This is a genomic window from Streptomyces sp. SKN60, from assembly GCF_026236535.1.
Classification (GTDB): domain Bacteria; phylum Actinomycetota; class Actinomycetes; order Streptomycetales; family Streptomycetaceae; genus Streptomyces.
This window is the reverse complement of record NZ_JAHTMW010000009.1, coordinates 54595-109887: the sequence shown is the minus strand read 5'-3', so window position 1 is coordinate 109887 and position 55293 is coordinate 54595. Positions and strand designations below refer to the sequence as shown.

The window sequence follows — 55293 nt, the reverse complement described above, 5'->3', positions numbered from 1 at the left end:
TCGGTGCTGCGGCGGCCGATCGGGAGCGAGGAGATCATGCGCGAGCAGCTGCTGTACTTGGCGGAGTGCGCGCGACGGAGGAACGTGAACCTTCAGGTGCTGCCACTGACGGCCGGTCTGGCGGGCGAGTACGCGGGTGCCCGAGGCGATCTGAACGTCGTCGAGACCCCCGAGCACGACCGCGCGACCTTCCTGGAGATCCAGGGCGAGAGCCTGCTGATCACCGACCGGGCGAAGGTGAGTACGCACGTACAGCGGTATGCGAAGATCCGGGCACAGGCCCTGGACCCACGTGAGTCACTGGGCCTCATCGAGCGGTTGGCGGGAGTACAGACATGAGCGAGACCTTGAGCTGGTTCAAGTCCAGCTACAGCGACGACGGCGGTGGCAACTGCGTCGAGGTGGCCTTCGCCTGGCGCAAGTCGTCGTACAGCAGCAGCGCGGGCGGCGAGTGCGTCGAGGTCGCCGCCTGCCCCCGCGCCGTCCACGTACGCGACTCCAAGAACGCCGACGGCGGGCCCACGTTCACCGTGGAGCCCGCCGCCTGGGGCACGTTCGTGGCCTGGCAGAACTGACCGTCTAGCAGTAGAGGTTCGACCCGGCGGGCACGCCCAGGATCTGGGTGAACTGCTGGTACTTGGTGACCCGGCTCTGGACCTGGGCCGGGTTGCCGCCGTTGCACTCCAGCGAACCGTTGATGGAGCGGATGGTCTCGCCGAAGCCGCGGCTGTTGACCATGGCGCTGTGCGCGGTCATGGTGCCGGGGCCGTTCTGGGTGTTCCAGTACCAGAGGCCGGTCTTCCAGGCGACGGCCGCGTCGCGCTCGACGCGGTAGGGGTCGGCGAGGAGGTTGATGCCGAGGGCGTCACCGGCGGCCTTGTAGTTGAAGTTCCAGGAGAGCTGGATCGGGCCGCGGCCGTAGTACGCGGCCTGGCCGGCGGGGCAGCCGTACGACTGGCTCCAGTCGCAGTAGTGCGGGTAGTTGGCGGTGTTCTGCTCGACGATGTAGACGAGGCCGCCGGTCTCGTGGCTGACGTTGGCGAGGAAGGCGGCGGCCTCCTGCCTCTTCACGGTGTCGCTGCCGGTGGTGGCGAAGCCGGGGTACGCGCTGAGGGCGGCCTTGAGGCCGGCGTACGTGTAGAAGGAGTTCCGGCCCGGGAACATCTGGTTGAACTGGGCCTCGGAGACGACGAATCCGGAGGTGGACGGCGGCGGGGTGGTGGTGCCGCCGTCGCCGCCGCAGGTGCCCTCGTCGCGCCAGACGTCGGCGGTGCCGGGGCGCTCGTTCTGGGTCCACCACTTGGCGTACCAGTTGTGACCGTTGTACGAGGCGGTCATGCCGCCCGTGTAGACGCTGGAGGAGTTCCAGGCGGCCACACAGGCGGGCGCGGCGCCCGCGACGGTGGCGGGCAGGAAGACGGCGAGGCCGGCGACCGTACAGATCGCGGCCAGGACGGTGAGCAGACGTCGCAGCATGCGGCTCGTCCTTCCGGTGGGGGAAGGCCCACGCAACCGCTATTGGTCTGCACCTGTCAATGGTCTGGACCAGATCGAACCGAACCGGACGCGACCGGACTCCTTCATTCAGCGGGACAGCACACGCTCCAACAGGCCGACGAGCAGGGCTCGTTCGGCGACGGAGAGCGGTGCCATCAACTCGTCCTGGACCTCGGCGAGGACCTTGTCGAGGCGTTCGAGGTGCTTGCGGCCCGGCGGGGTGAGGGTGACGACGTTGCGGCGGCGGTCGTCGGGGTCGGGGGTGCGGGCGACCTGGCCGCGCTGCTCCAACTCGTTGATGACGGAGACGAGATCGCTGCGGTAGACGCCGGTGCGCCGGCTCAGCTCGGCCTGGCTGGCCGGGCCGTACGCGTCGAGGGAGGCCAGGACCGCGAAGTGCCACTTGCGGGAGTCCTCGGCGGCCAGCCGATCGCTCACGAGGCGGTCCGCCCGGGCGGAGGTCATCGCGAGCAGGCGGCTGGGGAGGGCACGGAGACGGTCGGGGGTCTGCGTCTGCCGCTCGTCCATCTCGCGGGACTCGGGCACGTCGGGGGTCTCGCTCATGCGGTGCAGATTACCTCTTGCGTTAGTGGTCCGAACGATCTAATGTCGTTAGTGCCACAAACGTTAGTAGCCCGAACGTTAGAGGGGGACATCATCATGACCGCATCCACGCCCACGTCCGTGTCCGTGTCCACCGCACCCGCCGCCGACGCCCGTGCCCTCGGCCTGGCCCACTACGCCGCCCGGGGTCTCCTGGAGCACGTCCTGGCCCGACACGGCGCCACGTTCCAGCAGCAGATCGCCCTGCGCGCTGCTGTCACGGCCGAGGCCCCGCAGACGGCCGACGCCCTCACCGCCCAGGTCCAGGGCAGTCTCAAGGCCGACCCGGCCGACATCCGCGCCACGCTCGACGAGCTGCGGGACCGGGGCCTGCTGGTCGCGGACGGCGCGCATCTGCGGGCCACGGACGCGGGCCGCGCACTCCTGGCCGCCATCACCGCCGAGACGGCTCCAGTCAGCGCCCGCGTCTGGGGCGGCATACCGGCCGAGGACCTGGCCGCCGCCGGCCGCGTCCTCGCTCTGGTCACCGCCCGCGCGAACGCGGAGCTCGCCGCGCTGACGGCCTGACGGCCCGACAGTCCGACCCGAGCCGGATCCGCTCGGGTCCGCTCGGATCCACCCCGGGTCAGATCATCAGGACGATCCGGCCGGGCCGGCGGCCGGCCTCGGCGCGGCGGTGGGCCTCGGCGGCCTCTTCGAGGGGCATGACGTCGGCCACCCGGGTGATGAGCTCGCGGTCGGCGACCTTCTGGAAGATGGCGGCCAGCTCGGCGGGGTCGGGGCGGCCGAAGACGGTCTCGACGCGGATGTCGCGCTCGGGGGCGGGGGTGCGGTCCTTCGCGAGGGCGACGAAGGCGCCGCCGTCCTTGGCGGCCGGGAGGACCGGGTCGCCGACGAGGGCGCCGTCGAAGACGCCGTCGACCCGGTCGGGGACGAGAGCCAGGAGCTGGGCGAGCACGTCGGCGGGTTCGCCGCGGGTGACGCAGTGCTTGGCGCCGAGGACCTTGAGCTCGCTCTCGTCGCCCTCGTGGGCGACGGCCACGACCTCCAGGCCGGCCGCCGAGGCGAACTGGACCGCGAAGCGGCCCACGACGCCGCTGGCGCCGGTGACGAGGAGCGTGGCGCCCGCCGGGAGGTCGAGCACGCCGAGGCCCTGCTGGGCCGTGACGGCGGCCAGCGGGACCGAGGCCGCCTGGGTGAAGTCCACCTCGTCGGCGATCGGCGCCAGCCATTCGGGGTCGACCCGGATGACCTCCGCGTAGGTGCCCTCACCCGTCCGCTCGGTGAACCACGGAACGAAGCCCGCCACCCGGGTACCGGCCGGAAGGGTGCCCGTCGGGCCGGGCGCGGGGTCGAGGAGCCGGCCGGCGAAGTCCGTGCCGAGGACGAACGGGGGCCGGAGCGGTTCGAGCTCCTCGGCGTAGTAGCCCGCCCGGATCCTCATGTCGGCGACGGCCACACCGGCCGCCTTCAGCCGGACCCGGACCTTGCCCGGCACGTCCCCGGCCTCGGGCTCGGGGCGGCGGGCCATGTTCAGCACCTCGGGTCCGCCGTAGGCGGTCACTTCGACGACACGCATGGGTCTCCTCCTGCGGCAGCCCCCTCGTGGCCCATTACACCCATGCCCGCCAACCCCGGCAACAGCTGTAAGGAAGCCGGGGGAACCTGTCGGAAGGACGAACTCCAGATGGCCGGAATCCAGCTCTCGTACCGAACCGCACACCCGTCCGTACGGTGGCGCCCGTGGACTGGGTCAGCCCCGAGAACGTCATCGCCGTCGTCACCGCGCTGCTCGGTGTGGTCGTCACCTTCGCCGTGCTCGTCATCGAGCGACGGGTGCCGCGCCGCAAGCGCGTCGGCTACCGCGTCCAGCTGGACACCCCGGTGGGGGACAGGGTCACCCGCCTCTTCCACGGACGCGCCGACATGACGGACGCCACCCTCGTGCTGCTGCGCATCGAGAACGACGGCGGCGTCTCCATCGGCCGCGAGGACTACAACCAGGAGAACCACGGGCTGTCCGTGCGGTTCACCCGCCGCAGGGTCGAGGCGGCGGCCGCCTCACAGGCGCCGTTCGGCAGCGACGACCTGGCGGTCAGCGACCGCGAGATCAGGATCCCCAAGGTGGCGCTCAATCCCGGGGACTACTTCAAGGTGCTCGTGCTGCTCACCGGCGGCGAGCCCAAGGACGAGATCGCCGTCGCCGGACCGATCCGCGACGGCGGGGTCCACGTCAACCACAGCGCGACCTTCGACGACAAGCCGCCCACCTTCACCCGGGCCGCCCGCCGCGTCATCATCGCCCTGACCGTCTGTGTGATCACGCTCGCCGCGATCATCGTGATCCGCGACGACGTGCCGCCGCCCATCGGCTGCGCCCGCGGCAGCCTCACCGTCACCGGTTCCACCGCCTTCGAGCCGGTCCTGAAGGACGCCGCCGCGCAGTACGAACGGGACTGCCCGGGCGCCACCGTGAGCGTCGACGCGCGCGGCTCCACCGCCGGCATACGGCGGCTCGCCGAGCAGGGCGCGCGGCAGGGCAAGGACGGGCGCCCGGAGCTCGTCACCCTGTCCGACGGGGCCAAGCCCGAGGGCTACCCGCAGCTGAAGGACTCCCCCGTCGCCGTCTCGCTCTTCACCCTCGTCGTCAACGACCGGGTCCCGCTGGACAACCTCACCCTGGAGAACATCCGGGCCCTGTACCGCGGCGACATCACCAACTGGCGCACCCTCGGCGGCCCCGACCTGCCCGTGCGGCTGGTCAGCCGGGACGCCGACTCCGGGACCCGCGAGGTGTTCCAGCGCCGGGTCCTCGGGCGCAACGAGCCCGCCAACTCCTCCCGTAACTGCTCGGCCAAGGACGACCCGGAGGCCCTGGTCATCCGGTGCGAGCTCGACAGCACCGACCAGGTCCTGTCCACCGTCGCCGCGCTGCCCGGCGCCCTCGGCTACACCGAGCTGCGCACCGGCAGCCGTCCGAAGGGCCTGCACCGGATATCCGTCGACGGGCGCAGGCCGGACCTGGCGGAGCTGGGCAGCTCGCCCTACCCGTACCGGGAGATCGAGTACGCCTACACCTGGGAGCTGCCCCGGCCCGGCTCGCTGACCTCCAGTTTCCTCACCTATCTGGGGCGCGGCGGCGGGCAGGACGTGATCCTCGGCCACGGGCATCTGCCCTGCGCCACCCCCAAGGGGCTGCGGATCTGCGGCGCGGGATGACGGGGAGCCCGGCGGGCGGGTCTGGCATCCTCTAGCGACGTGGATCCCTTGAACGCGGAAGACCCGGTCACCATAGGACCGTTCCGGCTGCTCGGCCGGCTCGGTGTGGGCGGCATGGGGCGGGTGTATCTGGCCCGGTCGGCCGGCGGGCGTGCCGTCGCCGTGAAGGTCGTGCACCCGGAGCTGGCGGCCCAGGACGAGTTCCGGCGCCGCTTCGCCCGGGAGGTCTCCGCACTGGAGCGGGTCGGCGGCACCGGCACGGCGCCCGTCCTCGGCTCCGACACCGGGGCCGAACTGCCCTGGGTGGCCGTGGGATACGTGCCCGGTCCTTCGCTGCGGACCGTCGTCGCCGACGAGTACGGGCCGCTGCCGCCGGACAGCGTCCGCACCCTCGCCGCCGGACTGGCCCGGGCCCTCACCCACATCCACACCGCGGGCCTGGTCCACCGCGATCTGAAGCCGTCGAACGTCCTGCTCACCGTCGACGGCCCGCAGATCATCGACTTCGGCATCGCCCGCGCCCTCGACACCGTCACCGACGGCGGGCTCACCACCACCGGCGCCGTCGTCGGCTCCCCCGGCTTCATGTCGCCGGAGCAGGTGCGGGGCGAGAAGCTCAGCCCGGCCGCGGACATCTTCTGCCTGGGGTCGGTGCTTGCGTACGCGGCGACCGGGCGTTCGCCGTTCGGCGGCTCGGACAGCGGCGTGCACGCCACCATGTTCCGCATCGCCCACGACGAGCCCGACCTGACCGGCCTGGCGCCCGAACTCGCCGGCCTGATCCGGGCCTGCCTCACCAAGGACCCGGCGGGCCGGCCGTCCGCCGCCGAACTGGTCGACACGCTCAGGGTCACCGACCCCTGGCTGCCCGCCGACGTCCTCGCCCGGCTCGGCCGGCACGCCGCCCGGCTCCTGGAGGCCGAGGCCGCCTCCGCCGGCGACCCCACCCCGGCCACCCCGCTGCCCGGCACCCGCGAGCAGGACGGCGTCGCCCGGCCCCGCCGCCGTACGGGCCTGGTCGCCGCCGTCGCCGCGCTCGCCGTGGCGGGCGCCGCGGCCCTCACGTACACCTACTGGCCGCTGTCCGACCCGAACACTCCCGTCAGCGGCGGCGGAAAGGGCCGCGGTGGCGCCACGACGACCGGGGCGCGGCCGGCCGGGATCGTCCCGGCGGCGTTCCTCGGCGCCTGGGAGGGCGTCCTCAAGGGGACGGCGGACATGCCGTACGAGACCAGCCGGATCGAGGTGACTCAGGGCGCGGCGGGCTCCCGGAGCGTCGTCTATACCCATGTCACCGGCGAGCGGCTGTGCATCGGCCGGGCCGTGCTGCTTTCCGCCACCGACAGCGAACTCGTCTTCGGCGACGCCGAGATCACCGCGAGCGTCCCCGCCCAGCGCTGCACCCCGGCCGCCCGCCAGACCCTGCGACTGCGTTCCACGGACGTCGTCGAGTGGAGCTCGGGCGTCGCGAAGACCACCTTCCAGCGCGTCCCGGCCGGCGCGGCCGTCGTCCCCGCCGCCCTCGTCGGCAGCTGGCAGCAGTCCCGGGACCAGGTGACCCAGCCCGACGCCGACCGCTACACGTACCAGCTCACCGTCACCCAGGGCCCGGTCGGCGCACCCCTGATCCGCCTCGACCAGTCCTTCCCGCGCACCGACAAGGACGGCAACCCCACCTCCGAGGACGTCCGCTGCGTCACCACCGCCGTCGTCGGCGGCGCCGGCAACCTCCTGGTCGTCGGCCCCGAGACCCGCGACCCGGAGACCTGGGACCCCGAGTGTGCCGAGAACGGCTCCAGCAACCTCCGGATCGTCCACTACCAGGGCAAGGAGCTGCTGCACGTCTACTCCATGGCCGCGGACAGCGAACCGGGCGAGTTCGTCCGCGACTAGGGCGCGGCGGCCGTCGCCCGGGCCGCCGCCCGGGCGTAGTCGTGGACCAGGGGGCGGCGGTCGTCGGCGCGCCAGGCGAGGGCGAAGCGGGTGGGGGTGACGCCGTCGACGGGGCGGACGACGACGCCGCCACGGGTGAGCAGCGGGGCGTTGCCCTCGGCCACCAGGCAGATGCCGAGGCCGTCGACGAGCGCCTCGTACGTCTCGTCGGTGGAGCCGATCTCGGCGCCGATCCGGGCCGGGCTGCCGTCGCGGGCGTCCAGGGCCAGCCAGTGGTCGCGGAGTTCGGGGGCGACCTCGCCGGGGAGGGCGAGGAAGGGTTCGTCGAGGAGGTCGGCGAAGGCGATCCGGTCGCGGCCGGCCAGCGGGTGCCGCTCGGACAGGGCGATCAGGCGCGGTTCGGTGGCGACGACGACCCAGCGGTAGCGCTCGGCGTCGACCAGCGGCAGCCAGACGAACGCCAGGTCGCTGGTGCCGTCGGCGAGCCCGGCGGTCGGATCGTCCCAGCCGATCTGGCGCAGCCGGAGCCGGGCCTCCGGGTGGGCCTCGGTGAAGCGGGAGCGGATCGCGGGCAGCAGCCCGCCCCGGCCCGGGCTGGTGGACATGCCGATCACGAGGGTGGCCTCCCGCGCGGCCCGGGCGGCGCGCACCGCGCCCTCCGCCTCCGCCCACGCGGCGAGCACCGCGCGGGCGTGCGGCAGCAGCGCCGTACCGACCTCGGTGAGCCGGACGCCGTGCCGGTCGCGGTCGAACAGCGGGGCACCGAGCTGCCGTTCCAGGGCCCGGATCTGCTTGCTGAGCGCGGGCTGCGACACGTACAGGCGCTCGGCGGCACGGGTGAAGTGCAGTTCCTCCGCGACCGCGAGGAAGTAGCGCAGGTCCCGGCCGTGCACATCCGCGAGGGTCATAACCATGGGCTATCACGACAGATCTTGGACCGACAACTACCCCTGGATGCAGGCTGGTTGCCAGTTGCACCACGCACCACGCACCACGCACCACGCACCACCACCGACGAGGGGAAACGAGAGACATGAGCAAGGTCTGGCTGATCACCGGCGCCAACAGCGGCTTCGGGCGCGCCTTCGCCGAGGCGGCGGTCGCCGCCGGGGACGTCGTGGTCGCCGCCGCCCGCCGCGCCGGCACCCTGGACGACCTGGTCGCCGCCCACCCCGACCAGGTCCACGCCGTCACCCTGGACGTCACCGACCACGCCGCCGTCGACCGGGTGGTGAGCGAGGTCGCCGAGCGGCACGGCCGCATCGACGTCCTGGTCAACAACGCGGGCCGCACCCACGTCGGTTCGGTCGAGGAGACCGGCGACGCCGAACTGCGCTCCCTCTTCGACGTGCACGTCTTCGGCCCGGCCGCCCTGACCCGCGCCGTCCTGCCCCACATGCGCGCCCGCCGCTCCGGCGCGATCGTGCAGCTCAGCAGCGTCGGCGGCCAGGGCTCGCTGCCCGGCTTCGGCGCGTACAGCGCGACGAAGTTCGCCCTGGAGGGCATGTCGGAGGCGCTCGCCGCCGAGGTCAAGCCACTCGGCATCCACGTCCTGATCGTCGAGCCCGGCGCCTTCCGCACGTCCCTCTTCGGCGGCGGCAAGAGCCTCAGCGCGGACACCATCCCCGACTACGCCGACACCGTCGGCGCCACCCGCGCCTTCGTCGAGGGCGGCGACGGCACCCAGGCCGGCGACCCGGCCAAGGCCGCGGCCGCCGTCCTCACCGCCCTGAACGCCGACGAGCCGCCGCTCCGCCTCGCCCTCGGCGACGACTCCATCGACATGATCCACGCCCACCTCGACCAGGTCCGGGCCGATCTGAACGCCTGGGACAAGGTCGGCCGGGACACCAAGTTCGACGCCTAGACGCCTGGACGCCCGGCCATGGATACGAAAGGGCCCGCACCCCCAGGCGAATGCCAGGGGTGCGGGCCCTTTCGCGTGTCCTTTAGAGGAACGAGTTGATCTCGATCGTCTCGTCCCGGCCCGGGCCCACGCCGATCGCGGAGATCGGAGCGCCGGACATGTCCTCCAGGGCCTTCACGTACGCCTGCGCGTTCTTCGGCAGGTCGGCGAAGGTCTTGGCCTTGGTGATGTCCTCGGACCAGCCCGGGAGCATCTCGTAGACGGGCTTCGCGTGGTGGAAGTCGGTCTGCGAGTAGGGCAGCTCCTCGACGCGCTTGCCGTCGATCTCGTACGCGACGCACACCGGGATCTGCTCCCAGCCGGTCAGCACGTCGAGCTTGGTGAGGAAGAAGTCGGTCAGGCCGTTCACGCGGGTCGCGTAGCGGGCGATGACCGCGTCGAACCAGCCGCAGCGGCGGTCACGGCCGGTGGTGACACCGCGCTCGCCGCCGATGCGGCGCAGCGCCTCGCCGTCCTCGTCGAAGAGCTCGGTCGGGAACGGGCCGGCGCCGACGCGGGTCGTGTACGCCTTGAGGATGCCGATGACCCGACTGATCTTCGTCGGGCCCACGCCCGCACCCGTGCAGGCACCGCCGGCGGTCGGGTTCGAGGAGGTGACGAAGGGGTACGTGCCGTGGTCGACGTCGAGCAGGGTGCCCTGACCGCCCTCGAAGAGCACGACCTTGTCGTCGTCGAGCGCCTTGTTGAGGATCAGCGTGGTGTCGGCGACGAAGGGCTTGATCTGCTCCGCGTACTGGAGCATCTCCTCGACGATCTGCGCGGCCTCGATCGCCCGGCGGTTGTACAGCTTGGCGAGCAGCTGGTTCTTGCCCTCCAGCGCCGCCTCCACCTTCTGGGTGAGGATCGACTCGTCGTACAGGTCCTGGACCCGGATGCCGACACGGTTGATCTTGTCGGCGTAGGTCGGGCCGATGCCGCGGCCCGTGGTGCCGATCTTGCGCTTGCCGAGGAACCGTTCCGTCACCTTGTCGAGGGTGACGTTGTACGGGGTGATCAGATGGGCGTTACCGCTGATCAGGAGCTTGGAGGTGTCGACGCCGCGCTCGTTCAGCCCGCTCAGCTCGGAGAGCAGGACCGCCGGGTCGACGACGACGCCGTTTCCGATGACCGGGGTGCACCCCGGGGAGAGGATTCCGGAAGGGAGAAGGTGCAGCGCGTACTTCTGGTCGCCGACGACGACCGTGTGGCCGGCATTGTTGCCGCCCTGGTAACGCACCACGTAGTCAACGGACCCGCCGAGCAGGTCGGTGGCCTTTCCCTTGCCCTCGTCACCCCACTGAGCACCGAGCAGCACAAGTGCGGGCACAGGCGTACACCCCTTCCGGGCGGGGCAAGACCAAGGTCAGGGGGCCGACGCCGCCTCACCGGTGTGCCCCGGAATAGACGAAGCCCCTGGCGCAATAGCGCAAGGGGCTCTTGCACAAAGAGACTACCCGAGGAAGGACCGAGGTGTCGGATCACGACCAGCTGCTGGTCATCGTCGACCCGGTCGCCCGCCGAATGGACGGCGAGTCCGTACGGATCGCGAAAGATGTGCTGTCGGCGGGCGCCGAAGCGAAGATCTGCCTGCCGGACGGTCCGGAGGAATTCTCCCGGGCCCTGGCCAGGCGCGGCTCCCGGCGCCCCGTCGTCCTCGGCGACGACCGCGCGCTGCTGCGCGCCGTGACCCTGCTGCAGCACGACCGGGACCCGGCGGACGGGGCCGGTACGACGGCCGTCGCGATGGTCCCGATCGGTGCGGCCGACCGGGTGACGACGGCCCGCGCGCTGGGCGTGCCGCCGGGCACGGTGGCGGCCGCGCGGGCGGTGCTCGACGGGGCGGTACGGCGGCTCGACCTGCTCGTCGACGACAGCGGCGGCCTCGTGCTCGACCGCCTCGACGTGCCGGCCTCGGGCGGCTCGGGACCCTCGGGCGGCGGCCCCGCGCCCGCACCGCCGACCGCGCCGCCGACCGTCTGGCACACCTGCCGCTCCCTCGTCCGCACCCTGGTGCGGCCCGCCCCGGCGGTCCTCGCCGCACCCGCCCACCGGCTGCGCGTCGAGGCGGACGGGGTGCTGCTCAGCGACCTCGACACGCCGCTCGCCGGGCTCACCGTCCGCGCCCTCGCGGGCACCCTCGCGCTGACCCTCCGCCCACCGGGCGACGAGCCCGCCCGGACCACCACCGCCCGCACCCTGACCGTCGCGGGCCCCGACTTCCGCTACCGCGCCGACACGGCGGTCTCCGGCCCGGTCCGCCGCCGGACCTGGACGGTACGGGCGGGGGCGTGGGGGCTGACGGTGCCGCGCGAGGCGCCGCAAGGCGTCTCTTAGGACGTGCCTCCGGCCCGCTCCGCGTCCTTGCGGGCGCGCCAGCGGTCCATGATCCCGGCCATCTCGCCGTGCAGGAAGGCGAAGAACTCGGCGGTCTCGGCGACCCGGGCGCCCGCCGCCGTGTCCGGGCCGAGGGTGTCGGCGCCCTCGCGCAGCAGCTTCTCCCAGCGGGTGAGGACCTGGTCGCGGCGGGTGAAGGTCTCGTACCAGAGTTCGTTGTGGAGCACGTACAGGTCGCGGCGGGTGCCGGGGTCGCGCTCGCGGCTGACCATGTCGACCTGGGAGAGGTAGCGGACAGCGCCGGAGACGGCCGCGGGGCTGATCTGGAGCCGTTCGGCCAGTTCCGCCGAGGTCATGGAGGCGGCCTCGGAGGAGAGCAGGGCCGCGAAGACGCGGGAGGCCATGCGCTGCATGCCGGCCGCGGTCATCTCCGCGGCGAAGCGCTCCACGAAGCGCGCGGTGGCGTCCGCCGCATCGGTCACGTCCTCCTCGGCCGTATCCGCCGTCATGCCCTCAGTGATGCCCTCAGCCGTGCCCTCAGTCATGGCGTCCACTATCTCACCCACTTTCCATACGCTTCCTTAACTTCACAAGTTTGTGAAAGTAGCGTACGTTCTGAAGCATGACGAAGGCAATCACCGTCGCCGGACTCCACAAGGCGTTCGGGCGCACCCACGCACTGGACGGCCTCGACCTCACCGTCGAGACCGGCGAGGTCCACGGCTTCCTCGGCCCCAACGGCGCCGGGAAGTCCACCACCATCCGGGTCCTCCTCGGGCTGCTGCGCGCCGACTCCGGCGCCGCCCAGGTGCTCGGCCGGGACCCCTGGTCCGACGCCGTCGAGCTGCACAAGCGCATCGCCTACGTCCCCGGCGACGTCACGCTGTGGCGCAACCTCTCCGGCGGCGAGGTCATCGACCTCTTCGGGCGGCTGCGCGGCGGCCTCGACCGGGCCCGGCGGGCGGAGCTGATCGAGCGCTTCGAGCTCGACCCCACCAAGAAGGGCCGCACCTACTCCAAGGGCAACCGGCAGAAGGTCGCCCTCGTCGCCGCCTTCGCCTCCGACGTCGACCTGTACGTCCTCGACGAGCCGACCAGCGGCCTCGACCCGCTGATGGAGGAGGTCTTCCAGGACTGCGTCGCCGAGGCGCGCGGGCGCGGCGCAACCGTGCTGCTCTCCAGCCACATCCTCAGCGAGGTGGAGGAGCTGTGCGACCGGGTGAGCATCATCCGCCAGGGGCAGACCGTGGAGAGCGGTTCGCTCGCGGACCTGCGTCACCTCACCCGTACCAGCGTCACCGCCGAGCTCGCCGGGGCGCCCAACGGGCTCGCCCACCTGCCCGGCGTCCACGATCTCGACGTGCGGGGCAGGCGGGTCCGGCTCCAGGTCGACACCGACAAGCTCGACGCGGTGCTGCGGTCGCTGACCGAGTCGGGCGTCCGGTCCCTGACCAGCACGCCGCCGACCCTCGAGGAGCTCTTCCTCCGGCACTACAGCGACGAGGTGGCGGCGCGATGAGCACGCTCACCGTCCCGCTGACCGGGACCGGGTCCCTGACCCGGCTGGCGCTGCGCCGCGACCGGGTCATGCTGCCGATCTGGGCCGTCGTCGTCGGCGGCATGGTCGCCAGCGGCGTCGGCTCGATCCAGGCCCTGTACGACACCCCCGCCGCCCGCGCCGAGGTCGCCGGCGCGATGAGCGGCAACAGCTCCCTGCGGGCGCTGTACGGACCGGTCTTCGGCGACTCGGTCGGCGGGCTCGTGGCCTGGCGGTTCGGCGTCTTCAGCGCCACCCTCGCCGCCGTGATGAGCCTGATCATCGTCGTCCGGCACACCCGCGAGGAGGAGGAGACGGGCCGCCAGGAGATGCTCTCCGCCACCGTGGTGGGCCGCCGTGCGCCACTGACGGCCGCCCTGCTCACCGCGGTGTTCGCCAACGCCCTCGTCGCCCTGATCATCACGGCCGGACTCGCCGGCCAGGGCGCGGGCGGGGCGCTCGCGCTCGGCCTCGCGGTCGGCGGGACGGGGATGCTCTTCGCGACCATGGCCGCGATCGTCGCCCAGCTCACGGAGAGCGCGCGGCTCGCGAAGGGCCTCACGGCGGGCGTCCTCGGCACCGCGTTCCTGCTGCGAGCCGCCGGCGACTCCGGAAAGTCTGGGGGTACCTCCCAGGACGGAGTCCTAGGGGGAGGCTCGTCCGTCCTGACCTGGCTGTCCCCGATCGGCTGGGCCGAGAACGTGCGCCCCTACGGCGGCGAGCGCTGGTGGGTGCTCCTGCTGATCGGCGCCGCCGTCCTCGTCCAGGCGGGCGTCGCGTACGGGTTGACGAACCGCCGCGATGTCGGCATGAGCTTCCTGCCGACCCGGCCCGGACCGGCCGTCGGGCGGCTCGCGACGGCCGCGGCCCTCGCCTGGCGGCTCCAGCGCGGCGGGCTGCTCGGCTGGTCGATCGGCTTCCTGGTCGCCGGGATCGCCTTCGGCGGGATGGCCTCCGGTGCGGCGGACATCGTCGGCGACAACGAGCAGGCCCGCGAGATCTTCGAGCGGATGGGCGGGCAGTCCGCGCTGGAGAGCGCGTTCCTCGCCGCGATGATCGGGATGTTCGGCATGATCGCGGCGCTGTACGCGGTGGGGTCGGTGCTGCGGCTGCACGGCGAGGAGACCTCGGGGCGGGCGGAGCCGATCCTGGCCAACGCGGTCGGCCGAATCCGCTGGGCGGCCGGCCACCTAGTGATCGCCTTCGCGGGCGCCGTACTGATCATGGTGCTCAGCGGCGTCGGGCTCTCCCTCACCTACGGCAAGGACCTCGGCCCGATCCTGGGCGCCTGCCTGGTCCAGCTGCCCGCGGTCTGGACGCTCGCGGGGGTCGCGGTCCTGTTCCACGGCGCCTTCCCCAAGGCCGCGGTGGCCGGGTGGGCGGCGGCCGGGATCTGCCTGGTCATCGGCTGGATCGGCCCGGCCCTGAACCTGCCCCGGGCGGTCCTGAACCTCTCCCCCTTCGGGCATCTGCCGAAGCTGCCGGGCCAGGAGATGACCTGGACCCCGGTCCTGGCCCTGACCGCCCTCGCGGTCGCGCTCGTCGCCGCGGGCCTGGCGGGCCTGCGGCGACGGGACCTCATGTCGTCCTGACCCCCGGTCCGACCGGCGAGGGGCCCCGGGGAACGGGGGCCCCTCGCCCTGTGATCACACCTCCACCAACAGCTCCTTGAAGCCCCGGATCACATAGCCCGGCTTCCACTCCGGCTCGGCGGCGAGCCGGAGTCCCGGCGCCTGCTTCAGCAACTCGGCGAAGACGGCGGTGAGTTCGAGGCGGGCGAGCGGGGCGCCGAGGCAGTAGTGGATGCCGGCGCCGAAGGTGATGTGCGGGTTGTCGGCGCGGGTGAGGTCGAGCGTGCCGGCGGTCGGGCCGAAGCGGGCGGGGTCGCGGTTGGCGGAGCCGAAGAGCAGGGCGACCTCGGAGCCGCGCGGGATGACGACGCCACCGAGGTCGATGTCGTCGAGGACCCAGCGCTCGAACATCTGCAGGGGTGTGTCGTAGCGCAGCAGTTCTTCCACAGCTGTGGACAACTTTCCGGGATCGGGCTCGGGGCCCGGCCCGACATCCGGCCGCACGCCCCGGCTCAGCAGCGTCCACCAGCCGTTGACCGTGGTGTTCACGGTCGCCTCGTGGCCGGCGTTGAGCAGCAGCACACAGGTGGAGATCATCTCCTGCTCGGTCAGCTCCGGTACGGCGAGCAGCCCCGAGATCAGGTCGTCGCCCGGGGCCTTGCGGCGGCGGGCGAGGAGCTCCCGCAGGTAGTCGGAGAACTCGACCGAGGCACGCACCGCCCGGCGGGCCGTCTCCTCCGAGGGGTTGAGCTCGAACATCCCGCAGATGTCCGCCGACCAGGGCCGGAGGCGGGCCCGCTCCTCGTCCTGCGCCGGGATGCCGAGCATCTCGGCGATCACCGCCACGGGGAGGGGCTCCGCGACCGTGGCGAGCAGGTCGCCGCCGCCGTCCGCGACCAGACCGGCGACCAGGTCGCGGGCCAGCCGCCGTACCGTCGGCGCCAGGTCCTCCACCGTCCGCGGCGTGAACGCCTTCGACACCAGCCGCCGGATCCGGGTGTGGTCGGCGCCCTCCAGGTCGAGCAGCCCGTGGTCGTTGAGCGTGTGGAAGGGCTCGTGGGCCGCGTCCGGCGCCTCCCGGCCGAACTCCTCGTGCGTGAAGCGATGGGTGTACGTACGGCCCAGGCGGCGGTCCCGCAGCAGCGCCGACACGTCCTCGTAGTGCGGGATCAGCCACTGGTGGGTCGGCCCGTGCCAGTGCGCCCGGCCGCCGGCGCGCAGCCGCGCGTAGGCCGGGTAGGGATCGGCGACGAACTCCGGGGACCAGGGGTCGAAATCGGCGTGAGCGGCATCGGGAGCGTCCATGACTGGACGCTACCCGCCGACCCGCACCAGTCGCGCCTCGTACGCGAAGACCGCCGCCTGGGTCCGGTCGCGCAGGCCCAGTTTCACCAGGATACGGCTCACATGGGTCTTGATGGTGGACTCGGCGACGACGAGGTGTTCGGCGATCTCGGCGTTGGACAGGCCCTGTGCGATCAGCACCAGGACCTCCGTCTCGCGCTCGGTCAGCTCGCCGATCCGCGCGATCGCCGGCGGGCGCGGCGAGGCCGCCGCCGACTTGGCGAACTCGGTGATGAGGCGCTTGGTGACGGTCGGCGCGAGCAGCGCCTCGCCGGCCGCGACCACCCGGACGCCGTCGGCGAGCTGCCGGGCCGAGGCGTCCTTGAGCAGGAAGCCGGAGGCGCCGGCGCGCAGCGCCTGGTAGACGTACTCGTCCAGGTCGAAGGTGGTGAGCACGAGGACCTTCGCGGCGGCGTCGGCCGCGACGATCTCGCGGGTGGCCTCGATGCCGTTCAGCTCCGGCATGCGGATGTCCATGAGGACCACGTCGGGGCGCAGGGCGGCGACCTGGGCGACGGCCTCGCGGCCGTTCACCGCCTCGCCGACCACCTCGATGTCGGGCATGGCGCCGAGCAGCACGGAGAAGCCCTCGCGGACCATCATCTGGTCGTCGACGATCAGCACCCGGATCACGGCTGGGTCCCCTCACGGTCCTGGTCACGGTCACGGTGGTCCCGGTCCCGGTCCTGGTCCTGGTCCTGGTCCTGGTCCCGGGTCACGGGGACGAAAACGGTGACCTCGTAGCCGCCGTCGGCGGTGGCCTCGGCCGTCATCTCGCCGCCCAGCATCGTGACACGCTCGCGCATGCCGGTGATGCCGTGCCCGGCCCCCGGCGACGGCTTGACGAGCCCGCGCGCCGGGCCGTTGGCGATGCGCAGGCCGAGGCCGCCGAGGACGTAGCTCACCTCGACCCGGGCGGCGGCGCCGGGCGCGTGCCGGAGCACGTTCGACAGGGCCTCCTGGACGATCCGATACGCGGAGAGCTCGACGCCCTGCGGCAGCTCGCGCACCGCGCCGGTCACCGCCTTCTCCACGCCGAGCCCGGCCTCGCGGACATTGGCGACCAGGCTGTCGAGGTCGGCGAGGGTGGGCTGGGGCGCGTCCGGCGCCTCGTAGTCCTCGGCCCGTACGACCCCGAGGATGCGGCGCAGCTCGGTGAGCGCGGCCACCGCGTTCTCGCGGATGGTGACGAAGGCCTGCTCCAGCTCCGGCGGCGGGTTCTCGACGCGGTACGGGGCGGCCTCGGCCTGGATCGCGACCACCGACATGTGGTGCGCGACGACGTCGTGCAGCTCGCGGGCGATGGTGGTGCGCTCCTCCAGGAGGGTGCGCTTGGAGCGCTCGACGGCGGTGACGCTCTGCTGGGCGGTGACCTCGCGGCGCGCCTGGCGGCGCACCTGGGAGGTCGTGACGAGCAGGAGGCAGACCCCGGCGACGAACAGCAGCGCGAACGCGTCACCGGGTCCGTTCGCACCGATGAGGACCGTGGCGAAGAGGGCGCACCCGGCGGTGACCAGCCACATCCAGCCGGCGGTGCGCGGCCGGGTGCGCAGGGCGACGACGACGAGGACCACGAGGTGGGCGGCGAACGAGTTCGGGGCCCACGGCCACTCTCCGCCGTGACCGCCCAGGAAGGCGATGAAGGGCGTGGAGACGAGCGACGCCCAGAAGGCGAGCATCGGACGTATCAGGGTGAGGACCACGGTCGCGGCCGGTACGGCGGTGAAGACGAGCACGGCCGGATTCAGGGGGCTGTCGGCCTCCGCGATCCCGAGGAAGAAGACGATCACCGCGGCGAAGCCGACGACGAGGTGCGGGAGCACGCCGAGCTCGTCGCGGATCCGCTCCGGGAGGATGCGGAGCGGCCCGCGGCTCACGTCGAGCCGCCGCAGCGGGCGGTAGGCGAAGGCGTCGGTGAAGAGGTCCGCGCGCAGACCGCCGAGCGCCTTCAGGGTCAGGCGGAGCTCGGGGCTGCGGCTCGGTTCGGTGGTCTGTGTCGAAGTCACCCGACCACCGTACGGGCGGCTCGCGCCGGGGTCGTCCGGCTGTGTACGGATCCCGGCGGGTCCCCCTTGAGGACTACCCGCGCCCCACCCGCGCCCCAGCCGAACCCACCGGGCCTAGAACGCCAGCTGGGCGATCTCCTCCGCGACCACCGCGCAGGCGTCCGCCGCCGGGTCGATCAGCGGGAAGTGGCCGACGTCCTCCAGGAAGGTGCAGCCGACGGTCTCGCCGGCCTCGGCGGCCGCGGCGGCGAAGGCCTCGGCGACGGCGGGCGGGACCACGATGTCGGTGCGGCCCTGGACGAGGGTGGTGGCGATGCCGGTGGGCAGCAGGACGGCCGGGTCGGAGAGCGCCGCGCGGGCGGCGAAGTCGGCCTCGCCGCCGAGCAGTTCGGTGACCGCGCCGCCGCACACACCGAGTTCGACGGAGGACGCGAAGTCCGCGATCGGGGCGAGCGCCACGACCCCGCGCAGCGCGGGCGGGGCGGGCAGCCGCCAGGGCGAGCCGGCCGGCAGGACGTGCCGGGCGGCGGCCCACAGGGCGAGGTGGCCGCCCGCGGAGTGGCCGGTGAGCACGGTACGGCGCGGGTCGGCCTGCGGCAGGTGCGCGGCGGCGAGGTCCGGCAGCGCGTCGAGGGCGGCGGCGACGTCGTCGAAGGTCTCGGGCCAGCGCCCGGCGACCGGGGCGGTGCCGCCCTGCCGGGGGATGTCGCTGCCGCGCCGGTACTCGACGCTCGCGACGGCGAAGCCACGGCGGGCCAGGAAGTCCACGAAAGGGGTCAGGTGCTGCCGGTCGTACGGGGCGCGCCAGGCGCCGCCGTGCAGGGCGACGACCAGGGGCGCGCTCGGCCGGCCGTCGCGCGGCGCGTAGAAGTCGACGACCTGGTCGGGGTGCGGACCGTACGCGGCGGAGGCGTCCGGGGCGACGGCCGGGTGCGAGAAGGCCGATGCCTCTTCGGCGGCGTCACGCGCGACAGGGTCGTCCGGCATGGTGCTTCAACCTCTCCTCGTACAGGGCCGATTGACGGAACCGTCGGCCTGACCTGCGGGGACCGTACCAGGAGTGCGGCCCCCACAGATCAGATGATCGGACTCGTTACGAGGAGGGTCGGGACCCGTCCGGGCCTGACCCGCGGATCAGGCCGCCGGGATGTCCCGCAGCACGTCGGCGAGCACCCGCGCCGCGCGCTCCGCGTCCGCGAAGCCCACGTACAGCGGGGTGAAGCCGAACCGCAGGATGTCCGGGCGGCGCAGGTCGCCCACCACGCCCCGGCGGATCAGCTCCGCCATGACGGCGGGCGCCTCGGCGCACCGCAGCGCGACCTGGCTGCCGCGCTCGGCGTGCGCGCCGGGGGTCACGGACGCGACCCGGCCCTCGGGGGCGTACGCCCGGACGCACTCCAGGAAGAAGTCCGTCAGGGCGAGCGACTTGGCGCGCACGTCCTCGATCCGGACGCCGTCCCACACGTCGAGGGCGGCCTCCAGGGCCAGCATCGACAGGATGTCGGGCGTGCCGACCCGGCCGCGCAGCGCGCCGTCGGCGGCCCGGTAGCCGGGGGTCATGCCGAACGGGTCGGCGTGCGAGTTCCAGCCGGGCAGCGGCGAGTCGAAGCGGTCCTGGTGGCGCTCGGCGACGTACAGGTACGCGGGCGAACCGGGGCCGCCGTTGAGGTACTTGTACGTGCAGCCGACGGCCAGGTCCACGCCGTGCGCGTCGAGGCCGACCGGCAGCGCGCCCGCGCTGTGGCACAGGTCCCAGACGGCGAGTGCGCCGGCCGCGTGGAGGGCGGCGGTCACGCCGGGCAGGTCCTGGAGCCGGCCGGTGCGGTAGTCGACGTGGTTGACCAGGGCGAGCGCGGTGCGCTCGCCGGCCGCGCCGGGGATCTCGGCCGGGTCGAGCGGCACGATCCGGTGACCGGTGAGGCGGGCCGCGGACTCCGCGATGTACCCGTCCGTGGGAAAGGTCGTGGCGTCGACCAGGATCTCGTCCCGGCCCTCGCCCGCGAGCCGGGTGCCCGCGACGATCGCCTTGAAGACGTTCACGCTGGTCGAGTCGCCGACCACGATCTGCCCGGCGGCGGCGCCGACGAGCGGGGCGATCCGGTCGCCGAGCCGCTCGGGCGCGGTCCACCAGCCCGACTCGTCCCAGGAGCGGATGCGCAGCTCGCCCCATTGACGGGTGATCACGTCGGCCATGACGGCGGGGACGTGCGCGGGCAGCGCGCCCAGCGAGTTGCCGTCGAGGTAGACCGTCCCGTCGAGGGCGAACTTCTCGCGGTGCTTGGCCAGTTCGTCGGCGGCGTCGAGCCGGCCGGCCTTCTCGTCGTAGGTCTCGTCGTAGGTCTCGTCGTAGGTCTCGTCGTAGGTCTCAGACATGGCTGCGCGCCGTCCACAGCTCGGGGAAGACGTTCTTCTGGGCCCGCTTCTCCAGCCAGGCGACGCCCGCCGAGCCGCCGGTGCCGGTCTTGGCGCCCATCGCGCGCCGGGTGGCCACCAGGTGGTCGTTGCGCCAGCGCCAGACCAGTTCGGCGACATCGCTCAGCGCCTCGCCGAGGCGGACGAGTTCGGCGTTCTGGTCGCTGTCCGCGTAGATCCCGGCCCAGACCGCCTCGACCTCGGGCGAGGGCTCGTAGCGCTGCGCCAGGTCGCGGCCGAGGACGGAGGCCGGCACGGGCAGGCCGCGCCGGGCGAGCAGCCCGAGGACCTCGTCGTACAGGCTGGGCTCCTGGAGCGCCTTCTCCAGCTCGGCGTGGACGCGGGGCGCGCCGCGGTGCGGCACCAGCATCGACGCCGACTTCTCGCCGAGCAGGAACTCCATGCGCCGGTACATCGCCGACTGGAAGCCGGAGCCCTCGCCGAGCGCGCCGCGGTAGGAGTTGAACTGCGCGGGCGTGAGGTGGGCGAGCGGGCGCCAGGAGTGGTTGAGCGCCTCCAGCTCGCGCACCGAGCGCTTGAGCGCGTCCATGGCGACCGGGATGTCGTCCCGGCGCAGCGCGTGGCTCGCGGTCTCCCACTCGTGGACGATCACGGTGAACCACAGCTCCATGACCTGGGTGGTGACCAGGAAGACCATCTCGCCGGGGTCGTCCGAGCGGAGGTGCTGGAGGTGGGTGAGGACGTCCGCCTGGACGTAGTCCTCGTACGGCGTGGTGCCCGCGAAGTCGAGGTTCGGCGCGTCGGCGACGACGTCGGCGACCGTACCGGCTCCGGAGGCATCGGGGAAGGTGGACATTTCTGTCTCCTCGATACGAACTACCGGGTAGCGGTCCGCTCCTCCGTCCGGCGCTCATCGACCCGGCCGGCACGGGAGCCCCGGTCCCCTCGGGAGGCGGGCTTCGTCGCACGCGCTCCCAAGCGCATCATGACACGAGCGGGCCCTCGATGTAGATCCCGTCTTCGTCATACGGATACGCGTTCGAATGACAGCCGTGCAGTCCCTTGATCTGCTGCATCATGACCGGCGCGGGCTTGCCCGGGCCCGGGCAGCCCATGTGGCGGCGCAGCCCGATCTCGTGTCCGACCTCGTGGTTGATGATCAGGTGCCGGTACTCGTGGGGCGGGCCCTCGAAGGTGGGCGAGCCGAGCAGCCAGCGCTTGAGGTTGACCACGACGCCGGTGGAGGTCTCGCAGTTCAGCTCGCCGTGGGTGTTCATGCCGTTGGCGGCGCACAGCCGGTCGGCGGTGTCGGGGGTGGCGATCCGGATCACGAAGTCGGCGTTCTCGCCGGCGCTGACCAGCTGGAAACGGCCCCGGCCGTGCGCGGCCCAGCCGCGCGGGTGGGCGAGGATCCATTCGATCTCGGCGGCCGCCTCGCGGGCGGAGACGTCCACGCCGTCCTCGACCTGGACGCGGTAGCGGCGCAGCGTGCCGCCGGTGCCGACGGGGGTGCCGGCGGCCCGGGCGGTGGTGAAGGTGCCGGCGCCGGACCGCGGCACGGCGGTCTTCCCGGGGGCGGGCTCGGGCGTCTTCTTCGGGGTGGGCCGGGGCGTGGGTCTGGACGTCGGCGTCGGCTTGGGCTCGGGCGTCGGCGTCGGGGTGGGCGGCTGGGACCGCGGTGTGCGTACGGGCTCCGGGGGCGCGGCGGCCACGCGGCCGTCCTGCCCCTCGAAGTGCGCGAGAGCGGCCCCGCCGCCCAGCGCCACGAGCGCCAGCGCGAGCACCGGCAGCACGAAGCGGCCGCCCCTCCCCCGCTGCTTCCCCCTGCGGCGTCGTCGGCTCTGCTGCGTGGCACGGCGCTTCCCCAAAGCGGCCTTCCCCCCCGAAAGAGGCCCTCCCCCGACGGCCCGATGTGCGATCCCCGCGATCGTAACCACGCGTTCGAACACGCTCGAACGATCGGGGGCAGCTGTTACAGCATGGGTGCATTGGGCCGTCGGGGGCGCCGTCGGAAGAGGGCTCGGGCGGTCAGCCCAGGGTGTCGGCGGCCGTCTCCGACGAGTCGCGCAGGAAGGTCGTGCAGCGCTCGAACTCCTCCTTCTCCCCGATCTCCCCGGCCGCCCGGGCCAGGGCGTGCAGGGCCCGCAGGAAGCCGCGGTTCGGCTCGTGCTCCCACGGCACCGGGCCGTGGCCCTTCCAGCCGTTGCGGCGCAGCGCGTCCAGGCCGCGGTGGTAGCCGGTACGGGCGTAGGCGTACGACTCGATGACGCGGCCGCCCTCGTACGCGTCGTCGGCGAGCTGCGCCCAGACGAGCGAGGAGGTCGGGTACTTCGCCGCGACGTCTGCGGGCGCGGCCCCGCTCGCCAGGAGCTCACGGGGCTCCGGGTCGTCGGGCAGGTGGGTGGGGGGCGGTCCCCCCAGCAGGTTCTCGTGGATGGCCATGGGGCCCAGTCTGCCTCAGGGCGTGCCCGGGCTCCGGCTCGTGCCCGGGTCCGTGGTCGCGTCCGGGGCCGCCTCGATGCCCGGGTCCAGGGGTGGGGCGCCGACGCCGCAGTGGACCTTGCACTCCGGGTGGCAGCGCGCGTGGGCCGGGGTGCGCAGGGTGGTCCAGGCGAGGATCGCGCCCGCCACCAGGACGCCGGCGCAGATCGGCATCGCCCGGCGGAAGGTCGCGCCGAACTCCTCCGCCGAGCGGTACGCCTCCGGGCCCATGCCCACGAGCAGCGGAAGCGCCGCGACCGCGATCAGGCCGGCCGCCCGGGCCGCCGCGTTGTTGATGCCGCTGGCCAGGCCCGAGCGGGACACGTCGACGGAGGCGAGGACGGTCGCGGTGAGCGGCGCCACCAGCATCGTCATGCCGAGCCCGAGCACCAGCAGCGCCGGCAGCACGTCCGTCAGGTACGTGGCGTCCTCCCCGGCCCGCAGCATCAGGAGCATCCCCGCCGCGCACAGCAGCGGCCCCACCGTCAGCGGCAGCCGCGGCCCGATCTTCTCGCCGAGCTCGCCCGACTTCGCCGAGAGCAGCAGCATCAGCACCGTCGTCGGCAGCAGCGCGGTGCCGGCCTGCAGCGCCGAGTAGCCGGACACCACCTGGAGCTGGAGCGCGGCCAGGAAGAAGAAACCGCTGAACGCCGCGTACACGCACAGCGTCACCAAGTTCACCGCGGTGAAGGTCCGGGACCTGAAGATCGACGGCGGCATCATCGCGGCCTCGCCGCGCCGCCGCTCCACGAGCACGAAGCCGGTGCCGACGAGGACTCCCACGACACCCGGCCACCAGATCTGCGCGATCAGCGCGTACGTGACCAGGGCGAGCGCCGCCGCGCCGAGCACCGCGCCGAGCGCGTCGAACCGGCCGTGCGCGGCCTGGTCCCGGGACTCCGGGACGTGCCGCAGCGCCACCGGCACGCAGATCAGCGCCAGCGGCACGTTCAGCAGGAACACCCACCGCCAGCCGGGCCCGTCCACCAGCCAGCCGCCGACGAACGGCCCGATCGCCGCCCCGACCCCGCCGAACCCGGACCACAGGCCGACGGCCTTCGCCCGGTCGTCCTCGTGGAAACTGGCCTGGATCAGCGCGAGCGAGCCCGGGGTGAGCAGCGCCCCGCCGACGCCCTGGAGGGCGCGGGCCGCGATCAGCACCCCGGCGTTCGGGGCGAGCCCGCACAGCAGCGAGGCCGCCGCGAACCACACCACGCCGACCACGAAGACCTTGCGCCGCCCGTAGCGGTCGCCTAGCGCCCCGCCGAGCAGGATCAGGCCCGCGAGGGTGACCATGTAGGCGTTGACGGTCCACTGCAGGTCGGCCAGGTCGGCGCCGAGGTCCTCGCCGATGTGCGGCAGGGCGACGTTGACGACGGTGGAATCGAGCAGCGCCATCGCGGAGCCGAGGACGGTCGTGAAGACCACCCAGCGGCCCGTGCCCGAGGCCAGCCGGATCCCCAGACCGGGTGCCGCGCCCGCCGTGCCCGCCGTGTCGGTCATGCCTGCATGGTCCCCCGATCCGGTCAGCGGCGCAGCCGGGCCGCCGCCTGTATCAGCGCGTCCACGCCCCGCTCGGCCTTGGCCCGGGGGCAGCCCAGGTTGAGGCGGACGAAGCCGGGGGTGCCGTAGACGCCGCCCGGCATGATCGCGACCTTCTCCTGCGTGATCAGCTCCTCCTGGAGCGCGGTCTCGTCGATGCCGAGCGGCCGCAGGTCGATCCAGGCGAGGTAGCCGGCCTGTGGCGGGGTCCAGTCGAGCTCGGGCAGCCCGGCGGCGAGTCGTTCGGCGACCATGCCCATGGTGTCGGCGACATAGCCGCGCAGCGCGTCCAGCCAGGGCTCGCCGTGCCGGTAGGCGGCGACGTGCGCGGTGAGCGAGAGCACCGCCGGGGAGCCGAGGCCCTCGCCGTTCTCCATGCGCCCGAGGAACGCGACGCGGTCGTCCGGGTCGCCGAGGAAGCCGTACGAGCCGGAGAGCGCGGGAAAGTTGAAGGTCTTGGTGCCGGAGGTGACGAGCGCCCAGCGGCGGCCCCGCCCGGGCTCGGCGACGGCCGTCCACGGGGTGTGGGTCAGCTCGGCGCGGGTGAGGTCGGCGTGGATCTCGTCGCTGACGACGGCGGCGCCGTGCCGCTCGGCGAGCCGGGCGAACTCCTTCAGCTCCTCGGCCCGCCACACCCGCCCGGTCGGGTTGTGCGGGGAGCAGAGCAGCAGCATCCGGCTGTCGGGCCGGGCGAGCTCGCGCTCCAGTGCCTCCGGGTCGTCGAGCGGCACCCCGCGCAGCTCGCGGCCGAGGCCGGTGACGACCTTGCGGAAGCCGTCGTAGGTGGGGGTGTGCACGACGACGCCGTCGCCGGGCCCGGTCCACATGCGCAGCAGCTGGGAGAGCTGGCTGAGCACGGAGGGCGCGAAGACCATGGCCTCGGGGTCGACCGCGGTGCCGTGGCGGCGCGCGTACCAGTCCCGTACGGCCTCCCGGAACGCGCCGAGCCGCCAGTCGGTGTAGCCGAACACCCCGTGGTCGATCCGGGCGTGCAGGGCCTCCAGGACGGCGGGCGGGGAGGCGAAGTCCATGTCGGAGACGGTGAAGGGCAGCAGGCCCGGGACGCCGAAGCGTTGGGCGGCACCGTCCCAGGTGACCGACGAGGTGCCGTGCCGGTCTATCGCGCGGTCGAAGTCGAACAACTCATACCTCCGGATCCGGGAACGGCGAGGGGCCCGGCACCACAGTCTCGTGGTGCCGGGCCCCTCGTACAACGCTTACTTCAGCTTGGTGCCGGTCGAGCGCAGCGCGGCGCACGCCTCGGTGACGCGCTTGGCCATGCCGGCCTCGGCGAGCTTGCCCCAGGTGCGCGGGTCGTAGGTGGACTTCTTGCCGACCTCGCCGTCGACCTTCAGGACACCGTCGTAGTTCTTGAACATGTGGTCCGCTACCGGACGCGTGAAGGCGTACTGGGTGTCGGTGTCGAGGTTCATCTTCACCACGCCGTTCTCCAGCGCGGTGGCGATCTCCTCGGCGGTGGAGCCGGAGCCGCCGTGGAAGACGAAGTCGAACGGGGAGGTCTTGCCGTACTTCTCGGCGACGCCCGCCTGGAGGTCCTTGAGGAGCTCGGGGCGGAGCACGACGTTGCCGGGCTTGTAGACGCCGTGGACGTTGCCGAAGGAGGCGGCGAGCAGGTAGCGGCCCTTCTCGCCCAGGCCCAGGGCCTCGGCGGTGCGCAGGGCGTCCTCGACGGTGGTGTACAGCTCGTCGTTGATCTCGTGGCTGACGCCGTCCTCCTCGCCACCGGTCGGGGTGATCTCGACCTCAAGGATGATCTTGGCGGCGGCGGCCTTGGCGAGCAGCTCCTGGCCGATGGCCAGGTTGTCGGCCAGGGTCTCGGCGGAGCCGTCCCACATGTGCGACTGGAAGAGCGGGTTCTGCCCGGCCTTCACACGCTCGGCGGAGATGTCGAGCAGCGGGCGGACATAGCCGTCCAGCTTGTCCTTCGGGCAGTGGTCGGTGTGCAGGGCGACCGTGATGTCGTACTTCGCGGCGACGATGTGCGCGAACTCGGCCAGGGCAACGGCGCCCGTGACCATGTCCTTGTTGTACTGGCCGCCCAGGAACTCGGCGCCACCGGTCGAGATCTGGATGATGCCGTCGCTCTCGGCCTCCGCGAAGCCGCGCAGGGCGGCGTGGAGCGTCTGGGACGAGGTGACATTGATGGCCGGGTAGGCGAACTTGCCTGCCTTCGCCCGGTCGAGCATCTCGTTGTAGACCTCGGGGGTTGCGATGGGCATTCGTCCGCTCCTTGTGATGTGCGGGTAGGTGCGTGTGCTGTCCCTGACCTGGGGGGCGACGTCATCGTCGCCCCCATCCTTCCAGACTCCGGCACGGGGGCCCACCGGCGTGGCACACGAAGGGGCGGGGTGTTTCACGTGAAACACCCCGCCCCTTCGCAAAACCGCAGGTCAGAGCCGATCGTGCCAGGCGGGTCAGGCCAGGCCGAGGTCGGACAGCCGGTAGCCGGTGAGGTACGGCAGGCCGGCCTCGGCGATCGCGTCGGCGGCGCCGCGGTCGACGATCGTCGCGACGGCGACGACCTCGCCGCCGGCCTCGCGGACGGCCTCGACCGCGGTCAGCGGGGAACCGCCGGTGGTCGAGGTGTCCTCGACCACCAGGCAGCGGCGGCCCTTGACGTCGGCGCCCTCGATACGGCGCTGCATGCCGTGGGCCTTCTGCGCCTTGCGGACGACGAAGGCGTCGAGCCGCTCGCCGCGCGCGGCGGAGGCGTGCAGCATCGAGGTCGCGACCGGGTCGGCGCCGAGCGTCAGACCGCCGACGCAGTCGAAGTCCAGGTCCTTGGTGAGGTCGAGCATGACCTGACCGACCAGCGGGGCCGCCTCGCCGTCGAGCGTGATCCGGCGGAGGTCGATGTAGTAGTCGGCCTCGAGACCCGAGGAGAGGGTCACCTTGCCGTGCACCACGGCCTTGTCCTTGATCTGCTGGAGCAGATCGGCGCGTACGTCAGTCATGCCATGAGCTTAAGCCGGGATGCGGTGGGGCCTCACAGCCGACGCCAGCTCCAGGTGGTGGTGACCTCCAGGGGGTCGATGGGGGTGACCAGGCGGGGGAGGGTGTTGAGGCCGTTCGGCGGGCCCGACTGGGGCTCGACGCAGACCGTGTCGGCGGGCTCGTCGTAGACCACCACCCACTGGGCGTCGCTGGTGATCTTCAGCTCCACCGCGCCCGGCCAGGTGAGGGTGACGTCGACTCCGTCCGGCATGCCGAAGCAGTCGTCCCAGGGGCGCGGGAGCGGGTCGATGCGCCGCCCGGTGGGCAGGTGGTCCGCGCCGCGCTCCTCCTGCCAGGCCGGGTGGAAGCCGAGCTCGACCTCGGGGCCGCCGTCGAGGCTGCGCCGGAACCAGGGGTGCCAGCCGGCCTGCGCCGGGAACGAGGCGTCGAGCGTCTCGATCCCGAGCCGGAGCGTGAGCGCGTCCTCGCCCAGCTCGACGACCTGGGTGACCTTCCCGGCGTACGGCCAGGGCTCGGCGAGCTCGGTGGTGAAAGCGGCCGCGGTCTCCGTGACGTACGCGGTCTTCCACGCGACGTCCCGCACCGTGCCGTGCATGGCGTGCGGCGCGGCGTGCTCGCTGACCGGCAACTGGTGCTCGACGGCCCCGTCCCGGAACCGCCCGTACCCGGTCCGCCCCGCCCACGGGGCCATCACGAAGCTGCCGTGGCGCTCGCCGGGCAGCAGCAGCTCGGTGCCGCCGATACGAAGGCTGTCGATCCGGCAGCCGTGCTCCGGGTCGATGGTCAACTCGGCGCCGCCGGCCGTCAGTCGCGTCAGAGTGCTCACGCCCCGACCCTAAGGCGTGTACGAGGCTTCCCGCCGCCCGGTCGGGCCACCGTTCAGCCGCGGCGCTTCCGCAGCGCGCGGCCGACCACCACCGCCGAGGCGAGGGCCAGGGCGGCGGCGGGGGCGATCCAGCGGAGGGTGGCGGTGGGGCCGGTGGATTCGGCGGCGGGGACGGGGGCGTAGCGGCCGCGCGGTGGGGCGTGGTCGACCTCCTCCGCGCTGCGGCCGATCATGGTGCGGCGGGCGTGCGCGGCCTCGGCGGGCTGGCCGGCGGCGGCGTCGTCGTCCGCCGGCACCGGGGCGGCGAAGGGCTCCTCCACGCCGTCGTCCACCCCGTCGTCGTCGCTGTCGGCCTCGCCGCCCGCGGCCGCCGCCTCCTCGGCGGCGACCTCCGCCGCCACGTCCGAGACAGCGGCCAGCGCCTCCGCGAACCGGTCGAGCAGTCGCGCGCCCGCCACGGCGCGGGCCTCCGCGTCGGTGTCGGCGAGCCGGCCGGCCGTGGTGATCCGGCAGGTGAAGCCGATCGTGGTGCCCTCGGCCACCGGGGTGAGCGCCAGGGTCAGGGCGAGCGCCGCGGTGCCCTTGCCGCGCACCTCGGTGCCCTCGCCCTCGACGGCGAAGCGCCCGCCGTGCTCGGTGAGCCGCAGGGCGCCCCGGTAGGTGATGGTGTTGCCGCCGACGCGGACCTTGAGCCGGCCCGCGAGCGGCCCGGCCGTCCCGTCGGTGTCCTGCTGGAACCCGGGGACGCAGCGCGCCACCCGGGCCGGGTCCGTCAGCGTGTCGCGCAGGACCTCGGCCGGGACCGGGACGAACACCTCATGCTCCATGGGAGCCGAGCCTACTCAGGCCCGGCCCGCCCGTCGCCTGTTTGCGCCCCGGGCCGCCCCGGCCCGTTGCGCCTCGGCGCGGGCTCGCTCAGTAGCGCGGGTGCACCAGCGTCGAGGGCGGCAGGGCGTCCGTCTCCTCCGTACGGCTGCGCTCGACGCAGCGCTCCGCCCCCCTCAGCCCCTGCACGGTGAGCGAGCGCAACTGCGGCGCCGCCGGGTCGAGACCGAGCGAGGGCGGTACGGAGCCGGGCGCGGCGAGCAGGAAGCCCCACCCGCCCGCGGCGGGCGGCGCGCCGCCGGTGGAGCGGCCGGCCCGGTCGGGTCCGGTGGTCACCCCTACGGCACCGCCGCCGGCGCCGTAGGGGCGGGTGGCGTACCCCGCGGCGCGCAGGGTGGCGTCGACCGTCCAGTACGTGCGGGGCCGGGCGGTCGCCGAGCCCGCGTGCACCACGAGCCGCCCGCCGTCGGCGAGGGCGCCGGCCGCGAGCCCGTAGAACTCCTCCGAGTAGAGCTTGGCGCCGGCGGTGATGCCGGGGTCCGGGAGGTCGGAGATCACCACGTCGTACCGTTCCTGCACGGGCCGGACCGAGCGCAGCCAGGTGAACGCGTCCCCGTAGGCGACGGTGACCCGGGGGTCGTGGAGGGCCTGCTCGTTGAGCGCGGCGAGGCCGGGGTCGGTGCGGGCGAGCCGGGCGACGCCCGGGTCGAGTTCGACGACGGTGACCGCGTCCACGTCGGGGTAGCGCAGCACCTCGCGGGCGGCGAGGCCGTCGCCGCCGCCGAGGATCAGCACGCGGCCGTGCGGCCCGTTCATCGCCGGGTGCACCAGGGCCTCGTGGTAGCGGTACTCGTCGCGGCCGCCGACCCGCAGCCGGCCGTCCAGGAACAGATCGGGCGGGCCGCCGCGGCTGCCGGTGACCACCACCTCCTGGAGCTCGGTGTGGACGGCGACCCGGATGCTGTCGCCGTACACGGCGCGCCGCGCGGCCTGTTCGAAGTCGTCGACGAGGACGGTCGCGGTGGCGAGCACGGCGAGGACGGACAGGTTGGCGCCGACGAGCAGGGCGCGCGAACGGGCCGTCAGGTCGTGCCGGAACAGCCAGAGCACCAGGCCGCCGCCGGCGATCGAGTTGACCGCGCCGGTGACCAGCGCGCCGGTGAGCTGTCCGAGCCAGGGCAGCAGCAGGAACGGGAAGGCGAGGCCGCCGACGAGCGCGCCGACGTAGTCCGCGGCGAACAGATCGGCGACCGTCCCGGCGGCGTCGTGCGACTTGGGCCGCCGCCTGCGGTGCTCGGCCCCGCCGACGCCCGGTCCGGCGGCGGACGGACCGCCGCCGGACCCGCAACTCCCGGACGAACCACCGGCGGACCCGGCCGACGAGCCCCCGACGGGCGCACCGCCCCCGCCCCCCGGCGCCGCCCGAAAGGACTCCGACCGGAACGACTCCGCCCGGAACGACTCCGCCCGCTGGATCAGCGACATCAGGAGCGGGATCTCCGCCCCGGTCAGCACGCCGATCGCCAGCGAGAACCCCACGAGCACCCAGCGCGACTCGCCGAGCCAGGCGAAGGACGCGTACAGCACCATCGCCGAGCAGCCGCCGATCAGCGCGAGACCGCCCTCGACCAGGCCGAAGCCGACCGCGGCACGGCAGCGCAGCCGCTTGGCGAGCAGCGAGCCGAGGCCCATCGCGAAGACCATGACGGACAGCACGACGGACGCCTGGGTGACCGAGTCGCCGATCAAATAGGAGGCGAGCGCCACCAGTTCGAGCTCGTAGACCAGTCCGCAGGCGGCGCACACGAACACCACCGCCAGGACCGGGTAGCGCACCGCGGTCGGCCGCTCGGGCGACCGCGCCGCCCGTTTGGGCGGCAGGGTCATGGTCACGGGCGGGTCGATCATGTTCGTAACGCTACGTCACAGATTGATCGCCGCTTGTCACCCACACGAGTGCACCTGAGGCATATGTGCGGCGCGTCAGAGCGAAGCGGGCATACGCGCACCGATCCGGGTCCGGGTCACGACCAACTGCCCTTCCTGCGGGTAGGCGTGCCAGGTGCGCCAGCGCACCTGGCCCTCGTGGCGCTGCGCCAGCATCGCCGTGAAGGCGTGCGGCGAGCCGGGGAAGGTCCCCGCGAGGCCGTGCGGATGGTCGGCGACGAGTGCGAGCAACTCCTGTGCGCGGCCCGCGAACGAGCCCTGGGTGAGGGTCTCGACGCGGGCGGCGAACTCGTACTCCCACTCGCCCACCCGCTTGGACACGCCGAGCGGCAGCGGGGTGCTGCTGCCGGGCATGCAGGCGACGGTCTCCGAGCAACTGCGGCTCTCCTCCTCCAGGAGCACCTGGTGGGAGGCGCCGAGCAGCCGCAACTGCAGCTTCGCTCCGGCGAGTTCGAGGTCGAGCACCGCGAGCGCGGGCAGCGGATCGCGCCCCAGCGCCCAGGCCAGGTCGGCCGCGCGGGTATCGGTGTAGGAGGTCTTCAGGGTGGTGAGCATGGATCGGCTCCGCAAACACGGTTTGACGGGTGGGCCGGGGGCGTCCCGGTCGAGGTCTCGACCGGGAGTGGGGATCGCCGGCTCGGGTCCACACACGGTCCGAGGGCTGGATGTTCTCGACAGCGAGGGAATCACGAACCATGGTCGGCTCACAGCGTTTTTGCCCAACTTGGCGTGGTTTCCATCCCCTCGGGGGCCTCTCGGTTCAACTGTTCAGTCGGATTCGATCGCGGGATTCCCACAATCGCCCAATGGTTCCCACCATCACCCAACAGAACGATCACCCAAGGCCGTTGCCCGGGCGCACCAACCCGCCCGGGCACTCTCCCCACGCGCCGCTCGGTCGCGGCGCCGCGCACCGCTCAGTCGCCGCCGCCTCCGCCGCAGCCGCCGCCCCCGCACGAGGACGAACCGCAGGACGAGGACCCGCACGAGGACGAGCCGCAGCCGCCGCCACTGCCGCCGCCGCTCGACCAGCCGCCGCGACGGCGCCGGCGCCGTCGGCGGGAGCTGCCGCCCGACGCCGCCGAGAAGCCGACGACCACGAGCACGATGAGTGCGAACACCACGAAGACTTCCATGTCGTCCCCCGTCAGTGAGGAGCCGGTCGACGACCGGCCCCGATGCCTGTTCGGCCCACTCGGCGCCTGTTCGGCGCCTGTGCGAGGGGGATTCCCGCCCCGGAGAGCGTCAAAGCGCACTTGAGCAAGTCCAGAGCTTCGGCCCAGGATGGCGCCCATGACACGACCGCTGCTCAACCGCCGGCTCGCGGAGTTCGGCACCACGATCTTCGCCGAGATGTCCGCGCTCGCCGCCCGCACCGGTTCGATCAACCTGGGCCAGGGCTTCCCCGACACCGACGGCCCGGAGGAGATCCGCGAGGCCGCCGTCCGCGCCCTGCGCGACGGACGCGGCAACCAGTACCCGCCCGGCCCCGGCGTGCCCGAGCTGCGCACCGCGATCGCCGAGCACCAGCGGCGCTTCTACGGTCTGGAGTACGACCCCGACCGCGAGGTCCTGGTCACCGCCGGCGCCACCGAGGCGATCGCGGCCGCGCTGCTCGCGCTCGTCGAGCCGGGCGACGAGGTGATCGCCCTGGAGCCGTACTACGACTCGTACGCCGCCTGCGTCGCCATGGCCGGCGGCACCCGGGTCCCGGTCACCCTCCGCCCGCACGACGGCGCCTTCGCCCTCGACCTGGACGAACTGCGGGCGGCGGTCACCGACCGGACCCGGCTGATCCTGCTCAACACCCCGCACAACCCGACCGGCACCGTGCTCACCCGCGCCGAGCTGACCGCGATCGCCGAGCTCGCCCAGGAGCGCGACCTGCTCGTCGTCACCGACGAGGTGTACGAGCACCTGGTCTTCGACGGCGCCGAGCACATCCCGCTCGCCAGCCTGCCCGGCATGCGCGAGCGCACCGTCACCATCGGCTCGGCCGGCAAGACGTACTCCTTCACCGGCTGGAAGGTCGGCTGGATCACCGCCACGCCCGAGCTGACCGCCGCCGTCCGCTCGGCCAAGCAGTTCCTCACGTACGTCTCCTCCGGCCCCTTCCAGTACGCGGTCGCCGAGGCCCTGCGCCTCCCGGACACGTACGTCGAGGGCCTGCGCGCCGAACTCCTCGCCAAGCGCGACCTGCTGAGCGAGGGCCTGACGGCGGCCGGCTTCGGCGTGCACCGCCCGGCCGGCACCTACTTCGTCACCACCGACATCCGCCCGCTCGGCGAGGCCGACGGCTTCGCCTTCTGCCGCGCGCTCCCCGAACGCGCCGGCGTGGTCGCCATCCCGAACGCCGTGTTCTACGACCACCGCGAGGAGGGCGCGCCGTTCGTGCGGTTCGCGTTCTGCAAGAAGACGGAGGTCCTCCAGGAGGCGGTGGACCGGCTGAAGCGCATGAGTTAGCCGCAAGTAGGGTCCCGGACTGACCGGCGTCCGAGGGGCGGACGGCCGTTCGGAGCAGGGGGGACGCATGTCCAGAGGAGAGTTCACGCCCAGCCGCCGCGCGCTGCTGGGCACGCTGGCCGGGGTGGCGGCGGGCGGGGCGCTGCCGCTCGCCGCTGCGGCGCCGGCCGCCGCAGCGACAGCGACCGCAGCAACAGCGACCGCAGCGGGGCTCGCCGGGCCGGGCGGCGCGGACGGGCGGCTGCCGATGGTGGTCGACCCGACCGACCCGTGGCACTTCACGGCGCACCCGGCGGGCGCGCTGACCACCCGGGCGCTGCCCGGCGGTCTGGAGGTGTCCGACGCGGGCGGCGTGCTCGCCACGCTGACCACCGGGGCGCGGACGGTGACCGTGCGCGGGCCGCGGCGCTGGTTCACCGAGCAGAAGAAGGCCGTCGCCGACGCCTTCTCGCGGACCCCGCCGACCGGCGGCTGGGGCATGTCGCCGGGCGGCGGCACCTGGTCGCACGTGAACGGCACGGACGCCGACTACTTCCTGGAGTCCGGCCGGGCCGCCATCACCCTGGCCCCCAACAAGAGCCGCTACGCGCTGCTGCCGGACCACGGCATCGGCGACGTCTCCGCGGCCGCCCGGTTCTCCTTCGACCGGCTGCCGGCCGGCGCACCCGTCTCGCTCGCGCTCGTGTTCGGCGCGCAGGACGTCAACAACCACTACCGGGCCCGGCTCGTCGTGACCCCGGCCGGTGAGGTGCAGCTGGTCCTGGAGAAGGAACTGGCCGACGTCTCGACCGTGCTCGGCACGGCGGTCACGGTCGGCAGCGGCTTCGCCGCCTTCGACCACTGGTGGGTACGGGTCGAGAAGACCGGCGACGTGCTGCGGGCGCGGGCCTGGAAGCACGGCACGGGCGTGACCGAGCCGACCGGCTGGCAGCACGCGGTGCGCGACCCGGAGCCGGACCCGGCCAAGGTGTTCGGCGCCGGGACCGTCGGCGTACGCGGCCTGTCGTCGCTCGGTGCGACGGTGAGCCCGCAGGCCCGGGTGTACGACTTCCGGATCGACTCGGCACTGTGGGTCGACCCGCCGCTGGTCACCCACGACACCTGGGTGCGGGTGCTGCCCGAGCCGTACGACGGCACGTGGACGCCCGCGGTGGAGCAGCGGATCCGGGACTGGGCCGGCGACACCTCGCCGGACGTCCTGGCGTACAGCTCCATGTACCGGCCGTACGCCCCGGACGTCACCGATCCGGCGCGGCAGGGCGCGCGGGTGCTCGGCACCGCCGGGTACAGCAAGGCCGACCCGGTGACCGGGCTGCGCAAGGTCGGGGCGGACTTCCACCAGTTCATGGGGCTCGACTGGGACTTCGCGGAGAGCGGCGAGCACTGGGACGCCAACCCCGACTTCGACGGCTGTCTGGACTGCTCGGGCTTCGTCCGGATGGTCTACGGCTACCACCTGGGCCTGCCGATGGTCCGCTACCAGCAGTTCGGCGGCGGCCGGCTGCCGCGCGAGTCGAAGGACCTCGCGGCCTCCGGGCCCGGTGTGGTGGTCGCCGAGGCCACCGGTCAGGCGCCGTCGCTTGACGGGCTGCGGATCGGCGACACGGTCTTCTTCGACACCGACGAGTCCTCGGACGCGGGCGGTCACATCGGGATCTACCTGGGCGTGGACGGGTACGGCAAGCAGCGCTTCGTCTCCAGCCGCAAGACGCCGAACGGGCCGACCATCGGCGACGTCGGCGGCAAGTCGGTCCTGAACGGGGCGCCGGGCGACCTCTACACCGACAAGCTGCGGGTGATCCGGCGCTTCTGACGGGCGCGCCCCCGGCGCGCGGGAGCGCTCTTCATGTAGACCGATTTATCGGGTAATGATCGATTCGCCCCATACTCGGTTTGCCGTGCGCACGGAGGTGCCCCCTGTCCGCCGAGACCCTCGACCGGCCGGCGTCCGCCGCCGCGCCCGCCGTCCCACCCGTACGGCGGGCGCCGTGGTGGCGGGCGCCCCGGTGGCGGGCGTCGCTGCGCCGGGCGGCCCCCGCCCTCGGGCTCTTCGCCGCCGCCCGGCTCACCGGAATACTGGTGCTCGCCCTGTGGGCCCGGCACATCGGGCGCTCCCCGCGGGCGCTGCTCGCGAAGTCCTGGGACTCCGACTGGTACACCCGGATCGCGGCGCACGGCTACGGGCACACGCTGACCTGGCCGGACGGGGTGGTCCAGTCCGACCTGGCGTTCTTCCCGCTCTATCCGGGGCTCGTCCGGGCCGTCACCGGCGTGCTGCCCATCAGCGGCGGCACGGCCGGGCTGCTGCTGTCCTGGTCCGCCGCCGGGGCCGCGGCCTGGGGGATCTTCCTGGTCGCGGAACGGCTCGCCGGCCGCCGCACGGCCGTGCTCACCGTGCTGCTGTGGGGGCTGCTTCCGCACTCGATCGTGCTGTCCATGGCGTACACCGAGCCGCTGATGACCGCCTTCGCGGCCTGGGCGCTGTACGCGCTGCTCACCCGGCGCTGGCTGTGGGCGGGGGCCCTGGCCGCGCTGGCGGGTCTGTCCCGGCCCAACGGGGTCGCCATCGCCGCCGCGGTGCTCGCCGCGGCCGGCCTGGAGCTGTGGCGGCGGCGCGGACGGGTCGCCCGGCCGGTGTGGGCGGGGGCCGCGCTCGCGCCCGTCGGCTGGCTCTCGTACCTGCTGTGGGTCGGCGCCCGGCGCGGCGATCTGCTCGGCGGCTACTTCGCCGTGCAGGACGGCTGGACCTCGCGCTTCGACTTCGGGCGGGGCGCGCTCCGCTTCGTACGGGACATGCTGACCGGCACCACCCAGTTCGGCTTCGCGATGGCCCTGGTGATCACCGGGGCGGGGGTGCTGCTCTTCGCGCTGCTCGTGAGCGGGGAGCGGGCGGAGCGGCCGCCGCTGCCGGTGCTCGTCTACACCGGGGTCCTCGTCCTGATCACGGTCGGCGGCTCGGGCTTCTTCGAATCGAAGCCGCGCTTCCTGCTGCCGGCCTTCCCGCTGCTGCTGCCGCTGGCCCGCGCGATGACGAGAGCCCGGCCGGGCGCCGCGATCGTGGTGATCGCGGGCCTGGCCGGGCTCTCCTTCGCCTATGCGCCGTACGCGCTGACGCTCGCGCGCATGGCTCTTTGAGCGCTCTCCGAGTGACTACTCGGCGTCGCCCTCGCCGTCGCCGGACTCCTTGTCCTCCGGGGACTCCAGGCCGAACTGCTCGACGATCCACTTGTCGAACTCGATCGACGCGCGGACCCAGCTGACGGTGGAGGACACGAAGTGCTCCAGAGCCACGCCGGTGCCGATCAGCATCTGGGCCTCACCGATGAGACGGAGGGTGGCGGAGCCGTCCTCCTCCTCGTGCAGGTGGGTGTAGACCTTGGGCCACAGGGTGCGCCGGTTCCAGTCGTCGATCGCGTCGAGGATCTTGGCCCGGTCGTCCGCGGCGTGCGGGCGGTCGTAGAACGTGCGGACCGAGAAGACCTGCTGCTCGGCCTCGCCGCGGAACATGAAGTACGTGCGGAAGTCCTCCCACGGCGCCGCGAGGTCACCCTCGTCGTCGACGATGTACTTCAGCTCCATCTGGTCGAGCAGCTGCTTGACCAGGTCCTGGTCGGGGACGACGGGGCCCGCCGGTCCTCCGGCCTGAGGCTGGGGCTGTGCCCCGAAATTAGGAATCGAGGACGGGTCGATGCTCACCGGGATTTCCCTTCGTACGGATGCCCGCCATCCTCCCCCATGGCGGGCGGGGCGTGGCAAGTCCCCACGGCGCGATCAGCTGCGGGCTGACATGATCTCGACCCATGGGGGTCAAGGAGACGGACACACGGAAGCGTCGCTCGCACCGCTGGATCTGGATCGCGTCGGCGGTGAGCACGCTCCTGCTGCTGCCGGCCGGGTGCGTGGCCTGGGCCGCGTACTCGTTCTCGGAGTCCACCAGGGAGCAGCCCGTGGACTGCGGCAAGGCGCTGGACTACGCGTGGGCCACGCTGCCGCGCAGCGCCCGTGACGCGCACTGCACCGCGATGCACTGGCAGGACACCTACGTCGAGGCACAGTTCCGGATGCCCGCCGCCGAGGTGGCCGGCTGGGTGGCCGGAAGCTATCCCGCGGCGCAGGCCTCGTCGTACGAGGAAGGGCTCCACGTCTCGTACCCGCCGAAGGCCGGGTGGGCGTACGAGGTCGGGATCCACGTGCGGTACGAGGGCGGGGACACCGCCCTCGTACGCGTCACGGCCTACGACTCCTAGCCTTCCGGGCCCCGGGGCCCCCGGCCCTACTCCGCGCGCCCCACGATCAGCCCCTCCTCGAAGCGGTCCACCCGGACCGTGTCGCCCTCGCGGACCTCGCCCGCCAGGATCTCCTTGGCGAGGCGGTCGCCGATCGAGGTCTGGATCAGGCGGCGCAGCGGGCGGGCGCCGTAGGCCGGGTCGTTGCCCTCCTCCGCGAGCCAGGCCAGGGCCTCCGGGGTGATCTCCAGGGTGAGGCGGCGGTCGGCGAGGCGGCGGGCCAGGCGGTCGATCTGGAGCTGGGCGATGCGGGCCAGCTCGGTCTGCTCCAGGGCGGAGAAGACCACGATCTCGTCGAGCCGGTTCAGGAACTCCGGCTTGAAGCTCGCCCGGACGACCTCCAGGACCCGCTCCCGCTTCTCCTCCGGCCCCGTCAGGGGGTCGACGAGGAACTGGCTGCCCAGGTTGGACGTCAGGATCAGGATCGTGTTGCGGAAGTCGACCGTGCGGCCCTGGCCGTCGGTGAGGCGGCCGTCGTCGAGGACCTGGAGCAGGATGTCGAAGACCTCGGGGTGGGCCTTCTCCACCTCGTCCAGGAGGACGACGCTGTACGGGCGGCGGCGGACGGCCTCGGTGAGCTGGCCGCCCTCCTCGTAGCCCACGTAGCCGGGGGGCGCGCCGACGAGACGGGCGACGGAGTGCTTCTCCGCGTACTCCGACATGTCGATGCGGACCATCGCCCGCTCGTCGTCGAAGAGGAAGTCGGCGAGGGCCTTCGCGAGCTCGGTCTTGCCGACGCCGGTGGGGCCGAGGAAGAGGAAGGAGCCGGTGGGCCGGTCGGGGTCGGCGATGCCGGCCCGGGTGCGGCGCACCGCGTCGGAGACGGCCCGCACGGCCTCGCTCTGGCCGATCAGGCGCCGGCCGAGCTCGTCCTCCATGCGCAGCAGCTTCTGCGTCTCGCCCTCCAGGAGACGGCCGGCGGGGATGCCGGTCCAGGCGCCGACGACGTCGGCGATGTCGTCCGGGCCGACCTGGTCCTTGACCATCGTGTCCTTGGCGGCCTCCTGCTGGGCCTCGGCCTCGCTCGCCGCCTCCAGCTCTCGCTCCAGGGTCGGGATCTCGCCGTAGAGCAGCTTGGAGGCGGTGTCGAAGTCGCCGTCGCGCTGGGCGCGCTCGGCGCGGCCGCGCAGCCCGTCGAGCTGTTCCTTGAGCTCGCCGACCCGGTTGAGGGACTGTTTCTCCTTCTCCCAGCGGGCGGTGAGCCCGCGCAGCTCCTCCTCGCGGTCGGCGAGGTCGCGGCGCAGCTTCTCCAGGCGCTGGCGGCTGGCCTCGTCGGTCTCCTTGGAGAGGGCGAGCTCCTCCATCCGCAGCCGGTCGACGGTGCGCTGGAGCTCGTCGATCTCGACGGGCGAGGAGTCGATCTCCATGCGCAGCCGGGAGGCGGCCTCGTCGACCAGGTCGATGGCCTTGTCGGGGAGGAAGCGGGAGGTGATGTAGCGGTCGGAGAGGGTCGCGGCGGCGACCAGCGCGGAGTCGGCGATCTGGACCTTGTGGTGGGCCTCGTAGCGTCCCTTGAGGCCGCGCAGGATGGCGACGGTGTCCTCGACGGACGGCTCGGCGACCAGGACCTGCTGGAAGCGGCGCTCCAGGGCGGGGTCCTTCTCGATCCGCTCGCGGTACTCGTCGAGCGTGGTGGCGCCGACCATGCGCAGCTCGCCGCGGGCCAGCATCGGCTTGAGCATGTTGCCGGCGTCCATGGCGGAGTCGCCGCCGGCGCCCGCGCCGACGACGGTGTGCAGCTCGTCGATGAAGGTGATGATCTGGCCGTCGCTCTCCTTGATCTCGGAGAGGACGGTCTTCAGGCGCTCCTCGAACTCGCCGCGGTACTTGGCGCCGGCGACCATCGCGCCGAGGTCGAGGGAGACCAGACGCTTGTCGCGCAGCGACTCGGGCACGTCGCCCTTCACGATCCGCTGGGCGAGGCCCTCGACGACGGCGGTCTTGCCGACGCCGGGCTCGCCGATGAGGACCGGGTTGTTCTTGGTGCGGCGGGAGAGGACCTGGACGACGCGCCGGATCTCGTGGTCGCGGCCGATGACCGGGTCGAGCCTGCCCTCGCGGGCGGCGGCGGTGAAGTCGGTGCCGAACTTCTCCAGCGCCTTGTACGAGCCCTCGGGGTCGGCGCTGGTCACCCGGCGGGTGCCGCGGGTCTTGGTGAAGGCGTCCTGGAGGCGGGCGGCGGTGGCGCCCTGCCCGTCGAGCAGCTCGCCGGCGCGGCCGCCCTTGGCGGCGATGCCGATCAGCAGGTGCTCGGTGGAGAGGAAGTCGTCGCCGAGCTTCTTGGCGCGGGCGTCGGCGTCGGCGATGACGGCGAGCAGCTCACGGCTGGGCTGCGGGGGCGCGACCGTGGACCCGGTGACGCTGGGCAGCGCGGCGAGCAGCCGCTCCGCGCCGGAGCGTACGGCGGCCTGGTCGGCCTCGACGGCGGCCAGCAGGTCGGTGATGTTCTCGTTGTCCGCGCCTGCCAGCAGGGCCAGCAGCAAGTGCGCGGGGGTCAGATCGGCGTGCCCCTGGGACACGGCGCGGCTGCTCGCCGCGTTCAGCGCGTCCCGGCTCCTGTTGGTCAGTTCGGCGTCCACGTGCGGGGTCTCCTCCTCGGATACGGCGGCTCTCGACGACTTTGCGACGACTCCTTCTTTATGACTCTTCCAGCGTACACAAAGTTGAGTCTATTCCGCTCAAGGTATCGACGAGAGCTCCGCCAGGAGTAGTTTCCGGGCATGGCGATCGATCCGAGCAAGCCCACCGACTCGTACCTCAGCTTCTGGCGCGAGTACCACATGTGCACGCTGACCACGCCCCGGCCGGACGGCACCCCGCACGTGGTGGCGGTGGGCGTCACGTACGACCCCGAGGGCGGCGAGAAGGGCATCGCCCGGGTCATCACGAACAAGCACAGCCGGAAGGTCGCCAACGTCCTGGCGGCGGGCGCGGAGGGCGCGCGGGTCGCGGTCTGCCAGGTGGACAAGGGGCGCTGGGCCACCCTGGAGGGCGTGGCGCGGATCCGCACCGAGGCGGAGGTCGTCGCGGACGCGGTGGACCGCTACGCGGCGCGCTACAACCGGGTACCGACGCCGAACCCGGACCGGGTGGTCATCGAGATCGCGCTGACCCGCGCGATGGGCCGCGCCTGAGGCCGGCCGTATCCACGCAGCAGAAAGCACAGCGGCGCCATCGCGTTTCAGGTCCGCGATGGCGCCGCTGTGTGGGGGAAGCACCTGAACGATCTACAACGACGGGGGAATCGTTCAGGCACTGCGGGGGGTGGCGGTGATGGTCTCGGTCCCGACCAGCGGGGACTCGACCAACTGGTGGTCGCGCTGATCGAGATTGACGAAGATCATGCCGTACCGGATGGCACAGCGGACGGGCTGTGGGGCGCCGCGGGGGCGGCGAAGACACCGGTAGGCCCGGACGTCCTCGTCCTGCTCGCGAGCGACCACGATCGGCTCTCCGAACAGGGTCACCATCAGCGAGTCACCACGGTGGGGGATGGCCGTGACGAGATCGATGAAGTGCCAGCCGGAGCGATAGGCCGAGGCCATCTCCCGTCGGAAGGACCGGTCGTCCGGCGGGACGATCATGCTTCCTGACCCGCCGGGGTGAACTCCCAGGACGGCTCACCGGGAAGTGCGAGGACGACGTTCGCAGGGGTGCTCTCCCACGAGGGCTCATTCGGCTCCGCCATCACGGAAAGCGACGGGGGAACCTCCCACGAGGGCTCGCCGCTCAGGGCGAGTGCGCCGAGAGCAGCCGCCGCAACGGCTATGGCGCCAAGTGCACGAACCATCCTGGTCATGGCCGATCTCCACCTCTTTTGATCACTACCTCCCCCCCGCGTCCAAAACGATGGCCCACGATCGACCCCTGCACCAGCCGCGCCGGGCATCATGTTCCTGTAATTCATGACCCTGAGGGGGGTGCATATGGGGCGAGAATCCATCGAATCCGGACATAACCACAGTCGCGGGGAACTGTGCGACGTGGCCAAAGAGCTGTATGCACGTGCTCTGCGGACGGGTCGCCTCCCCCGCGCCGAAGCCGATGCCGCACCATGCCTCACCGAACTCGTCCTGCTCCGCCCCGACCCGGACGACGCGGAGTGGCTGTATCCGGTGCCGCCGTCGGTCGCCCTCAACCGGCTCATACACCCGATCGAGCAGGAGATCCAGACCGGGCGCCACCAAGCCATCGCCCTGGCCGACGCGTTCGAGCCGTTCCTGGCGATGAGCACCCGGGAATCCTCCACCGGCAGCGGGATCACCGTGCTCGAAGGCCTCGGCGCGATCAACGCGACCCTCGACCGCGTCATCAGCGAATGCACGGAAGAACTGCTCACCATCCAGCCCGGCAGCGGACGACGCCCCGAGACCCTCGAAAAGGCCCTGCGCCGGATGGAGCCGCTGTTCGACCGCGGGGTCCGCATGCGCACGCTCTACCAGCACACCGCCCGGCACCACCCCGCGACCCTGGCCTACGTCGAACGCGTGGCGCCCTACGGCCTTGAGCTGCGCACCCTCGAAGAGATCATCGACCGGCTGATCATCGTCGACCGGAAGGTCGCCTTCGTACCGGCCCGCAGCGACCGCCAGGTCGCGCTCGAACTGCGCCACGAGGGCCTCGTGCAGTATCTCGTCGGCGTCTTCGACCAGTTCTGGCTGCACGGCGCCCCCTGGGAGGAGGAGGTGCCGTACACGCCCTCCGTGGACGGCATAGGCGGCGTCCAGCGCTCCATCGCCAAGCTCCTCGTCGAGGGCCATGTCGACGAGGCCATCGCCCGCCGCCTCGGCATGAACGTGCGCACCTGCCGCGCCCACATCGCCAAGCTCGCCGCCGCCCTCGGCAGCGGCAGCCGCGCCCAGCTCGGCTATCTGATCGCGCGCTCGGGCATCCTCGACGCGGACACCTGAACCGCACGACGACGAGGCCCCCTCCGCCGGAGCGGAGGGGGCCTCGTCGTACGAAGGAGCGCTACTCGCCGCGCTTGTGGCCCGGACGCCAGACCACCAGCGCGCTGGCCTGCTGCACGTCCGTGTACGGGACCAGGTCACGCCGGTACGAGGCGTGCACCTGGGCCTCGCGCTGGCGCATGGCCGCCGCCGCGCCCTCGACCGCCGTCGACAGCTCGGCCACCCGGGCCTGCAGCGCCGCGACCTGGTTCTCCAGTTCGATGATGCGCTTGATGCCGGCCAGGTTGATGCCCTCGTCCTGGGACAGCTGCTGCACCTGGCGGAGCAGCTCGATGTCCCGGGCCGAGTAGCGCCGGCCCCGGCCCGCCGTGCGGTCCGGCGAGACCAGGCCGAGGCGGTCGTACTGGCGCAGCGTCTGCGGGTGCAGGCCGGAGAGCTGGGCCGCCACCGAAATGACGTACACCGGGGTCTCTTCGGTCAGTTCATACGGGTTCCGACGGCGGTCCATCTCCTCAAGCTCCCTTCGCGGCCTGGAACAGCTCTGCCCGGACGTCCTCGCCCGCGGTGGCCTCGCGGAAGGTCTCCAGGGCCTCGCGGGCCTTGTCGGCCAGTTCCTTGGGCACCGCGACCTCGACCGTGACGAGGAGGTCGCCGCGGGTGCCGTCCTTGCGGACCGCGCCCTTGCCGCGGGCCCGCATGGTGCGCCCGTTGGGGGTGCCGGCGGGCAGCTTCAGCGTCACCGCCGGGCCGCCCAGGGTGGGCACCTTGATCTCGCCGCCGAGCGCCGCCTCGTCGAAGGTGACGGGCACGGTGACGGTGAGGTTGTCGTCCTTGCGGCCGAACACCGGGTGGGCGTCGACGTGCACGACGACATACAGGTCGCCGCTCTGCCCGCCGCGCTCGCCCGGGGCCCCCTTGCCGCGCAGCCGGATCTTCTGGTTGTCGCTGACCCCCGCCGGGATGCGGACCTGCATGGTGCGGGAGGACTTGGCCCGCCCGCTGCCCTTGCAGACCTCGCAGGGGTTCTCGGCGATCAGGCCGCGGCCCTTGCAGTCCACGCACGGATCGGTCAGCGAGAAACCGCCGCCGCTGCCGCGCGAGACCTGCCCGGTGCCGACACAGGTCGGGCACACCCGCGGCGTGCCGTTCTTGTCGCCGGTGCCCGAACAGGCCTTGCAGGGCTGCTGGCTGGACATCCGCAGCGGCACGGTGGCGCCCTCGATGGCCTCGGTGAAGCTGAGCGTCACCTCGGACTCGATGTCCTGGCCGCGGCGCGGCTGGGTGCGGGTGCCCGCACCGCCCGCGCCGCGGTTGAACAGGCCGCCGAAGACGTCGCCGAGACCGCCGCCGAAGCCGCCGGCCCCACCGGGACCGCCGCCCTGGCCGCCGAAGAGGTCGCCCAGGTCGAAGTTGAACGAGCCGCCCGCGCCGCCCGGCCCGCCGGCCCGGAAGCCGCCGTTGCCGAACAGGGCGCGCGCGTCGTCGTACTCCTTGCGCTTCTTCGGGTCGCCGAGGACGTCGTTCGCCTCGGAGATCGCCTTGAAGCGCTCCTCCGCCTGGGTGTCGCCCTTGTTGGCGTCCGGGTGGTTCTCGCGGGCGAGCTTCCGGTACGCCTTCTTGATCTCGGCGTCCGTGGCGTCCTTGGGGACGCCGAGAACCTTGTAGTAGTCCTTCTCGACGAAGTCCTTCGTGCTCATCGACGTCCCTCCTCCCGCTCGCGGGTGTGACCGGTGGAGCCGGTGCGGCTCTTAATCGTTGTCCTTCTCGGAGTCGTCCGACTCCTCCGCCTTCGCCGCGCCACCGGGCTGGGCGCCCGGCTGCGGCTCGGCGACGGCCACCCGCGCGGGGCGGACCGTGCGCTCGCCGATCCGGTACCCCGGCTGCAGGATCGCCACGCAGGTCGTCTCGGTGACGTCCGGCGCGTACGAGTGCATCAGGGCCTCGTGGATCGTCGGGTCGAAGGGCTCGCCCTCCTTGCCGAACTGCTGCAGACCCATCTTGGCGACGACGGTCTCCAGCGACTCGGCGACCGACTTGAACCCGCCCACGAGCTCGCCGTGGTCGCGGGCCCGGCCGATGTCGTCGAGCACGGGCAGGAGCTCGGTCACGAGGTTCGCGACGGCGATCTCCTTGACCGTGACCCGGTCCCGCTCCACACGGCGGCGGTAGTTCTGGTACTCGGCCTGGAGCCGCTGGAGGTCACCGGTGCGCTCGGAGAGCGCGGTCCGGGTCTGGTCCAGCTGCGCGAGCAGTGCTACGTCCGTAGCGTCCCCGGCCGGGGCCGCCCCCTCCGCCTGCGCGGCGGAGTCGGCGGCCTCGGTCTCCTCGGGCGTGCCGTCGGCGGGGACGTCGGGCTTCTCCTCGAAGCCCGGGGTGTCCTCCGACATCAGGCAGCGCCGCCCTTCGGCTTGTCCTCGTCCACGATCTCGGCGTCGACGACGTCGTCGTCCTGCGCCTGAGCCTGACCGGCGTCAGCGCCGCCCGCGGCCTGCGCGCCCTGGGCGTCGGCGTACATCGCCTGGCCGAGCTTCTGCGAGACGGCCGCGACCTTCTCGGTGGCGGTACGGATCTCGGCGGAGTCCTCGCCCTTGAGCTTCTCCTTCAGCTCGGCGACGGCGGCCTCGACCTCGGTCTTCACGTCGCCCGGGACCTTCTCCGCGTTGTCCGCGAGGAACTTCTCGGTCTGGTAGACGAGCTGCTCGCCCTGGTTGCGGGTCTCGGCGGCCTCGCGGCGGCGGTGGTCCTCCTCCGCGTACTGCTCGGCCTCCTGGCGCATCCGGTCGACCTCGTCCTTCGGCAGCGAGGAGCCGCCGGTGACGGTCATCTTCTGCTCCTTGCCCGTGCCCAGGTCCTTCGCGGTCACGTGCATGATGCCGTTGGCGTCGATGTCGAAGGCGACCTCGATCTGCGGGACGCCGCGCGGGGCCGGCGGGAGGCCGGTCAGCTCGAACATGCCGAGCTTCTTGTTGTACGCCGCGATCTCGCGCTCGCCCTGGTAGACCTGGATCTGCACGGACGGCTGGTTGTCCTCGGCCGTCGTGAAGATCTCCGAGCGCTTGGTCGGGATCGTGGTGTTGCGCTCGATCAGCTTGGTCATGATGCCGCCCTTGGTCTCGATGCCGAGGGACAGCGGGGTGACGTCGAGCAGCAGGACGTCCTTGACCTCGCCCTTGAGGACACCGGCCTGGAGGGTGGCGCCGATGGCGACGACCTCGTCCGGGTTCACACCCTTGTTGGCCTCCTTGCCACCGGTCAGCTCCTTGACGAGCTCGGCGACGGCCGGCATACGGGTGGAGCCACCGACGAGAACGACGTGGTCGATCTCGGACAGGTTGATGCCCGCGTCCTTGATGACGTTGTGGAACGGGGTCTTGCAGCGCTCGAGCAGGTCGGCGGTGAGCTGCTGGAACTGGGCGCGGGTGAGCTTCTCGTCCAGGTGCAGCGGGCCCTCGGCGGAGGCCGTGATGTAGGGCAGGTTGATCGAGGTCTCCGTGGAGGAGGACAGCTCGATCTTCGCCTTCTCGGCCGCCTCGCGCAGACGCTGGAGGGCCATCTTGTCCTTGGACAGGTCCACGCCGTGACCGGACTGGAACTGCTTCACCAGGTAGTCGACGACCCGCTGGTCCCAGTCGTCACCACCGAGGTGGTTGTCACCGTTGGTGGCCTTCACCTCGACGACGCCGTCGCCGATCTCCAGGAGGGACACGTCGAAGGTGCCGCCACCGAGGTCGAAGACGAGGATCGTCTGGTCGTCCTTGTCGAGGCCGTACGCCAGGGCGGCGGCGGTCGGCTCGTTGACGATGCGCAGGACGTTGAGGCCCGCGATCTCGCCGGCCTCCTTCGTCGCCTGGCGCTCGGAGTCGTTGAAGTACGCCGGGACGGTGATGACCGCGTCGGTCACCTTCTCGCCCAGGTACGCCTCGGCGTCACGCTTCAGCTTCTGGAGGATGAACGCCGACATCTGCTGCGGGTTGAAGTTCTTCCCGTCCAGCTCGATCTTCCAGTCGGTGCCCATGTGGCGCTTCACGGACCGGATGGTCCGGTCCACGTTGGTGACCGCCTGACGCTTGGCGACCTCGCCGACGAGCACCTCGCCGTTCTTCGCGAAGGCGACGACGGACGGCGTGGTCCTGGCGCCCTCGGCGTTGGTGATGACGGTGGGCTCGCCGCCTTCCAGAACGCTGACGACGGAGTTAGTCGTGCCCAGGTCGATGCCGACCGCACGTGCCATTTCGATTCCTCCAGCTGACTGACTTGAGTGGAACTGACTCAAGGATGCACGAGGGTCGGGCGCGAGTCAACAGACCTGAGTGGAGGCGACTCAACTCTTCGCCATTCGTGCGGCTCAATGGGTGCGTCGCTCCCGGATCAGGAGGGCCGGAGGTGGGAGAGTCCGGGGAACAGAGTCCAGGAGTCCGGACATATCCCGTATCCCATGATTCCCGATCCCATAATTCTCGCCGGAAGGTGTGGGCGCATGACGGTGAAACGCGCGGTCGACCTCGCGGGCGGGCTCGCACTCCTGCTCCTGCTGTCCCCGCTGATCGCCGCCGTCGCCCTCTCGGTGACCCTCGGCTCCGGCAGTACGGCGGGCGCGCTGCGCCGCCGCCCGGTCGGCGGCCTCGGCGGCCGGACCTTCACCATGCTGACCTTCCGCACCAAGAGCCCGCTGGCCGCGCTGCCGCTCCTGCTGCATGTCGTACGGGGCCAGATGTCGCTGGTCGGACCGTGCCCGCTGGCGCCCGGCCACCGGGAGTCCACCGGGGACGGGCGGCGGCGGCTCTCCGTACGGCCGGGGATGACCGGGTTGTGGCAGATCAGCGGGCGGTCGGAGCTGCCGTGGGAGGAGCGTGAGCTGCTCGACCTCCACTATGTGGACCACCACTGGCTGGGGATGGATCTGGCGATCCTGGCGCGTACGCTTCCAGCAGTCCGTAAACGTCGCGCGGCCGCGCGGACGCCGCTCGCGACGGCAAGGGTTGCCTGAGCGACACAGATCACCGTGAGCTCCGCTACAAGTGGGGCGCTCCCCCAGGGTAATCTCGGCACGGACTAAATAAGTTACCGCTTAGTAGGCCCGTCGCCCGTCGCAGAGGCCCGCTCGAGGAGCCCGTCATGCAACTCGCCGCGATCATCGTGTCGCTGACCCTGACCGTGGTCGGCGTTGCTCTGCTCGCTCGCGCCATCGGTCAGTTCATCCGCTACTTCAAGCTCGGCCAGCCCGTCCCGGCCGGCACCCGGACCGACAACCCCTACCAGCGCAGCGTGACGCTGGTCCGGGAGTTCCTCGGCCACACCCGGATGAACCGCTGGGGCATCGTCGGTTTCGCCCACTGGTTCGTCGCCGTGGGCTTCCTGACCCTGCCGCCGACCCTCGCGCAGGCTTTCGGCCAGCTCTTCCAGGCCGACTGGACGCTGCCGATCGTCGGCGGGTTCCTGCCGTTCGAGCTCTACATCGAGTTCATCGGCGTCATGACGATCCTCGGCATCGCCGTCCTGATGGTGATCCGCCTGCTCAGCCTGCCGGGCCGGGCCGGACGCAAGTCCCGCTTCGCCGGCTCGAAGGCCGGCCAGGCCTACTTCGTCGAGTACGTCATCCTCACCATCGGCCTCGCGATCTACGTGCTGCGCGGTCTTGAGGGCGCGATCCACCACGTCGAGCACTACGAGGCGGCGTACTTCGCCTCGTACCCCCTCGTCCTGGCCTTCAAGGGCCTGAGCGTCAGCACGCTGCAGACCCTGATCTACTTCACGGCCATGGTGAAGATCAGCACCTCGTTCATCTGGATGATCGTGGTGTCGCTCAACACCAACATGGGTGTCGCCTGGCACCGCTTCCTCGCCTTCCCGAACATCTGGTTCAAGCGGAACGCGACCGGTGAGACCGCGCTCGGCGCGCTCCAGCCGATGACGTCGGGCGGCAAGCCGATCGACTTCGAGGACCCGGGCGAGGACGACGTCTACGGCGTCTCCCAGGTCGAGCAGTTCTCCTGGAAGGGCATCCTCGACTTCTCCACCTGCACCGAGTGCGGCCGCTGCCAGTCGCAGTGCCCCGCCTGGAACACCGGCAAGCCGCTCTCCCCGAAGCTCCTGATCATGTCGCTGCGCGACCACGCGCACGCCAAGGCGCCGTACCTGCTCGCCGGCGGCGGCAAGACCATGGAGGGCGAGGAGAAGGCCACCGAGGAGCAGCTGAAGGACGTCCCGGCGGCCGCCCTGGCCGAGGCCGAGCGCCCGCTGATCGGCACCGCCGAGGAGAACGGCGTCATCGACCCGGACGTCCTGTGGTCCTGCACCACCTGCGGCGCCTGCGTCGAGCAGTGCCCGGTCGACATCGAGCACATCGACCACATCGTCGACATGCGCCGCTACCAGGTCATGATCGAGTCCGCCTTCCCCAGCGAGGCCGGCACGATGCTGAAGAACCTGGAGAAGAAGGGCAACCCCTGGGGTCTGGCCAAGAAGCAGCGCGTCGAGTGGACCAAGGAGGTCGACTTCGAGGTCCCGATCGTCGGCAAGGACGTCGAGGACCTCACCGAGGTCGACTACCTCTACTGGGTCGGCTGCGCCGGCGCCCTGGAGGACCGCGCCAAGAAGACCACCAAGGCCTTCGCGGAGCTGCTGCACATCGCGGGCGTCAAGTTCGCGATCATGGGCGGCGAGGAGAAGTGCACGGGTGACTCCCCGCGCCGCCTGGGCAACGAGCCGCTGTTCCAGCAGCTCGGCCAGGAGAACGTCGCGATGCTGAACATGGCGTTCGGCGAGGACGACGAGGACGAGTCGACGAAGAAACCGAAGTCGGCGAAGAAGATCGTCTCGACCTGCCCGCACTGCTTCAACACCATCGCCAACGAGTACCCGCAGCTCGGCGGCGAGTACGAGGTCATCCACCACACCCAGCTGCTCCAGCACCTCATCGACGAGGGCAAGCTGATCCCGGTGACGCCGGTCGAGGGCCTCATCACGTACCACGACCCGTGCTACCTGGGCCGCCACAACAAGGTCTACACGCCGCCGCGCGAGATCATGTCGGCCGTCCCCGGCCTGCGCCAGCAGGAGATGCACCGCCACAAGGAGCGCGGCTTCTGCTGCGGCGCCGGTGGTGCCCGGATGTGGATGGAGGAGCGGATCGGCAAGCGCATCAACACCGAGCGCGTCGACGAGGCCCTGTCCCTCAACCCGGACATCGTCTCCACCGCGTGCCCGTTCTGCCTCGTCATGCTGACGGACTCCGTCAACGGCAAGAAGAACGACGGCAAGGCGAAGGAGAGCCTGCAGGTCGTCGACGTGGCGCAGCTGCTGCTCGACTCGGTGAAGACCCCGGCGGAGCCGGAGGCCGAGCCGGCCGAGCCGGAGCCGGCGGAGGCGTAAGCGCTGGTTGTACGCAGCTGAGGGCCGCCCCGCGTGATGCGGGGCGGCCCTTCGCCGTACGTGAGCGGGATCAGCTCTCCTGACCGCTGCCGCGGCGGTGGTAGAGGGCGAACCCGAGCCCGGCGGCACCGAGGGCGGCCATGCCGCCGCCCGCGCCGATGAGGGCGGCCTGGTGGGTGTCACCGGCCACGGGAGCGACATTCTCGGCACCGGCCTTCACGGCACCCTGGGGGACGGTGCCGCGGGGCACGACGACGGTGCTGGTCTTCTGCGGGCCGGTCTTCTGCGGGCCGGTCTTCTGGGAGCCGCTCTTCTGGGCGGTGTACTTCCGTACGAGCTTGCCGTCGAAGTCGTACACCCAGCTGTTGCCGCCCTGCTTGGGGGTGTCGATGACGACGAGGCGGTAGACGCCCTTGCCCGGCTGCGGGGCGAGCTTGAACGTCCAGCCGTGGTGGCTGAGGGTCGGCTTCTTGGGCGTGAGGGTGCCGAAGCGCAGCTCGACGCGGTTGCTCTTCTTGTAGAACTTGGCGACGGAGCCGTCGGGGAGGGTGACGCGCGCGTTGGCGTGGGTGTGCGGCGCGGGCTTGGGCTTGGGGGTGGGGGTGGGCTTCGGGGTCGGCTTCGGGGTCGGGGTCGGCTTGGGGGTGGGGACCTCGTCCATCCAGGAGGAGACGGTGCCGTCCGGCTGGAGGACCACGTGGAGGCCGTTGTTCTGCCCGTACACGGGCTGCCCGGAGGTGGTGAGGGTGTCGAGGAGGGTGCCGCCGGCCCAGATCTCGGCCTGGTAGTCGTTGGGCGTGGTCATGTAGACCTTGGCGACCGAGCCGTCGGCGAGCTTGTACGACTGGACGAAGATGCGCCCGACGACGGGATCGGTGTTGTCCTGGTCCTGCGTCTGGTCCTGGGACGGGTCCTGCGTCTGGTCCTGGGACGGGTCCTGCGTCTGGTCCTGGGACGGGTCCTGCGTCTGGTCCTGCGTCTGATTGTCGGGGTTCGGCGCCGGCTGGTCGTCGGCGAAGGCGGCGGCCGCGGGAAGGGTGAGGGCGGCGATGGTGCCGGTGGCGACGGCGGCGGTACGGAGGGTCCGACGGGTGATTCGCATGGGATTCTTCCTTCTGCCTGACTTGTTCGGCGACATTTCGAAGGTAGATGCCCGACCCATCCCTTTTACGTAGGAAATGTAACGACTACCGCACGCCTCCCCCACTCCCGCGTAACCCCTCCCGGAACCCCTAGGGGATGTCACAGCTCTGCCGCACAATCCCCGGAGGGCGCGAGTCCACAGCCGGAGCGGGTACGTTCTTGACGTGGCTGGATTCAGGAACGGACGCGGCCGGGCCAACAACCCCCCGCAGCAACAACCGCAGCAGCAGGCGCCGTACGGGTACAACGCACCCCCGCCGGGCTACCCGCAACAGCAGCGCCCGCAGCAGCAGCAGTACCCGCAGCAACAGCAGTGGGGACAGCGGCAGGGCGGCGGCCAGGCGGCGCACGGGGAGCCGGAGTACTTCGGCGACCCCTACGCCCCGCAGCAGCAGCACCCGCAGCAGAACTACGCAGCCAACAACCCGGGCCACACCCAGGTGTTCAGCGTCCACGACGACCCGTACGGCCAGGGCGCCCCGTACGAGGCCGCCCCCGCCCCCGTACCGACGGGCCCGCGGCTGCCCTGGAAGGCCCTGCTCAGCGGCATCGTGCTGCGCCCGGCGGACACCTTCATGCGGATGCGGGACCACGCGGTGTGGGGCCCGGCGCTGATCGTCACGTTCCTCTACGGCCTGCTGGCGCTGTTCGGCTTCGACCAGGCCCGCGAGGACGCGATCAACGCGACGCTGTCGACGGCGATCCCGTACGTCCTGCTGACCGGCGTCGGCTTCGTCGTCGGCGGCCTGGTCCTCGGCGCCGTCACCCACACGCTCGCCCGCCAGCTGGGCGGCGACGGCAGCTGGCAGCCCACGGTCGGCCTGTCCATGCTGATCATGTCGATCACGGACGCGCCGCGCCTGGTCTTCGCGCTCTTCCTGGGCGGCGAAAACAGCCTGGTCCAGATCGTCGGCTGGCTGAGCTGGCTGGCGGCGGGCGCGCTGCTCACGATCATGGTGAGCCGCTCCCACGACCTGCCGTGGCCGAAGGCGCTGGGCGCGTCGGCGATCCAGCTGGTGGCACTGCTGAGCCTGATCAAGCTGGGCACGCTGTAGAACTCCGGAACAACGGAAGAAACGGAAAGGCCCTCACCGCACGCCGGTGAGGGCCTTTCGCCGTTCTTCCGCCTTGGTCTCCCCTTGCCCCTTGCCTCAGGCGTCGAGGATCTGCCCTTCGCGCTTCACGACGGGCGGCTCGACGGACCAGGGGAAGTTGATCCAGTCGTCGGTCTTCTTCCACACGTACTCGCACTTCACGAGGGAGTGCGACTTCTCGTAGATGACGGCGGAGCGGACCTCGGCGACGTGGTCGACGCAGAAGTCGTGCACGAGCTTGAGGGTCTTGCCGGTGTCGGCGACGTCGTCGGCGATCAGGACCTTCTTGTCGGAGAAGTCGATCGCGTTGGGTACGGGTGCCAGCATGACCGGCATTTCCAAGGTGGTCCCGACCCCGGTGTAGAACTCCACGTTCACGAGGTGGATGTTCTTGCAGTCGATCGCGTAGGCGAGGCCGCCGGCCACGAAGACTCCGCCGCGGGCGATGGAGAGCACGATGTCGGGCTCGTAGCCGTCGTCGGCGATCGTCTGGGCGAGCTCGCGGATCGCGCGCCCGAAGCCCTCGTAGGTCAGGTTCTCGCGTGCTGGTGCTTCAGTCATGCGTGCTACCGCCTCACACCTGGGTCCGATGGAAGTTCATGTACGAGCGGGAGGCGGTCGGCCCCCGCTGGCCCTGGTACCGGGAGCCGTAGCGCTCGCTCCCGTACGGGAACTCGGCGGGCGAGCTGAGCCGGAACATGCACAGCTGGCCGATCTTCATGCCCGGCCAGAGCTTGATCGGCAGGGTGGCGAGGTTCGACAGCTCCAGGGTCACGTGCCCGGAGAAACCGGGGTCGATGAACCCGGCGGTGGAGTGCGTGACCAGGCCGAGCCGCCCGAGGGAGCTCTTCCCTTCCAGTCGGGAGGCGATGTCGTCCGGCAGGGTGATGACCTCGTAGGTCGAGGCGAGCACGAACTCGCCCGGATGCAGGATGAACGCCTCGTCCCCCTCCGGCTCGACCTCACGCGTCAGGTCGAGCTGCTCGACGGCGGGGTCGATGTGGGGGTAGCGGTGGTTCTCGAACACCCGGAAGAAGCGGTCAAGCCGCACGTCGATGCTCGAGGGCTGCACCATGGATTCGTCGTACGGGTCGATGCGAACCCGTCCGGCGTCGATCTCGGCCCGGATGTCCTTGTCTGAGAGAAGCACGCCCCCACGATACGCAGAGGGCGCGGACCTCCCCAATCGGGACCGTCCGCGCCCGCCCAGGTCAGCGCCGCTCAAGCTCCACCGGCACGGCATGCCGCAACCGCGCACACCGTGGACACCGAATCAGCCGCCCGGGCCCGATCCGCCCGGCACCGAGATGCGCGAGCGGGAACGAAGCAGTACTGAACACGTGCCCCTCGGCACAACGGACGACGGTGCGCTCCATCGAACCCATCAAGTCCCTTCCCCGACAAGTGGTGGACGAGACAGCCACATTAGGGGATCCCCACCCCTCCCCCACGGACGGCACTCCGCAGACCCGCGCTTCGCCTCGACGTGCGGGATGGGGTACAGTGTGCAACGATGCCGCATCGATCTTGGCGGCGTTTGCGGATGTAGTTTAATGGTAGAACATGAGCTTCCCAAGCTTATAGCGCGGGTTCGATTCCCGTCATCCGCTCCACTACACAGTCCCAGGTCAGAGACCTGGGACTGTTGCTTTTCATCGAGATCGCTCTCCGCCACCTCGTGCTGTGGACGTGAACGGCCGCAGTGAACGGATACGCGCGGGCGCATACTGGCGGCAATGACAAAGCCAAGTGCACCGAAGCGCCATTTGCCCACCAGCCCCTTCAAGGCCCCGGTCACGCTGCCTCCCAAGCAGTTCGCCGTAGGCGACCAGGTCACACACGACGTGCACGGCCTCGGCCGGGTCGTCGCCATCGAGGACGGGATCGCGGCGGTCGTGGATTTCGGCTCGACTCAAGAGCGGATCCTGAGTCCGTACTCCAAGATGAGCAAGCTGTAGGACCTCCGTGCCCGGTCACGGCACACCAGATCCGTCCATGGACCCGCAATGAAGAGGACCACTCTCATCGACTTGGTGGCACGAGTGCGGCTCGACGCAAGGCAGGCCAACTCCCACTTGTGACGATGGCTTCGGCATCGAGTCACGAGGCGCATCCGTTTCCGTCTCCATCCACGGCGTGCGCCGACCAGTTCCGTGCGGGTGCGACGGACTCCGATCCGTCACCGGACGAGGCGGCGGTGAACGGGCGCATGCGCATGGCGGCATGGATGAGGTCGGCCACGAACAGCACGATGCCGATGAAGAGCGGGAAGAGGGGCCCTTCGACGGGCGCCTCCTCGGTCGGACGGGAATCTCAGCGGCAGGTCAGCCGGCCCGGTCCCACCGTCGCTCCGTCCAGGTGAACGAACACCAGACGGTGGCGCGTGGGCAGACCGGCTGGCCCGGATCGCGGCCATGGCCGGCCCGTGCCCTTCAGGGCGGTGAGCAGCGGTCAACACCGGCGTCTCGGGATCGGCGAAGAATGCCATACCAAGGAGCGTTTCCGCAGGTCAGGACACAAATGATCGAGACGGGCGTCGGTGATTCCCAAGCTCATAGCGCGGGTCCGATTCCCGTCATCCGCTCTTCTGCGAAGCCCCAGGTCACCGACCTGGGGCTTCGTTGTTGTCCAGGGCGGTGCCGGCCGACGGGGCCGCGGGGTGGGGGAGTTCGGCGAGGAGGATCTCGGCGGCCTGGGTGACGTTGTCGGCGTGAACGGCGCGGGCCATGGCCGTGCGGGCGGCCTCGGGCGTGGTGGCGGGCGGGACGGCCAGGAGGGAGAAGTGGTCGTTGTCGCCTCGGGTGATCAGGACGGTGTCGTCGCCGACGGGGAAGGAGTCGAGGTGCACGACCTGGTCGTCGACGACCAGGCGGGGCGGGATGCCGTTCCAGGCGGAGGCGTCCAGGCCGACCCGGGTGATGGGGCCGAGGTGCTCGGTCAGGGCGGTGATCAGCGGCGGGAGCTCCCGCTCGACATCACGCGAGCGGGGCCACCATGCGCCGTCGAGGAGGCTCTGCCGGGACCCCGTCGTCTCCAGCCGGAGCAACGCGGTGCCCGGTCCCACAGCCCGGTGGACCTCGTCCGGCAGGAGGCGTGAAGACGGGGGGACGTGGTGGGGAGAAGTGCCTGCGTCGGTCATGATCGGGCCGTCCGTCCACGGGTGGTGCCGCTGCCGCCCGGACCGG

Annotated in this window: 53 protein-coding genes and 1 tRNA gene (1 of these 54 only partly in view); 20 read left to right on the top strand and 34 right to left on the bottom strand. The window is 71.9% G+C overall.

Features of this window, described 5'->3' with window-relative positions; genetic code table 11:
* Both KV205_RS16895 and KV205_RS16890 read left to right on the top strand, forming a co-directional pair.
* Nucleotides 1–339: the end of a helix-turn-helix transcriptional regulator gene (locus KV205_RS16895; RefSeq protein WP_265865391.1), read on the top strand. Its footprint begins 498 nt before the window's first position; the window shows 339 of its 837 coding nt (coding positions 499–837); the start codon falls outside the window, past its left edge; the stop codon is at nucleotides 337–339.
* On the top strand, nucleotides 336–575 hold the full coding sequence (locus tag KV205_RS16890; protein ID WP_265865192.1) for a DUF397 domain-containing protein: 240 nt from the start codon (nucleotides 336–338) through the stop codon (nucleotides 573–575). Before KV205_RS16895 ends, KV205_RS16890 begins: the two co-directional genes overlap by 4 nt.
* Before the next feature lie 4 nt (nucleotides 576–579).
* On the opposite strand, the gene KV205_RS16885 is transcribed toward KV205_RS16890, so the two are convergent.
* Nucleotides 580–1476: a glycoside hydrolase family 19 protein gene (locus KV205_RS16885; RefSeq protein WP_265865191.1), complete on the bottom strand. Its 897-nt coding sequence runs from the start codon at nucleotides 1474–1476 to the stop codon at nucleotides 580–582.
* 108 nt (nucleotides 1477–1584) lie between these two features.
* A complete protein-coding gene (locus KV205_RS16880) occupies nucleotides 1585–2061 on the bottom strand; it encodes a MarR family winged helix-turn-helix transcriptional regulator (RefSeq protein WP_265865190.1) in 477 nt (158 codons plus the stop codon).
* 96 nt (nucleotides 2062–2157) lie between these two features.
* On the opposite strand from KV205_RS16880, the gene KV205_RS16875 reads away from it, so the two are divergent.
* Nucleotides 2158–2628: a MarR family transcriptional regulator gene (locus tag KV205_RS16875; protein WP_265865189.1), complete on the top strand. Its 471-nt coding sequence runs from the start codon at nucleotides 2158–2160 to the stop codon at nucleotides 2626–2628.
* A gap of 58 nt (nucleotides 2629–2686) precedes the next feature.
* Here KV205_RS16875 and KV205_RS16870 read toward each other — a convergent pair whose 3' ends face one another.
* Nucleotides 2687–3640, bottom strand: a complete 954-nt coding sequence (locus tag KV205_RS16870) for an NADP-dependent oxidoreductase (RefSeq protein ID WP_265865188.1) — start codon at nucleotides 3638–3640, stop codon at nucleotides 2687–2689.
* Nucleotides 3641–3804: 164 nt separating this feature from the next.
* Here KV205_RS16870 and KV205_RS16865 point away from each other — a divergent pair, with 164 nt between their 5' ends.
* On the top strand, nucleotides 3805–5280 hold the full coding sequence (locus KV205_RS16865; protein WP_265865187.1) for a substrate-binding domain-containing protein: 1476 nt from the start codon (nucleotides 3805–3807) through the stop codon (nucleotides 5278–5280).
* A 39-nt stretch (nucleotides 5281–5319) separates the two neighbouring features.
* The gene (locus KV205_RS16860; protein WP_265865186.1) at nucleotides 5320–7173 is read left to right on the top strand and encodes a serine/threonine-protein kinase; all 1854 of its coding nucleotides are present in this window, start codon (nucleotides 5320–5322) and stop codon (nucleotides 7171–7173) included.
* Here KV205_RS16860 and KV205_RS16855 read toward each other — a convergent pair.
* The gene (locus KV205_RS16855; RefSeq protein WP_374214681.1) at nucleotides 7170–8081 is read right to left on the bottom strand and encodes a LysR family transcriptional regulator; all 912 of its coding nucleotides are present in this window, start codon (nucleotides 8079–8081) and stop codon (nucleotides 7170–7172) included. The two genes, KV205_RS16860 and KV205_RS16855, sit on opposite strands and share 4 nt — an antisense overlap.
* A 125-nt stretch (nucleotides 8082–8206) precedes the next feature.
* Here KV205_RS16855 and KV205_RS16850 point away from each other — a divergent pair, with 125 nt between their 5' ends.
* Nucleotides 8207–9040 carry an oxidoreductase gene (locus KV205_RS16850; protein WP_265865185.1) on the top strand — a complete coding sequence of 278 codons (834 nt, stop codon included), beginning with the start codon at nucleotides 8207–8209 and terminating at the stop codon, nucleotides 9038–9040.
* An 82-nt stretch (nucleotides 9041–9122) separates the two neighbouring features.
* Here KV205_RS16850 and KV205_RS16845 read toward each other — a convergent pair whose 3' ends face one another.
* Nucleotides 9123–10406 (bottom strand): adenylosuccinate synthase, encoded by a 1284-nt coding sequence (locus tag KV205_RS16845; protein WP_265865184.1) that lies wholly within the window; start codon nucleotides 10404–10406, stop codon nucleotides 9123–9125.
* 143 nt (nucleotides 10407–10549) lie between these two features.
* Here KV205_RS16845 and KV205_RS16840 point away from each other — a divergent pair, with 143 nt between their 5' ends.
* On the top strand, nucleotides 10550–11413 hold the full coding sequence (locus KV205_RS16840; protein WP_265865183.1) for a diacylglycerol kinase: 864 nt from the start codon (nucleotides 10550–10552) through the stop codon (nucleotides 11411–11413).
* Here KV205_RS16840 and KV205_RS16835 read toward each other — a convergent pair.
* The gene (locus tag KV205_RS16835) at nucleotides 11410–11922 is read right to left on the bottom strand and encodes a GbsR/MarR family transcriptional regulator (RefSeq protein ID WP_265865389.1); all 513 of its coding nucleotides are present in this window, start codon (nucleotides 11920–11922) and stop codon (nucleotides 11410–11412) included. The two genes, KV205_RS16840 and KV205_RS16835, sit on opposite strands and share 4 nt — an antisense overlap.
* A gap of 113 nt (nucleotides 11923–12035) precedes the next feature.
* Here KV205_RS16835 and KV205_RS16830 point away from each other — a divergent pair, with 113 nt between their 5' ends.
* Both KV205_RS16830 and KV205_RS16825 read left to right on the top strand, forming a co-directional pair.
* A complete protein-coding gene (locus tag KV205_RS16830) occupies nucleotides 12036–12932 on the top strand; it encodes an ABC transporter ATP-binding protein (RefSeq protein WP_265865182.1) in 897 nt (298 codons plus the stop codon).
* On the top strand, nucleotides 12929–14542 hold the full coding sequence (locus KV205_RS16825) for an ABC transporter permease (RefSeq protein WP_265865181.1): 1614 nt from the start codon (nucleotides 12929–12931) through the stop codon (nucleotides 14540–14542). The genes KV205_RS16830 and KV205_RS16825 overlap by 4 nt, the downstream gene beginning before the upstream one ends.
* Before the next feature lie 54 nt (nucleotides 14543–14596).
* Here KV205_RS16825 and KV205_RS16820 read toward each other — a convergent pair whose 3' ends face one another.
* The 17 genes from KV205_RS16820 to KV205_RS16740 form a co-directional block, all read right to left on the bottom strand.
* Nucleotides 14597–15826 carry a cytochrome P450 gene (locus KV205_RS16820; RefSeq protein ID WP_265865180.1) on the bottom strand — a complete coding sequence of 410 codons (1230 nt, stop codon included), beginning with the start codon at nucleotides 15824–15826 and terminating at the stop codon, nucleotides 14597–14599.
* 9 nt (nucleotides 15827–15835) lie between these two features.
* The gene (locus KV205_RS16815; protein WP_265865179.1) at nucleotides 15836–16498 is read right to left on the bottom strand and encodes a response regulator transcription factor; all 663 of its coding nucleotides are present in this window, start codon (nucleotides 16496–16498) and stop codon (nucleotides 15836–15838) included.
* Nucleotides 16495–17871, bottom strand: coding sequence for a sensor histidine kinase (locus KV205_RS16810; RefSeq protein ID WP_265865178.1), 1377 nt, complete (start codon nucleotides 17869–17871; stop codon nucleotides 16495–16497). The genes KV205_RS16815 and KV205_RS16810 overlap by 4 nt, the downstream gene beginning before the upstream one ends.
* 114 nt (nucleotides 17872–17985) lie before the next feature.
* Nucleotides 17986–18858 carry an alpha/beta hydrolase gene (locus tag KV205_RS16805; RefSeq protein WP_265865177.1) on the bottom strand — a complete coding sequence of 291 codons (873 nt, stop codon included), beginning with the start codon at nucleotides 18856–18858 and terminating at the stop codon, nucleotides 17986–17988.
* Between the two features lie 147 nt (nucleotides 18859–19005).
* Entirely contained in the window at nucleotides 19006–20244 is a 1239-nt protein-coding gene (kynU, locus tag KV205_RS16800; RefSeq protein WP_265865176.1) for a kynureninase, read from the bottom strand.
* Nucleotides 20237–21100: a tryptophan 2,3-dioxygenase family protein gene (locus tag KV205_RS16795; RefSeq protein ID WP_265865175.1), complete on the bottom strand. Its 864-nt coding sequence runs from the start codon at nucleotides 21098–21100 to the stop codon at nucleotides 20237–20239. The genes kynU and KV205_RS16795 overlap by 8 nt, the downstream gene beginning before the upstream one ends.
* A gap of 127 nt (nucleotides 21101–21227) precedes the next feature.
* Nucleotides 21228–22112, bottom strand: a complete 885-nt coding sequence (locus KV205_RS16790) for a DUF3152 domain-containing protein (RefSeq protein ID WP_374214680.1) — start codon at nucleotides 22110–22112, stop codon at nucleotides 21228–21230.
* Between the two features lie 160 nt (nucleotides 22113–22272).
* A complete protein-coding gene (locus KV205_RS16785; protein ID WP_265865173.1) occupies nucleotides 22273–22686 on the bottom strand; it encodes a DUF3151 domain-containing protein in 414 nt (137 codons plus the stop codon).
* 15 nt (nucleotides 22687–22701) lie between these two features.
* Nucleotides 22702–24228: an MFS transporter gene (locus tag KV205_RS16780; RefSeq protein ID WP_265865172.1), complete on the bottom strand. Its 1527-nt coding sequence runs from the start codon at nucleotides 24226–24228 to the stop codon at nucleotides 22702–22704.
* A 23-nt stretch (nucleotides 24229–24251) separates the two neighbouring features.
* The gene (locus KV205_RS16775) at nucleotides 24252–25409 is read right to left on the bottom strand and encodes a MalY/PatB family protein (protein WP_265865171.1); all 1158 of its coding nucleotides are present in this window, start codon (nucleotides 25407–25409) and stop codon (nucleotides 24252–24254) included.
* A gap of 75 nt (nucleotides 25410–25484) precedes the next feature.
* Nucleotides 25485–26507: a class II fructose-bisphosphate aldolase gene (gene fbaA / locus KV205_RS16770; RefSeq protein WP_265865170.1), complete on the bottom strand. Its 1023-nt coding sequence runs from the start codon at nucleotides 26505–26507 to the stop codon at nucleotides 25485–25487.
* A 195-nt stretch (nucleotides 26508–26702) separates the two neighbouring features.
* Nucleotides 26703–27242 carry an orotate phosphoribosyltransferase gene (pyrE, locus tag KV205_RS16765; protein ID WP_265865169.1) on the bottom strand — a complete coding sequence of 180 codons (540 nt, stop codon included), beginning with the start codon at nucleotides 27240–27242 and terminating at the stop codon, nucleotides 26703–26705.
* 32 nt (nucleotides 27243–27274) lie between these two features.
* On the bottom strand, nucleotides 27275–28069 hold the full coding sequence (locus tag KV205_RS16760; RefSeq protein WP_265865168.1) for an aldose 1-epimerase: 795 nt from the start codon (nucleotides 28067–28069) through the stop codon (nucleotides 27275–27277).
* A gap of 53 nt (nucleotides 28070–28122) precedes the next feature.
* Nucleotides 28123–28896, bottom strand: a complete 774-nt coding sequence (locus KV205_RS16755) for an SRPBCC family protein (protein ID WP_265865167.1) — start codon at nucleotides 28894–28896, stop codon at nucleotides 28123–28125.
* A gap of 88 nt (nucleotides 28897–28984) precedes the next feature.
* Entirely contained in the window at nucleotides 28985–30802 is a 1818-nt protein-coding gene (locus KV205_RS16750; RefSeq protein ID WP_374214679.1) for a spermidine synthase, read from the bottom strand.
* Nucleotides 30803–30877: 75 nt separating this feature from the next.
* Entirely contained in the window at nucleotides 30878–31396 is a 519-nt protein-coding gene (locus tag KV205_RS16745) for a DUF2617 family protein (RefSeq protein ID WP_265865166.1), read from the bottom strand.
* 362 nt (nucleotides 31397–31758) lie between these two features.
* Nucleotides 31759–31965: a hypothetical protein gene (locus tag KV205_RS16740; RefSeq protein WP_265865165.1), complete on the bottom strand. Its 207-nt coding sequence runs from the start codon at nucleotides 31963–31965 to the stop codon at nucleotides 31759–31761.
* 160 nt (nucleotides 31966–32125) lie between these two features.
* Between KV205_RS16740 and KV205_RS16735 the strand changes: the two genes are divergently transcribed.
* From KV205_RS16735 to KV205_RS16725, 3 genes are all read left to right on the top strand, one after another.
* A complete protein-coding gene (locus KV205_RS16735) occupies nucleotides 32126–33304 on the top strand; it encodes a pyridoxal phosphate-dependent aminotransferase (RefSeq protein ID WP_265865164.1) in 1179 nt (392 codons plus the stop codon).
* A gap of 67 nt (nucleotides 33305–33371) precedes the next feature.
* Nucleotides 33372–35117: an NlpC/P60 family protein gene (locus tag KV205_RS16730; RefSeq protein WP_265865163.1), complete on the top strand. Its 1746-nt coding sequence runs from the start codon at nucleotides 33372–33374 to the stop codon at nucleotides 35115–35117.
* An 80-nt stretch (nucleotides 35118–35197) separates the two neighbouring features.
* The gene (locus tag KV205_RS16725; protein ID WP_374214678.1) at nucleotides 35198–36439 is read left to right on the top strand and encodes a hypothetical protein; all 1242 of its coding nucleotides are present in this window, start codon (nucleotides 35198–35200) and stop codon (nucleotides 36437–36439) included.
* Nucleotides 36440–36454: 15 nt separating this feature from the next.
* Here the strand turns inward: KV205_RS16725 and KV205_RS16720 are convergent, their stop codons facing one another.
* Complete coding sequence (locus tag KV205_RS16720) at nucleotides 36455–37000, bottom strand: YbjN domain-containing protein (RefSeq protein ID WP_265865162.1); 546 nt, start codon at nucleotides 36998–37000, stop codon at nucleotides 36455–36457.
* A gap of 104 nt (nucleotides 37001–37104) precedes the next feature.
* Between KV205_RS16720 and KV205_RS16715 the strand changes: the two genes are divergently transcribed.
* Complete coding sequence (locus KV205_RS16715) at nucleotides 37105–37551, top strand: hypothetical protein (protein ID WP_265865161.1); 447 nt, start codon at nucleotides 37105–37107, stop codon at nucleotides 37549–37551.
* 26 nt (nucleotides 37552–37577) lie between these two features.
* On the opposite strand, the gene clpB is transcribed toward KV205_RS16715, so the two are convergent.
* Nucleotides 37578–40169, bottom strand: a complete 2592-nt coding sequence (clpB, locus tag KV205_RS16710) for an ATP-dependent chaperone ClpB (RefSeq protein ID WP_265865160.1) — start codon at nucleotides 40167–40169, stop codon at nucleotides 37578–37580.
* Between the two features lie 141 nt (nucleotides 40170–40310).
* Here clpB and KV205_RS16705 point away from each other — a divergent pair, with 141 nt between their 5' ends.
* Nucleotides 40311–40724: a pyridoxamine 5'-phosphate oxidase family protein gene (locus KV205_RS16705; protein ID WP_265865159.1), complete on the top strand. Its 414-nt coding sequence runs from the start codon at nucleotides 40311–40313 to the stop codon at nucleotides 40722–40724.
* 114 nt (nucleotides 40725–40838) lie between these two features.
* Here the strand turns inward: KV205_RS16705 and KV205_RS16700 are convergent, their stop codons facing one another.
* Complete coding sequence (locus tag KV205_RS16700; protein WP_128984295.1) at nucleotides 40839–41174, bottom strand: (2Fe-2S)-binding protein; 336 nt, start codon at nucleotides 41172–41174, stop codon at nucleotides 40839–40841.
* 321 nt (nucleotides 41175–41495) lie between these two features.
* On the opposite strand from KV205_RS16700, the gene KV205_RS16695 reads away from it, so the two are divergent.
* Complete coding sequence (locus KV205_RS16695; protein ID WP_265865158.1) at nucleotides 41496–42500, top strand: helix-turn-helix transcriptional regulator; 1005 nt, start codon at nucleotides 41496–41498, stop codon at nucleotides 42498–42500.
* Between the two features lie 61 nt (nucleotides 42501–42561).
* Here the strand turns inward: KV205_RS16695 and KV205_RS16690 are convergent, their stop codons facing one another.
* Genes KV205_RS16690 through dnaK form a run of 4 tightly spaced genes read right to left on the bottom strand, consistent with a single transcriptional unit; the run spans nucleotide 42562 to nucleotide 46731 of the window.
* Nucleotides 42562–43008, bottom strand: a complete 447-nt coding sequence (locus KV205_RS16690; protein ID WP_265865157.1) for a heat shock protein transcriptional repressor HspR — start codon at nucleotides 43006–43008, stop codon at nucleotides 42562–42564.
* A gap of 4 nt (nucleotides 43009–43012) precedes the next feature.
* Nucleotides 43013–44197 carry a molecular chaperone DnaJ gene (dnaJ, locus tag KV205_RS16685; protein ID WP_265865156.1) on the bottom strand — a complete coding sequence of 395 codons (1185 nt, stop codon included), beginning with the start codon at nucleotides 44195–44197 and terminating at the stop codon, nucleotides 43013–43015.
* 51 nt (nucleotides 44198–44248) lie between these two features.
* Nucleotides 44249–44887 carry a nucleotide exchange factor GrpE gene (gene grpE / locus KV205_RS16680; RefSeq protein WP_265865155.1) on the bottom strand — a complete coding sequence of 213 codons (639 nt, stop codon included), beginning with the start codon at nucleotides 44885–44887 and terminating at the stop codon, nucleotides 44249–44251.
* Nucleotides 44887–46731, bottom strand: coding sequence for a molecular chaperone DnaK (dnaK, locus tag KV205_RS16675; RefSeq protein WP_265865154.1), 1845 nt, complete (start codon nucleotides 46729–46731; stop codon nucleotides 44887–44889). The genes grpE and dnaK overlap by 1 nt, the downstream gene beginning before the upstream one ends.
* A 246-nt stretch (nucleotides 46732–46977) precedes the next feature.
* Between dnaK and KV205_RS16670 the strand changes: the two genes are divergently transcribed.
* Together KV205_RS16670 and KV205_RS16665 are read left to right on the top strand one after the other, a co-directional pair.
* Nucleotides 46978–47487 carry a sugar transferase gene (locus KV205_RS16670; RefSeq protein ID WP_265865153.1) on the top strand — a complete coding sequence of 170 codons (510 nt, stop codon included), beginning with the start codon at nucleotides 46978–46980 and terminating at the stop codon, nucleotides 47485–47487.
* Nucleotides 47488–47615: 128 nt separating this feature from the next.
* Nucleotides 47616–49871: a (Fe-S)-binding protein gene (locus KV205_RS16665; protein WP_265865152.1), complete on the top strand. Its 2256-nt coding sequence runs from the start codon at nucleotides 47616–47618 to the stop codon at nucleotides 49869–49871.
* Between the two features lie 70 nt (nucleotides 49872–49941).
* On the opposite strand, the gene KV205_RS16660 is transcribed toward KV205_RS16665, so the two are convergent.
* Nucleotides 49942–50973, bottom strand: a complete 1032-nt coding sequence (locus KV205_RS16660) for a hypothetical protein (RefSeq protein ID WP_265865151.1) — start codon at nucleotides 50971–50973, stop codon at nucleotides 49942–49944.
* A 205-nt stretch (nucleotides 50974–51178) separates the two neighbouring features.
* Here KV205_RS16660 and KV205_RS16655 point away from each other — a divergent pair, with 205 nt between their 5' ends.
* Complete coding sequence (locus KV205_RS16655) at nucleotides 51179–52069, top strand: Yip1 family protein (RefSeq protein WP_265865150.1); 891 nt, start codon at nucleotides 51179–51181, stop codon at nucleotides 52067–52069.
* Nucleotides 52070–52165: 96 nt separating this feature from the next.
* Here the strand turns inward: KV205_RS16655 and KV205_RS16650 are convergent, their stop codons facing one another.
* Together KV205_RS16650 and dcd are read right to left on the bottom strand one after the other, a co-directional pair.
* Complete coding sequence (locus tag KV205_RS16650; RefSeq protein WP_265865149.1) at nucleotides 52166–52669, bottom strand: phosphoribosyltransferase; 504 nt, start codon at nucleotides 52667–52669, stop codon at nucleotides 52166–52168.
* 13 nt (nucleotides 52670–52682) lie between these two features.
* Nucleotides 52683–53258: a dCTP deaminase gene (gene dcd / locus KV205_RS16645; protein ID WP_030690788.1), complete on the bottom strand. Its 576-nt coding sequence runs from the start codon at nucleotides 53256–53258 to the stop codon at nucleotides 52683–52685.
* Between the two features lie 389 nt (nucleotides 53259–53647).
* Between dcd and KV205_RS16640 the strand changes: the two genes are divergently transcribed.
* Together KV205_RS16640 and KV205_RS16635 are read left to right on the top strand one after the other, a co-directional pair.
* Nucleotides 53648–53721: transfer RNA gene (locus KV205_RS16640), tRNA-Gly, on the top strand.
* Nucleotides 53722–53844: 123 nt separating this feature from the next.
* Complete coding sequence (locus KV205_RS16635; protein ID WP_265865148.1) at nucleotides 53845–54066, top strand: hypothetical protein; 222 nt, start codon at nucleotides 53845–53847, stop codon at nucleotides 54064–54066.
* Nucleotides 54067–54710: 644 nt separating this feature from the next.
* Here the strand turns inward: KV205_RS16635 and KV205_RS16630 are convergent.
* Nucleotides 54711–55247 carry a DUF5994 family protein gene (locus KV205_RS16630; protein ID WP_265865147.1) on the bottom strand — a complete coding sequence of 179 codons (537 nt, stop codon included), beginning with the start codon at nucleotides 55245–55247 and terminating at the stop codon, nucleotides 54711–54713.
* Nucleotides 55248–55293 lie beyond the last annotated feature (46 nt).

What these genes read in the sequence shown, in the direction of transcription:
- KV205_RS16795 (WP_265865175.1), bottom strand. Translation starts at nt 21,100, where the DNA reads ATGTCCACCTTCCCCGATGCCTCCGGAGCCGGTACGGTCGCCGACGTC.
- KV205_RS16785 (WP_265865173.1), bottom strand. Translation starts at nt 22,686, where the DNA reads ATGGCCATCCACGAGAACCTGCTGGGGGGACCGCCCCCCACCCACCTG.
- dnaK (WP_265865154.1), bottom strand. Translation starts at nt 46,731, where the DNA reads ATGGCACGTGCGGTCGGCATCGACCTGGGCACGACTAACTCCGTCGTC.
- KV205_RS16635 (WP_265865148.1), top strand. Translation starts at nt 53,845, where the DNA reads ATGACAAAGCCAAGTGCACCGAAGCGCCATTTGCCCACCAGCCCCTTC.
- grpE (WP_265865155.1), bottom strand. Translation starts at nt 44,887, where the DNA reads ATGTCGGAGGACACCCCGGGCTTCGAGGAGAAGCCCGACGTCCCCGCC.
- KV205_RS16700 (WP_128984295.1), bottom strand. Translation starts at nt 41,174, where the DNA reads ATGATCGTCCCGCCGGACGACCGGTCCTTCCGACGGGAGATGGCCTCG.
- KV205_RS16650 (WP_265865149.1), bottom strand. Translation starts at nt 52,669, where the DNA reads ATGACTGAAGCACCAGCACGCGAGAACCTGACCTACGAGGGCTTCGGG.
- KV205_RS16730 (WP_265865163.1), top strand. Translation starts at nt 33,372, where the DNA reads ATGTCCAGAGGAGAGTTCACGCCCAGCCGCCGCGCGCTGCTGGGCACG.
- KV205_RS16745 (WP_265865166.1), bottom strand. Translation starts at nt 31,396, where the DNA reads ATGCTCACCACCCTGAAGACCTCCTACACCGATACCCGCGCGGCCGAC.
- KV205_RS16820 (WP_265865180.1), bottom strand. Translation starts at nt 15,826, where the DNA reads ATGGACGCTCCCGATGCCGCTCACGCCGATTTCGACCCCTGGTCCCCG.
- KV205_RS16835 (WP_265865389.1), bottom strand. Translation starts at nt 11,922, where the DNA reads ATGACGGCGGATACGGCCGAGGAGGACGTGACCGATGCGGCGGACGCC.
- fbaA (WP_265865170.1), bottom strand. Translation starts at nt 26,507, where the DNA reads ATGCCCATCGCAACCCCCGAGGTCTACAACGAGATGCTCGACCGGGCG.
- KV205_RS16870 (WP_265865188.1), bottom strand. Translation starts at nt 3,640, where the DNA reads ATGCGTGTCGTCGAAGTGACCGCCTACGGCGGACCCGAGGTGCTGAAC.
- KV205_RS16755 (WP_265865167.1), bottom strand. Translation starts at nt 28,896, where the DNA reads ATGGAGCATGAGGTGTTCGTCCCGGTCCCGGCCGAGGTCCTGCGCGAC.
- KV205_RS16875 (WP_265865189.1), top strand. Translation starts at nt 2,158, where the DNA reads ATGACCGCATCCACGCCCACGTCCGTGTCCGTGTCCACCGCACCCGCC.
- KV205_RS16890 (WP_265865192.1), top strand. Translation starts at nt 336, where the DNA reads ATGAGCGAGACCTTGAGCTGGTTCAAGTCCAGCTACAGCGACGACGGC.
- KV205_RS16830 (WP_265865182.1), top strand. Translation starts at nt 12,036, where the DNA reads ATGACGAAGGCAATCACCGTCGCCGGACTCCACAAGGCGTTCGGGCGC.
- KV205_RS16735 (WP_265865164.1), top strand. Translation starts at nt 32,126, where the DNA reads ATGGCGCCCATGACACGACCGCTGCTCAACCGCCGGCTCGCGGAGTTC.
- KV205_RS16715 (WP_265865161.1), top strand. Translation starts at nt 37,105, where the DNA reads ATGGGGGTCAAGGAGACGGACACACGGAAGCGTCGCTCGCACCGCTGG.
- KV205_RS16705 (WP_265865159.1), top strand. Translation starts at nt 40,311, where the DNA reads ATGGCGATCGATCCGAGCAAGCCCACCGACTCGTACCTCAGCTTCTGG.
- KV205_RS16695 (WP_265865158.1), top strand. Translation starts at nt 41,496, where the DNA reads ATGACCCTGAGGGGGGTGCATATGGGGCGAGAATCCATCGAATCCGGA.
- dnaJ (WP_265865156.1), bottom strand. Translation starts at nt 44,197, where the DNA reads ATGAGCACGAAGGACTTCGTCGAGAAGGACTACTACAAGGTTCTCGGC.
- KV205_RS16825 (WP_265865181.1), top strand. Translation starts at nt 12,929, where the DNA reads ATGAGCACGCTCACCGTCCCGCTGACCGGGACCGGGTCCCTGACCCGG.
- KV205_RS16885 (WP_265865191.1), bottom strand. Translation starts at nt 1,476, where the DNA reads ATGCTGCGACGTCTGCTCACCGTCCTGGCCGCGATCTGTACGGTCGCC.
- KV205_RS16805 (WP_265865177.1), bottom strand. Translation starts at nt 18,858, where the DNA reads ATGCCGGACGACCCTGTCGCGCGTGACGCCGCCGAAGAGGCATCGGCC.
- KV205_RS16880 (WP_265865190.1), bottom strand. Translation starts at nt 2,061, where the DNA reads ATGAGCGAGACCCCCGACGTGCCCGAGTCCCGCGAGATGGACGAGCGG.
- KV205_RS16665 (WP_265865152.1), top strand. Translation starts at nt 47,616, where the DNA reads ATGCAACTCGCCGCGATCATCGTGTCGCTGACCCTGACCGTGGTCGGC.
- KV205_RS16850 (WP_265865185.1), top strand. Translation starts at nt 8,207, where the DNA reads ATGAGCAAGGTCTGGCTGATCACCGGCGCCAACAGCGGCTTCGGGCGC.
- kynU (WP_265865176.1), bottom strand. Translation starts at nt 20,244, where the DNA reads ATGTCTGAGACCTACGACGAGACCTACGACGAGACCTACGACGAGACC.
- KV205_RS16670 (WP_265865153.1), top strand. Translation starts at nt 46,978, where the DNA reads ATGACGGTGAAACGCGCGGTCGACCTCGCGGGCGGGCTCGCACTCCTG.
- KV205_RS16630 (WP_265865147.1), bottom strand. Translation starts at nt 55,247, where the DNA reads ATGACCGACGCAGGCACTTCTCCCCACCACGTCCCCCCGTCTTCACGC.
- pyrE (WP_265865169.1), bottom strand. Translation starts at nt 27,242, where the DNA reads ATGACTGACGTACGCGCCGATCTGCTCCAGCAGATCAAGGACAAGGCC.
- KV205_RS16780 (WP_265865172.1), bottom strand. Translation starts at nt 24,228, where the DNA reads ATGACCGACACGGCGGGCACGGCGGGCGCGGCACCCGGTCTGGGGATC.
- KV205_RS16660 (WP_265865151.1), bottom strand. Translation starts at nt 50,973, where the DNA reads ATGCGAATCACCCGTCGGACCCTCCGTACCGCCGCCGTCGCCACCGGC.
- KV205_RS16690 (WP_265865157.1), bottom strand. Translation starts at nt 43,008, where the DNA reads ATGGACCGCCGTCGGAACCCGTATGAACTGACCGAAGAGACCCCGGTG.
- KV205_RS16750 (WP_374214679.1), bottom strand. Translation starts at nt 30,802, where the DNA reads ATGATCGACCCGCCCGTGACCATGACCCTGCCGCCCAAACGGGCGGCG.
- KV205_RS16855 (WP_374214681.1), bottom strand. Translation starts at nt 8,081, where the DNA reads ATGACCCTCGCGGATGTGCACGGCCGGGACCTGCGCTACTTCCTCGCG.